This is a genomic window from Deinococcus aerophilus (genome assembly GCF_014647075.1).
GTDB classification, from domain to species: domain Bacteria; phylum Deinococcota; class Deinococci; order Deinococcales; family Deinococcaceae; genus Deinococcus; species Deinococcus aerophilus.
The window spans coordinates 1-40,563 of sequence record NZ_BMOM01000025.1; the positions used below are offsets into that span (position 1 = coordinate 1).

At 68.2% G+C, this 40,563-nt stretch carries 29 protein-coding genes and 3 pseudogenes; 17 read left to right on the forward strand and 15 right to left on the reverse strand.

Annotated elements, in window-relative coordinates:
* Nucleotides 1–78: 78 nt before the first annotated feature.
* Nucleotides 79–1,125 (forward strand): annotated as a pseudogene (locus tag IEY21_RS13070) (IS3 family transposase); the annotation flags it as partial.
* A gap of 187 nt (nt 1,126–1,312) precedes the next feature.
* On the opposite strand, the gene IEY21_RS13075 reads toward IEY21_RS13070, so the two are convergent.
* Complete coding sequence (locus IEY21_RS13075; RefSeq protein ID WP_188904796.1) at nt 1,313–2,611, reverse strand: replication initiator protein A; 1,299 nt, start codon at nt 2,609–2,611, stop codon at nt 1,313–1,315.
* 919 nt (nt 2,612–3,530) lie between these two features.
* Between IEY21_RS13075 and IEY21_RS13080 the strand changes: the two genes are divergently transcribed.
* A complete protein-coding gene (locus tag IEY21_RS13080) occupies nt 3,531–5,117 on the forward strand; it encodes an ABC transporter substrate-binding protein (protein WP_188904797.1) in 1,587 nt (528 codons plus the stop codon).
* 196 nt (nt 5,118–5,313) lie between these two features.
* Here the strand turns inward: IEY21_RS13080 and IEY21_RS13085 are convergent, their stop codons facing one another.
* Nucleotides 5,314–6,522 (reverse strand): hypothetical protein, encoded by a 1,209-nt coding sequence (locus IEY21_RS13085; protein ID WP_188904798.1) that lies wholly within the window; start codon nt 6,520–6,522, stop codon nt 5,314–5,316.
* A gap of 885 nt (nt 6,523–7,407) precedes the next feature.
* Here IEY21_RS13085 and IEY21_RS13090 point away from each other — a divergent pair.
* A complete protein-coding gene (locus IEY21_RS13090) occupies nt 7,408–8,145 on the forward strand; it encodes a hypothetical protein (RefSeq protein ID WP_188904799.1) in 738 nt (245 codons plus the stop codon).
* A 1,651-nt stretch (nt 8,146–9,796) separates the two neighbouring features.
* Here the strand turns inward: IEY21_RS13090 and IEY21_RS13095 are convergent.
* Nucleotides 9,797–10,555: a CAP domain-containing protein gene (locus tag IEY21_RS13095; RefSeq protein ID WP_188904800.1), complete on the reverse strand. Its 759-nt coding sequence runs from the start codon at nt 10,553–10,555 to the stop codon at nt 9,797–9,799.
* Between the two features lie 992 nt (nt 10,556–11,547).
* Between IEY21_RS13095 and IEY21_RS13100 the strand changes: the two genes are divergently transcribed.
* From IEY21_RS13100 to IEY21_RS13150, 10 genes and pseudogenes are all read left to right on the forward strand, one after another.
* Complete coding sequence (locus IEY21_RS13100) at nt 11,548–12,738, forward strand: zinc ribbon domain-containing protein (RefSeq protein ID WP_188904801.1); 1,191 nt, start codon at nt 11,548–11,550, stop codon at nt 12,736–12,738.
* Nucleotides 12,735–13,664 carry a phage NrS-1 polymerase family protein gene (locus IEY21_RS13105; RefSeq protein ID WP_188904802.1) on the forward strand — a complete coding sequence of 310 codons (930 nt, stop codon included), beginning with the start codon at nt 12,735–12,737 and terminating at the stop codon, nt 13,662–13,664. The genes IEY21_RS13100 and IEY21_RS13105 overlap by 4 nt, the downstream gene beginning before the upstream one ends.
* Nucleotides 13,661–14,116, forward strand: a complete 456-nt coding sequence (locus tag IEY21_RS13110) for a hypothetical protein (protein WP_188904803.1) — start codon at nt 13,661–13,663, stop codon at nt 14,114–14,116. The genes IEY21_RS13105 and IEY21_RS13110 overlap by 4 nt, the downstream gene beginning before the upstream one ends.
* A gap of 277 nt (nt 14,117–14,393) precedes the next feature.
* A complete protein-coding gene (locus IEY21_RS13115; protein ID WP_188904804.1) occupies nt 14,394–14,639 on the forward strand; it encodes a hypothetical protein in 246 nt (81 codons plus the stop codon).
* Between the two features lie 336 nt (nt 14,640–14,975).
* Entirely contained in the window at nt 14,976–15,407 is a 432-nt protein-coding gene (locus IEY21_RS13120) for an alpha/beta fold hydrolase (RefSeq protein ID WP_188904820.1), read from the forward strand.
* Nucleotides 15,408–15,628: 221 nt separating this feature from the next.
* A pseudogene (locus tag IEY21_RS16860) lies at nt 15,629–16,798 on the forward strand (diguanylate cyclase domain-containing protein); the annotation flags it as partial.
* Between the two features lie 125 nt (nt 16,799–16,923).
* Nucleotides 16,924–17,769: a putative bifunctional diguanylate cyclase/phosphodiesterase gene (locus tag IEY21_RS13135; RefSeq protein WP_373290518.1), complete on the forward strand. Its 846-nt coding sequence runs from the start codon at nt 16,924–16,926 to the stop codon at nt 17,767–17,769.
* Between the two features lie 250 nt (nt 17,770–18,019).
* Nucleotides 18,020–19,186 (forward strand): type 1 periplasmic-binding domain-containing protein, encoded by a 1,167-nt coding sequence (locus IEY21_RS13140; protein WP_188904806.1) that lies wholly within the window; start codon nt 18,020–18,022, stop codon nt 19,184–19,186.
* Nucleotides 19,187–19,478: 292 nt separating this feature from the next.
* Nucleotides 19,479–21,419 (forward strand): RNaseH domain-containing protein, encoded by a 1,941-nt coding sequence (locus tag IEY21_RS13145; RefSeq protein WP_188904807.1) that lies wholly within the window; start codon nt 19,479–19,481, stop codon nt 21,417–21,419.
* Nucleotides 21,420–21,746: 327 nt separating this feature from the next.
* The gene (locus IEY21_RS13150) at nt 21,747–22,619 is read left to right on the forward strand and encodes an FAD-dependent oxidoreductase (RefSeq protein WP_188904808.1); all 873 of its coding nucleotides are present in this window, start codon (nt 21,747–21,749) and stop codon (nt 22,617–22,619) included.
* Nucleotides 22,620–23,422: 803 nt separating this feature from the next.
* On the opposite strand, the gene brxL is transcribed toward IEY21_RS13150, so the two are convergent.
* The 7 genes and pseudogenes from brxL to IEY21_RS17135 all read right to left on the reverse strand — a co-directional run bounded on the left by brxL (nt 23,423) and on the right by IEY21_RS17135 (nt 34,452).
* A complete protein-coding gene (gene brxL / locus IEY21_RS13155; RefSeq protein WP_188904809.1) occupies nt 23,423–24,886 on the reverse strand; it encodes a BREX system Lon protease-like protein BrxL in 1,464 nt (487 codons plus the stop codon).
* Nucleotides 24,883–26,964 carry a hypothetical protein gene (locus IEY21_RS13160; protein WP_188904810.1) on the reverse strand — a complete coding sequence of 694 codons (2,082 nt, stop codon included), beginning with the start codon at nt 26,962–26,964 and terminating at the stop codon, nt 24,883–24,885. Before IEY21_RS13160 ends, brxL begins: the two co-directional genes overlap by 4 nt.
* Nucleotides 26,965–29,706: a tubulin-like doman-containing protein gene (locus IEY21_RS13165; protein WP_188904811.1), complete on the reverse strand. Its 2,742-nt coding sequence runs from the start codon at nt 29,704–29,706 to the stop codon at nt 26,965–26,967. It lies immediately after the preceding gene.
* 3 nt (nt 29,707–29,709) lie between these two features.
* Nucleotides 29,710–31,353 carry a VWA domain-containing protein gene (locus IEY21_RS13170; protein WP_188904812.1) on the reverse strand — a complete coding sequence of 548 codons (1,644 nt, stop codon included), beginning with the start codon at nt 31,351–31,353 and terminating at the stop codon, nt 29,710–29,712.
* Nucleotides 31,354–32,238: 885 nt separating this feature from the next.
* Nucleotides 32,239–32,805: pseudogene (locus IEY21_RS13175) on the reverse strand (IS6 family transposase); the annotation flags it as partial.
* 110 nt (nt 32,806–32,915) lie between these two features.
* Complete coding sequence (locus IEY21_RS13180) at nt 32,916–33,752, reverse strand: alpha/beta fold hydrolase (protein WP_229753095.1); 837 nt, start codon at nt 33,750–33,752, stop codon at nt 32,916–32,918.
* A 394-nt stretch (nt 33,753–34,146) separates the two neighbouring features.
* Nucleotides 34,147–34,452 carry a tyrosine-type recombinase/integrase gene (locus IEY21_RS17135; RefSeq protein ID WP_373290516.1) on the reverse strand — a complete coding sequence of 102 codons (306 nt, stop codon included), beginning with the start codon at nt 34,450–34,452 and terminating at the stop codon, nt 34,147–34,149.
* On the opposite strand from IEY21_RS17135, the gene IEY21_RS17140 reads away from it, so the two are divergent.
* Nucleotides 34,355–34,621, forward strand: coding sequence for a tyrosine-type recombinase/integrase (locus tag IEY21_RS17140; RefSeq protein WP_373290517.1), 267 nt, complete (start codon nt 34,355–34,357; stop codon nt 34,619–34,621). The genes IEY21_RS17135 and IEY21_RS17140 overlap by 98 nt on opposite strands.
* On the opposite strand, the gene IEY21_RS13190 is transcribed toward IEY21_RS17140, so the two are convergent.
* Nucleotides 34,588–34,932, reverse strand: a complete 345-nt coding sequence (locus tag IEY21_RS13190) for a DUF6884 domain-containing protein (RefSeq protein ID WP_188904814.1) — start codon at nt 34,930–34,932, stop codon at nt 34,588–34,590. The two genes, IEY21_RS17140 and IEY21_RS13190, sit on opposite strands and share 34 nt — an antisense overlap.
* Before the next feature lie 55 nt (nt 34,933–34,987).
* Here IEY21_RS13190 and IEY21_RS13195 point away from each other — a divergent pair, with 55 nt between their 5' ends.
* Nucleotides 34,988–35,485 (forward strand): GIY-YIG nuclease family protein, encoded by a 498-nt coding sequence (locus IEY21_RS13195; protein ID WP_188904815.1) that lies wholly within the window; start codon nt 34,988–34,990, stop codon nt 35,483–35,485.
* Nucleotides 35,482–36,036, forward strand: a complete 555-nt coding sequence (locus tag IEY21_RS13200) for a hypothetical protein (protein ID WP_188904816.1) — start codon at nt 35,482–35,484, stop codon at nt 36,034–36,036. The genes IEY21_RS13195 and IEY21_RS13200 overlap by 4 nt, the downstream gene beginning before the upstream one ends.
* Before the next feature lie 81 nt (nt 36,037–36,117).
* On the opposite strand, the gene IEY21_RS13205 is transcribed toward IEY21_RS13200, so the two are convergent.
* The 3 genes from IEY21_RS13205 to IEY21_RS16745 form a co-directional block, all read right to left on the reverse strand.
* On the reverse strand, nt 36,118–37,239 hold the full coding sequence (locus IEY21_RS13205) for an HNH endonuclease signature motif containing protein (RefSeq protein WP_188904817.1): 1,122 nt from the start codon (nt 37,237–37,239) through the stop codon (nt 36,118–36,120).
* A gap of 85 nt (nt 37,240–37,324) precedes the next feature.
* Nucleotides 37,325–38,332, reverse strand: coding sequence for a nuclease-related domain-containing protein (locus tag IEY21_RS13210; RefSeq protein WP_188904818.1), 1,008 nt, complete (start codon nt 38,330–38,332; stop codon nt 37,325–37,327).
* Between the two features lie 144 nt (nt 38,333–38,476).
* The gene (locus tag IEY21_RS16745; RefSeq protein WP_194499986.1) at nt 38,477–38,716 is read right to left on the reverse strand and encodes an IS1 family transposase; all 240 of its coding nucleotides are present in this window, start codon (nt 38,714–38,716) and stop codon (nt 38,477–38,479) included.
* A gap of 285 nt (nt 38,717–39,001) precedes the next feature.
* Between IEY21_RS16745 and IEY21_RS17145 the strand changes: the two genes are divergently transcribed.
* Nucleotides 39,002–39,409 carry a transposase gene (locus IEY21_RS17145; RefSeq protein WP_373290519.1) on the forward strand — a complete coding sequence of 136 codons (408 nt, stop codon included), beginning with the start codon at nt 39,002–39,004 and terminating at the stop codon, nt 39,407–39,409.
* A 115-nt stretch (nt 39,410–39,524) separates the two neighbouring features.
* Here IEY21_RS17145 and IEY21_RS13220 read toward each other — a convergent pair whose 3' ends face one another.
* Nucleotides 39,525–40,382, reverse strand: coding sequence for a hypothetical protein (locus tag IEY21_RS13220; RefSeq protein WP_188904819.1), 858 nt, complete (start codon nt 40,380–40,382; stop codon nt 39,525–39,527).
* Nucleotides 40,383–40,563 lie beyond the last annotated feature (181 nt).

Consider the following 40,563-nt stretch of genomic DNA (forward strand, 5'->3'; position numbering starts at 1 on the left):
TCCCACCTGCCGAGTTCGCCGCCCGCTACACTGCCGCCCAGATGTGACTTGCCCCGCGGTCCGCTTGATTGGGTTCACTCCAGCTCATTGCTCCGCAAATGGCTGACGGCCGAACAGGAACAGGGCGATGCTGCTTTCCCTGGCCAGGGAAAGCAGCATCTGACTCCGGAACAACAAGAGATCCGACGGCTCCGCAAAGAAAATGAAACCCTGCGCCAGGAGCGAGAAATTTTAAAAAAAGCCGCCGCCTTCTTTGCCCGGGAAACCACACGCTGAGGTACCGTTTACCGTCCGCAGTACCGCCTGGACGTGCTGTGTCGCGTGCTGGAGGTCTCGGTGAGTGGATACCGCAGTTGGCGAAGAAGGCCTGTCTCCAACCAACAGCAAGGGGATGCGCTGCTGGAGCAGCGCATCCAAGAGATTCACCAGCGCCGCAAAGGGCGCTACGGAGCCCCGCGCATTCATGCCGAGCTGCGCGCGGAAGGTGTGCAGATTTCCAGGAAGCGCGTCGCTCGCCTGATGCGTGCCGGAGGTCTGCGGGCTAGAGGCAAACGGCGCTGGGTGCGCACCACGGACAGTGTCCATTCTTTTTCGATCTGCCCGAATCTCCTGGACCGTCAGCTCAACGTCCAGCAGCCTAACGAGGTCTGGGCTTCCGATCTCACGTTCGTTCCGACGAGAGAAGGCTGGCTGTACCTGGCGGTGACCCTCGATCTGCATTCGCGCGCGGTGGTGGGCTATGCCATGGACGCTCAGATGCCTGCGGCTCTGCCGCTGGCTGCCCTCCAGATGGCCGTGCAGCGTCACTGTCCAGCGCCTGGTCTGCTTCATCACAGCGATCGAGGAAGTCAATACGCCAGCCGGATTTTTCAGGAAGCATTGGCCCGCAAGCGGGCCAAAGGAAGCATGAGTAGAAAGGGAGATTGCTGGGACAATGCTGTCGTGGAGAGCTTTTTCAGCTCCCTGAAAAGGGAGCTGTTCGAGGACAATATCTTCGAGAGCCGCACCGTTGCCCGACAGGCCATCTTCGAATACATCGAGGTCTTCTACAACCGACAGCGCCGTCACTCCACCCTGGGCTACTTGACGCCTCACGAGTTCGAACGCCAAGCTAAAGCCGCTTAACCTCAACTACGCAATAGCGGGGCAGCCCCATCGGTTCATGGTTCTCAATATCACCGGGGCAGTGTGGCAGCCATCGTGCCGGGCGTGGGACAGATTTGTGGAGTGCCCCTGTCGGGGGTGGGGCGCACGTTCACGGGCGGCGGGCCGCCTGAGGTTCAGATGGCCCGCCGCCCCGTTCAGCAGACGGTTACGGCGACTCGCCCGTGGCCTGCGCCACGGCCGCGATCAGGTCTTCCTTTCCCCGCGCGGCCGCGGCCAGCCGTTCGACCGCCGCCGGTGACAGCGCCATGAGTTTCTCCAGCGCCTCGCCGTGGAGGGCGCGGCCCAGCTTGACCCGCAGGACGCTGCGGATCATGCCCAGCGATTCTTCCCGGCTGAGGGGCAGCAACATCGGCTGAGGTTCCGGGGCCGCCTTGCCCCTGGGCCGGGACGCCCGGGGCCCTGGCGTGGACACCGGGGGAGCGTACTTCTCGGGGTTCCGGACCGCGTCCACCATCGTCGCTCCCAGCGAGCGGGGCCTGAACCCCTCGGCCAGTCGGGCCCGCATCGCGCTGGCCGCCTCGCGGATGCGCTCGGGATGTTCGGTGACCAGGCTCTCGGCCACCGGGCGGGCGACCTGCATGTCGGTGAGCAGCTTCACCAGCTCGGGGTCGGCCTCGCCCTCGAAGGCGTAGGTGATGCGGGTGCCGTCGCCCGAGCCCTCATAGGCCACGTCGCGCAGGTACTTTGCCGCGATCAGGTGGGCGTGGGCCCCGTCGAGGGTCCGTTTGACGTTGTTGGACCGCTGGCCGCTCAGCCCGGTGGCCTCACGCCACGCGGCCATGATGACCGGCAGCTCGCGCGCAAGCGAGCCATCGTCCCCGACCCGGTGGGCCTGCAGCACCCGGTACAGGCTGCGCGCGGTGGGCTGTTTCAGGTCGCCCAGCAGCTCGGCGTCAAGAATCTGGTAGAAGCCCTCGCGAATCGACTGCGCGAAGTGGCGCGAGAAGGTCACGCGCAACGGAGCGCCCGCCTCGATGGTGCCGCCCTCTCCGCTGGCACTCAGGCTGGTGTCGCGCACCGAGATGCGGTCGATCAGGCGGGTGGTCTCGGTGGTCCCCCGGTAGCGCCCCCCCGACGGCCGGGACACGCGCGTCAGCCAGCTCACTCCCTCCAGCCGCAGCAGGCTGTCGCGCAGCCGGCTGTAGGCGTTTCCCCGGGTGCCCATCGGGGTGAGCTTGAGCAGCGCGTAGGCCGTGCACTCCACCGTGTCATCGTCGGGACATCCCGCGTCGAAGAACAGGGTCTGCAGGGCGAGCAGCACGTCCGGATCCACCCCATGCGGCCGGCCGCGCGCAGCCATACCCTGCACGTAGAAATTGCGGTCGCCGATGCTGAACGTCGTTTCCCAGCTCTGGTCGTTTCCACCTTCGCGGTTGAGGATGCTGAACACCCCGGAACGCGCCAGGGTGAGCTCATTGATCAACGATTCGCTGCCCTGGTGCATGATTGATGATTATAGTGATTTAAAAGATATAAAAAAAGATTGATTGCATCATCAAGGAACCGCTGCGGACCTGCGCTGGGTGCGGGTTTGCAGCCCCTATTGACTCAAAGGTAGCGTGCTTTCTGGCCCGTTTCGACTCAAAGGTAGCGTGCTTTTCGCCCCCTCTTGACTCAAAGGTAGCGAGGGTTCGACTCAAAGGTAGCGTGCTTTTCTGCCCCTGAAAACTCAAAGGTAGCGACAGGCCCGGGGGCCCCGTGACTCAAAGGTAGCGTGCCCGGTTCCGTGATCGGCCGGGCCTTTGACTCAAAGGTAGCGATAGTCATGATCTGCTGTCTGGCACGGGAAATATCGCCCCCTGACTCAAAGGTAGCGATGGCTCTGACTCAAAGGTAGCGATACCATGGTGCCGCTGGGGAAGAGACGGAGAAACCTTGGGCTGGAAGGTGGGTTCATATGGACTCGCGTGATCTGAGGATCGCCGGCCGGGGTGGCCATGACCGGTCGCGCTCGCCCCGCTGTGGGGGCGCGGGCATAACCTGGATCAGCCGTTGACCCTGCCCAATGGTGGAGCGCGGCGGCTCACGCTGCGCGTCTCCGGTGAAATCGGCAAGGACTCCTTGACCCGGCACCTGATTCTCCAGGTTGACCACTTGCAGTTCACCGACCTGATCGCCATGCGCAAACCAGAGCGGAGCGGAAGCCGGGCACCACTGAGGCGTCGCTCCCGGGGAGGCGGATCCGGAGAGAAGCACACAGACGGAGGCGGCTCAGAGAGATCAGGGGCGGGGTGACGGCCGCTTGACACCCTGCAGGCTTCACCCTACCTTTAACCCACACCCTTTTTTCTCACCTGCCCATCTCTTCCTGTGCCCCACCGCATACGGGTGCTGGCCCAGGTCCAGATTCTGGAGGATTCACCGTGAAGAAGGCACTTCTGAGCACCCTGCTCGCCACCTCGGCCCTCCTGTCTTCCGCCGGTGCCGCCACGCTGGTCTTCGGCGGCAACGGCGAACCCATCAGCCTGGAACCGGCCAACGTCACCGACGGCATCAGCATTCTGGTGCAGCTCCAGATCTACGACACCCTGGTGGGGTTCAAGAAGGGCACCACCGACCTCGTGCCGGCCCTGGCCACCTCATGGGTGCCCAACGCCAATTCGACGGCCTGGACCTTCAAGCTGCGCCCGGGCGTGAAGTTCCATGACGGCACCCCGGTCAACGCCGACGCCATCGTGTTCAACCTCAGCCGCTGGTGGGACAAGAGCCACCCCTACGGCTTCCGCGACCAGGGCCGCACCTTCGAGATCATCGGCGACCTGCTCGGCGGCTTCAAGGGTGACCCCACCGCCGTCATCAAGAACATCGTCAAGGTGGATAACCTGACCGTACGGGTAGACCTGAACAAGTCCAGTACCGTGTTGCCGCAGGTGCTCGCCGCCGGCTACTTTGGCATCGCGTCCCCCACCGCCATCAAGAAGGAGGGCGCCAAGTACGGCACGCCCGCGAGCAAGCCCGTCGGCTCGGGCCCCTTCATCTTCCAGAGCTGGCGCACCGGTGACCGCGTGATCCTGGCCCCCAACAAGACGTACTGGGGCGAGAAGCCCAAGGTGGACCAGCTGGTCATCCGGAATATCAAAGACCCGTCGCAGCGCCTGAATGAAGTGAAAGCAGGGACCATTGACTTCGCGAGTGATCTGACCCCGGACAGCCTCAAGAGCATCCAGGCCGACAAGAATCTGGTGGCGATCAAGCGCCCCAGCTTCAACGTGGGCTTCGTCAGCATGAACAACAACAACCAGTACCTGAAAAACCAGAAGGTGCGTCAGGCCGTCTCCATGGCGATCAACACCAAAGCCATTGCGGGTGCGTTCTGGAATGGGCTCGCGGTCAGCGATGCCAGCTTCGTGCCGCCGGTCCTGGCCTGGGCCAACAGCAGCAAGGTGCCGGCCGACTACAAGTTTGACCCGGCCGCCGCCAAGAAGATGCTCGCCGAGGCCGGCTACCCCAACGGCTTCTCGATCGACCTGTGGTACATGCCGGTCAGCCGTCCGTACTTCCCCAACCCCAAACCCATCGCCGAGGCGATCGCCGCCGACCTCTCGGCCATCGGCATCAAGGTCAACCTCAAGACCGAGGACTGGGCCAAGTACCTGGAGGACCGCAACGCCACCCCCGGCTTCGACATGTACATGATCGGCTGGATCGGCGACTACGGCGACCCGGACAACTTCTACGGTGCGTACTACGGCGAGAACGGCAGCAGCGACATCGGCTGGAACCCGCCCGAGTTGCAGAAGCTGCTGGAACAGGGCCGCGCCGCGACCACCCAGGCGGCCAAGGCCAAGATCTACAGCCAGATTCACGAGATGACCTACAACGCGGCGTACCGCGTGCCGATCGCCCACAGCCAGCCGCTCGCGGTCGCCCAGACCTACGTCAAGGGCTGGACCCCCAGCCCGCTGGGCATCGAGTCCTTCAACACCATCAGCATCGCCGGCAAGAAGTAACCGCGACAACATGGAGGATCAGGGTCAACTGATCGTCTCCGAGCGACGTCAATCCTGATCACCAGCATCCAGTACGGTGCTGAGCGGAAGCGCGAGACGTCCGCAGGCGGCTGAATTCCCGCCGAGGGAACTGTGGTGTGGGCAGGTCGGGTCGCCGAGAGGGAACGGCCGGGCCACGCCACCCGGGCGGGAGCCGTCAGGTGCTGGCTCCGGACGGCGCGGCTTCGAAGTCGTACCTGCAGTGGAGGTCGACCGCGTTCACCTGCTCGCCGTTGTCGAGGACGTACCGGCTTCCCTCGACCGAGCGGATCATGACGAGCGCCCGGGTTTTCTTGTGCCGCCACAGGGCGCTGGGCCGCAGGCGACCCTCGGCGGCGACGGGCATGTCGCCCGCGGTGGCCGGGCGCCCCGCGTTCCTGACCTCGGGTGCCCGGCCGGGAAGCGGCGCGCCGTTCAGTGCCGGACTGACGGGCGGCCGGCTGTGGACGTCGTACTTGTCGGGGTGGTGCAGGACGTCGGCGAGCAGCGCCGTCCACCGCCGGACCGGGCGCCCGCGGCGTTCGCCGTCCTGCCGGACCTCGCGCGCGCGCGCCAGACACGGCCGCACCTGCTCGCCCAGCGTGCGGGCGAACGTCGCGGCGCTGCCGCGGCTCAGTCCCTCGCCCCGCAGCAGCGCCACCAGCCCGGCGTCGGGGCCCACGTCGGTGATCACCAGTTGCCGGCCCGTGATCTGCACTCCGCCGACGTGGCCCGCGGTCTGGAGCGCGACCGCCAGGGTGAGCAGGGAGCGCCGCGCGTTGTCGCTCCGGCCCGGCAACCCGAGCAGCGCGCAGGTGGCGGCCACCGGCAGCCGCCATCCGGTCTCGCCGTCCATGCCGGGCACGCGGCCCAGGGTCTTCAGGACCCCGTACAGGGCCAGAGCGCCGTTCGGGACGTCCGCCCGGCGCGCGGGACGCGCCCGGGCCCCGCGCAGCTGAGCGGCGAGGTCAGGGCCCAGCTCGACGTGCAACTCACCGTCCGGGGCCTGGCCCGCCCAGGACACCAGCGTGAACGCCGGGGGCAGGCCCAGCGCCGAGGGAGCCCGGGTCACGGTGTAGCGCGCGGCCGCCAGGCGGTCCAGGGCAGCGAACAGCGCGGCGTGCTGGCGGCCACCCGCCCCGAACTGCGCGGCCCGCAGCAGCGTGGGAACGCCCAGGCGCACCTGCCCGTCGTCGGCGGCGTGGGCGAGCAGGGCGAGCAGCACGCGCAGGTCGGCGCCGTGGGGCAGGCTCAGGGGACTGGCGGCGGTGTAGGCGAGCGAGACCCGGCCGAGGACCACGTCGACGCTCCGGAAGGTGGGGGCGCTGGAGCGGGCCGCGCCCACCGGCGCGAGCGACATCAGGGGAAGCACGTGATCGACCTGCATACCGTCATCCTGGCAGGGGGGGGAAAGAGGCCTTTTTTCTGGGCTGTGTCTTTGTCTTTTAAAAGAAAGACAGACAAGAAAACAGACAAGGGTCGAGGACGGCATGGGGAAAAGGCTGTTCCGGACGACGTTTTGGTGATGTTCAGCCCTCATCCGAGACGCGGCGCTCCTCACGGCTCCAGGGCGCGGCTCCTGAACCGACCCATGTCTGTCCTCCGGATTGCCGCGGGGGCCCCCGGGACCTCCTCATTGGAGACGGCCGCGGCCGCCCGGGGCAACATGCGCGGTGGACGCGGTCCAGGCTGCACGCTCCTCATCGGAGACACGGCGGACTCCTCAAGCGAGACACGGAGTGCGTCGGCCTGCCCGGGCGGTGGGTTCGCGGTCCAGCGGCCCGAACTTGGGAAGTCGTGGCCGTGGATGCGGGAACGGACGGCCACCGGGGAAGGGGAGAGGTGGGTTCACCGAACACCCCGGTGCGCGGGCCTCATGATCAGAACAGTCCTGGGCAGCGCGTTCGTGGAACTTCCACCATCAATGTCGACACACACGTGCTTCAGGCCCATCACTGTGGGCTGGGTTTCCGTTCATGCGGACATAGAGTGCGCACGCGGATGTCTGGGGCCGGCCGGTACCCCCTGGGCACCGGAAGCCGGCTGCGGGCGGCACACCTCAGGACAGGGCCGCCGGCCGTGTGCCGCGGGGACTTTTCACGCTCCACGGGGAGGAAGCCGCACCGGTGCGGGCGCGGCGCCTTCACGCGGCGAAGGGGGCCGTTCAAGACGTCTTGATCTGCGGAGCTGGGGCGCTGACCGTTTCGCGTGAACCCCCCCATGCCAGTGTGCTGTGTGGGGGTCAGACCCGCGCTGACCCCGAGGAGGATCTATGGAAAACGACGTTCCCCGGTGCGCCCCCCCGGGTCTCTCGATTCTCGGCCGGCTGCTGGCCGAGGTCTCCACGCCGCCGGTGGCGCTGCTCGCTCCCGGTGCCGAGGTCTCCAGCCGCACCGAGCATCTGGCCGTGTACGGCCTCGACGCGCAGCGCTACGCCATCACCCGGCGGGAGTACGTGGACGGCCAGGAGCAGGCCTGTACCGTGCACCTCTATCAGGACGCCGACCGGGTGCGGCAGGCGCTGCTTGGCAGCCCGCTGGAACGCGCCCTGTGCCGCCTGTCTCCGTTGCATGTCGTGGAGGATTACCGCATCGCTGAACTGGAGGACAGCGTCGCAGACGTTCGGTGTTCTACCTGGTCGGCCGTCCTGTACGGTCAGGCGCTTCCATACGAGGAGCCCGACCAGAGACACAACGACTGGGGGTACGGCCGCGACTGGGAAGGGGTCATGCTTGGAGGCAAGGCGCCGGAAGACTTCTTCTCACTCCAGGAGTTGCGCAGACACCTCGAGGAAGTGCTCGGGACGCCCGGTGCATCCTGTGAAAGGTCTGCCTATTCTCCCGGTTCCTGCGAGGAATTTGAAGACGAGCTGAAGTACTACCAGGAAATCCGGGAGTTCGACGAGTGCATGGGTGAGTGTGCACGCGTCTGGTGGCATTGGCAGCAGCAGGAGGCCCTGCGGTTGATCTGGACCCTGAGGCTCGCCGGTCCGGCTCCCGCCCGGCGCTGAGCGGGCGGCACGGGGTGGGCGGCGGCTGAGGTTCGCCGCCCATCTGCATGTGGGGTACAGAGAACGGGCACGTCGGTGCGGTCGGTGCAGACGGCGGCGCGGGCGCAGTGTTCGGGAAAGGGGGGCACGGTCCAGGGCGCCCACGCCCGGCACCGGCGTCTTTCATGGGGTGCCGGCACGCTGCCCAGCGCCTGTGCCCGCAGGACGGCGCCGTTTCGCCATGCAGACCCGCGCCGTCACCCCTGGTCCGGCAGCCGCGCGTTCACACCACCCTTCGCCCTGAGGTTCGCACCACACTTCCACAAGACCCGCGCCGTCCACGCCTGCGGTTCAGGGTGCCGAAAGACACCACGAAAACAGATTCACCGCTCTGCACGTTCATTCACGATGGCGTCTCCTGCACTTTCGTTCACGGTGTCATTGCGGCGCTTCGGTTCACGGCGTCGTCTGCTGCACTTTCGTTCACGGTGTCATTCCTACGCTTCGGTTCACGGTGTCATCTGCACACGCCGCACCCGGGAGACAGGTGCGGCGGCACCGTGACCGCGGCATCCCCACGCCCTCAGGTGAAGAGCAACGCTCACGCAGCGGTGTGGGCTCGAATCACGAGGCGCCGGCCCTGTTTTGAGCCGCTCGCCCGGTCGATGCTCCAGCCTCATGATCAGAACAGTCCTGGGCATCGCCTGTGCCGAAATGCCACCGTCAACACCGGCGCACACGCCTTCCAGGCCCAGCATTGTGGGCTGGGTTTCCGTCTATGCGGACATGGGCCGCCGGGGGCGCAGTCTGGGGCCCTCAGCGGCCCCGCGGATTCCGGATCGACACGAGGGAAGGCGCGGACGGAACGGTCTTGGTGCCGGGCCACCGCTGTGCGCATGCCCCGAAGCAGGACTGCTGCATCCACGCCACGACCCACGCCGCATCAACCCGGCCGAGACCGGTGGGCGAACACCGGTTCGTGATGCACCGTGCAGCGCACACGCCGGGCGCCCAGCGGCGATCACACACCAGCGTGCCGGCGTGTCGGTGCACACCCACGCGTGGAAGCGACGGCGCAACGCCACGTGCCGGAGCGACCGTGCACACGTTCGAACACGGTGCACGAACAACGCGTGTGCCCGGCGCGGCATCAGCAGCGCACGCACAGGCCCGTGCGCGGCGATGATCGGCAGCGCGGGGCCCGGGCCGAGCGTGAGGTTGGCCCGGGCGGCGCGCGCGGGCGCGCGGGCGGGTGAGCAGGGCGTCGAAGGCGGCCAGGGCCGCGTGGGGACCGTCCGGAGCGCAGCCGGGCAGCGCCGCGCCGCGCACCGCGTCGTATCCGCCGCCGGGCGCGAGCGTGGCACGTTCACGCCAGCCGGCGGCGGTGTGCTCGAGAATCTGCCAGCCGGCGCCGTCGGCCACGGCCACGCGCCGCGCGCCGGAGCGCTGCTCGGCGGCGGCCGGCAGCGCGCCGGGCGGGGAGCACGGGGCACTGTGCGGGGCACTGTGCGGGGCACCGGGCGGGGCAAACAGGGGCGTGGAGAGGGCAAGCGGGCCGGGGCGGGTGGGCAACGAAACGCCCGGAACGCGCGTGGGCGGCGTTCCGGGAGGGGTGGGAGGCTGGGTCAAGGCGTCTCTTTTCGGGGAGCGAGGGGGCGGGGGATGCGGGGGGTTACCACACTGCGTTGAGGACCAGGGATCCGAAGGTGGGGTCGTCCTGACGGCCGACGCCGATGCCGACATATCCGGAACCCTGATACATCATGTTTTTGCAGTGTGGGGGGCTGTTGAGGAATCCGCGGATGGCCTCGTACGCGAGTTCGTCGGGCGGCATCAGGTTGACCATGTTGCCGGCCCTGACGTTTTCTGCCCCGCCGGTGGTGATGCGGGCACCGGCGAGGTTCAGGCGGTCGCCAACGGTCACGCCGGTGAAGCCGGGCTTGCCGGGGATCTGGGTGTGGGTCAAGCCGTTCCCGACGGCGACCATGTTCACGGTGAGGTAGTTGGCGTGCATGTGCGCGGCGTAGTGCACGTGGCTCTCGAAGCTCAGGGCCGGCACGCCGCCGTGGTCGCGCGCCCACAGCGCCTCGGCGCAGGCGTTGTAGTAGATGCTGTAGCCGCGCGGGTCGGTGGTGCTGCCGCGCAGGGTGCCGCGCGTGCGCAACTCGTTGAGGTAGTTCAGGGCGGCGACCTCGGTGTCGCTGGGCGTCAGTGCGCCGCCGTCAGCGGCGGTGCACGGCGCGGCGCTGGGAAACGCCGCCGGACACGCGGGGTTGACGCCGCCGGCCACCGGACCGCTGGGCGCGGTGGCGGGAGGGGTGCCGCCCGCGCTGAGGTCGGTGCCGGGAGGAAAGCCCACCGAGAGGTCGCCGCACGCCGCCAGGGACAGGCTCAGCGCGCCGAGGAACAGGATCTTCAGGGGTGTTTTCATGGAGCCTCCTCCTGCGGGGGGGACCAGACGGACGCGGCGCGCCGAGCGGTCTTTATTGAATGGGTTGTTCCGCAGGACGCCTTCCAGCTTAGGCAAAGATCCCGCCGCTGTCAGGCAGATATGGGGCGCTGCGCCAGAGCCCTGTTGTTTCACGGTCTTTTGACCACTGACTCTGGGCCCATGCCGGGGTTACCCGGCCACGCCCCCTTCAGTACCGCCCGAACACCTGGACCCAGTTGTGGTCGTACACCGGCACGTCGCGCGGACCGTTGGCCGGAGCGGTGGGCGCGGCGCTGAGCGTGTGGCCGACTTCCGGCGAGGTGTCGTCGGGGTCGGTCAGGTTGCGGCCGTGCCCGGGACTGCGACAACGCCGAGGCGGCGAGCGCGGCGGCCCGGAGGGCTCCGACGGTCGCGCGTCCCTGAAAGCACATGCCCGCGCGCAGGTCGGCGCCGTTGATGGTGCCGCGGGTGCGCAGTTCGTTGGTCAGCGCGAGCACCTCGCGGGCCTCGGCGTTCCATGACGCTTCGGGGCCGGACCGCGTGCGGAGACTGGGCATGAGAGCGGGACCTCGGAGGAACGGGGGAAGCGCGGGGTGGTGGCAGCCGGCGGCGGGCAGTCCTGGAGTCCAGGGCAGGGACCAGGGACACCTCAGAAGGTGCCTGGACCTTCAGGAGGAGGGCGCGGAAGTGACGTGGCCACCGGACCAGACGGGGCCGGACCCGGTGGCCGCAGGTGCGTGCCGTGGGGATGACGGCTCTCACGCGCCGGCCGAGGCGGCGCCCGGGGGCAAGGATGTGGGGTCCGTCCAGCAGGCCTGGGGTGAACCGCCCCGTGGACACCGGGGGGAGGCCGGAAACCGCCCGCTCTTCAAGCCAGAAAAAGGGAAGGAAAGCGCCCATTCCAAAGCAGAAGTAAAGGCGTCAGTAGACGCTGTAAAGAGTCCTGGCCCGCGGCGCGCCCCCCGGGGCGTGGCCGCTCCAAGGAGACCCCGGTGCCCGACACCCTCGACATCGAACACGAGCTGTATCCCACCCCGGCGCAGCGGGCGCGCCTGGAACGTCAGCGGCAGGTGGCCGCCGACGTGTGGCGCGCCCTGAGCGCCCGGCCCGGCCTGGGCCGCGACCGCCTGCGCGCCGTGGCCGGCCAGGTCGGCTGGACCGACGACCTGGCCGGCGCCACCCTCGACGACCTCGCGGCCGCGTTCGGGCGGGCCGCGTGCGCCGGCCCGCTGCCGGCCGGACCGCCGGACGTCCTGCGGGTGGCCGCCCGGCCCCTGAGCGACCACGCGGTCGAGCTCGGCGGCCTGGAGACGCCGGTGGCCGCGCCGCTGTTCCTGCTGCCCCACGCGGCGAGACACGCGGCGGCGCAGTGGCAGGCCCAGTTCCTGGGCCGCCTGCACGCCGAACAGACCGAACTCACCCGGCTGGCCGTGCTGGGCGACGCCGCGGCCGACGCCCGACTGCTCGGCCACCTCGCCCGCTGGGACGCGCCCCCGGCCCCCCCTCTTCCCGCTCCGCCGTGTCCGGTGGTGCGGCTGACGCTGCTCGAGCGCCCCCGGCTGCGCTGGGGCCCGGACCCGCGGCTGATCTGGACCTTCCGGGTCGAGGACATCGCTCCGCCCCGACAGGCCGGCCTGATCGCCGCCGATCCGGGCATGCGGCGGCTGTGGACGCTGCGCAGCGCCCGGGGGGTGACGCGGTACGACAACCCCATGCCCGGCCGCTGGCGGCCCCCGCAGGCCGCGGCGCCGCCGGGCACGCTGCGGCGGCGCTGGGACCTGGACGCGGCCCGGCTGCGCCGTCAGGCGCTGCTCGTGACCACCTGCCTGCGGCCGGTCCACGACGCGGCGCTGCGCGAGCTGCTCGACCACCCCGAGCTCGCCGTCGAGGACCTGAACCTGCGTGGGTTCGAGCGCGTGCGCGCGGACTACCTCGCGTGGGCCGGCTGGAGCGGCGCGCTGATCCAGCACCGCTACCTGCTCGACGTGGCCCGGCTGAGCCGCCGGCTGGTGGTGGTGCCCGCCCACGCCGGCGCGACCCGCACCTGCGCGCGCTGCCTGACCCCCCGGGGGGTGCGCTTCCGTGGGCGTCAGGGACGCTGCCGGGCGTGCGGCGCGGCGCTGGACCGCGACGACAACGCGGCCGAGAACCTGTACCGGCTCGGCCAGGCGGGGCTGCGGTGACCGGGGCGGCCGCCCGGATCGCCCGCGTGGAGGCCCACTGGCCGCTGCTTGACCGCCCGCGCTGGTGGCTGTGGCAGGCCCGCCGGCGCGCCGGCGGAGGGGTGGGCAAGGTGCCGGTCGTCCCCGTGCCGGGCGGGGGCCTGCGGGCGCACGACGCCGGAGACCCGCGCGCGTGGCGGCCGTGGGCCGCGGTGCGCGCCGACCACCGTGCCGGGCGCGGCGACGGCGTGGACTTCGCCCTGGGCGGCGGACTGGTGTGCGTCGACCTCGACGGCTGCCTGGATGCTCACGGAGTGCCCGACGCCACCGCCGCGGCGCTGCTCGCTGCGCTACCCGGCTACGCCGAGCGCTCGCCGTCGGGCACGGGCCTGCACCTGTTCGCGTGGGCCGTGCCCGGGCCGCCCGGAACCCCGGAACCGGGCAACCGGCGTGCCGGACGATTGGAGCTGCTGCGCCGCGGGCTGATCACGGTCACCGGCGACGTGTGGCCGGGCCACGCGGGCCCGCCCTCGAGCGCCGCCGCGCTGGCGCGGGTCGCGGCGCTGGAGGCGCGGCCGCCCTCCGGGCCGGTGCCGCCCGGCGCCGGCCGCGCCGCGCTGCTTTCCCCCCCCACCGACGCCGAGGTCCTGGCCCGGCTGCTCGCGCTCCGGAACGCCCCCAAGCTGGCCCGGCTGCTCGCCGGCGACCTGCGGGGCTACCCCAGCCCGTCGGAGGCGGACTTCGCGCTCGCCCGCATGCTGCGCTTCGCCACGCAGGACCCGGGGCAGATCCAGCGCGTGATGCGCGCGTGCGCCCTGGCGCGCGCGCGCTGGGACCGTCCCGACGGGGCGGGACGCAGCTACCTTCAGCGCACCGTCGAGCGCGCCCTCGCCCTGGGCGGCCCCACGCTGCCCCACCCCCCCTCACCCCCAGGAGAACCGTCATGACCGCACAGATGCACGAGTACACCGTTCCGCTGTACCCCACCCCCGAACAGGAGCGCGCGCTCATCACGCTGGGCCGCGCGCTGTCCGGCCCCTGCGCCCCCACGGTGGTGGCGGGGGAGGAGCTGCTTATGCCGGCCACGCCCGGCGGCCTGAGCCTCACCGGCGTTCCGGGCGTGGTCCGGCTCGGGGTCGACCATCTGCCGCCGTGGGCGGCGCAGGTGTGGCGCTGGTCCGCCGGGGGCGACAAGCCCACGCTCGACCCGCAGCTGGGGGTGGCCACGGTGGAGGGGCGCACCTACATCGAGCGGGGCGACTACGCGGGCACGCCCGGGTGGCTGGTGGACGTCGTGCTGCGCTGGGACGCGTATGCGACCGGGCAGCTGGTGCGCGACGGAGACGAGAGAAGCGGCGGGCCGGAGCGGCGCGCGGTGCGCCACCTGATGGTCTGGTGAGGGCGATGATCACGCCGCCGTGTTCTTGAGGCCGCTTCGTGATCCGCCGCGGGTGCCGAGATCGGCGCCGTATCGTCGGTGGACCCTGGTCGTCCACGCCGGTGAACCAGATTCGCTCAATCCCCCTGAGCCACAGTGCCATCCAGGGTCGGGACCGACCCGGGTCCCCCTGGAGGCATACACGAAAAAGCACATTGACTCCCCCTGAAGCCGGTTGACCGCCGGTCTGGTTGCCGGCGAGACGGTGGTCCGGCCGCTGGCGCCGGCGGCCAGGTGGGTGATCGACTCGACGGTGCCCGGGCTGCGACAGCAGCCCGGGCAGGACCGGGTACCGATCTGCGTGCGCGGGTACTGCCGGGAGCGGCAGTGGGCAGATCTTCTGAACAATGTGCTCGCGGCCGCGCGGGGACGCCCGCACAACACCGGGCGGCTGTTGGGGAGCGACCCCGACGAGAACGCCGACGACGCGCCCTGGGTGACGCTGATCGACGGTCGGCAGCGTCTGATCACGGTGGGCTGCTGACCGTTGTGGTCCGTCTGCTGCAGCGGTCCCGAGGTCCCAAAGCCGGGTTCAACGCCGAGGCGGCCTCGGTCTCGATGGAGCCGCTGCACAGCCGGATGGTGAGGAAAGGAACGCATAACCTGCTCCGGCTGGTGGAGACGGCGAACAGCATCTCACCCGGGGCGGTGGCCTTCCGGAGCCCGGGGGGTGAGCGGCCGGGAGACCGGACCAGAATGCAGACACAGGCGACGGGCGGCCGCTTTCTGAAACCGGAAAACACGATCAATTGGGTCCGCAAAAGCGGGGAGATACACGCTCAGCCCTGATCGTGTTGCCGCAGCATGCAGACCGGACACCCTGGAGGCATCATGGAGGTACCGCCCGGTCGCCCTGTGCGCCGCCGCGTGTTCTGAAGGAGCCCACATGAACGCAGGCAGTTCGCCCACCGTTTGCGACCGCCGGGGCCGGGGCGAGAGCACGGACGTGCGGTCTGGCGCGGTCGGGTGGGAGACGCTTGAGCGGGAAGTCGAGGATCTGGACGCCCTGATGGACCAGCTCGGCGGCCCGGCCCTGGTCTGGGGCCACTCGTCCGGAGCGGCCCTGGCCCTGCAGGCGGCCGTCCGGCTCGGAGGGAAGGTGCGCGGGCTCGCCATGGACCAGCCTCGCTTCAATGACGACGGCGTGACCCGTCGGCGGTGGCGGACATACCGCGCGCAGCTGGATCAGGCCCTCGCGGCGGGAGACACCGGAGCGCGGCGGTCACGGTGTTGCTGCGGCAGGTGGGCCTGAGCGAAGGACCAGCTTGCGGGCCTGTCCCGGTCGCCGGGCTGGGCGCGCCTGGAGGCCATCGCCCTGACCCTGGGCGACGACGCGGCGGCGATGGAGGCGGCGGCGGCGGTGCGGGGCTGAAGTCCGGCGGCTGGACCCGTCCGGACCCGGAACGTCGATCCGGACGCGTGCGGGACGCGGCTGTCACACCGCTGTCAGTCTCGCTCCGCTACGGTGGGCCGATGACGACCTGCCGTACGCACGCAGGCCCGGAGTCCAGTTCCGCGGGCCTGATCCGCCCCGACATCACGGCGGCGGCGTTCGACATCACGGCGGCCCTGATCGTGGTGCTCGACCGTGAGGGCCGCATCCAGCGCTTCAACGCCGCGTGCGAGCGACTGAGCGGGCGCCGGGAGGCGGACGTGCTCGGCGAGGTGCTGTGGCCGCTGGTGCTGGACGCGCCTGAGGCGGCCCGCGCCCAGGCCGCGTACGCCGCCATGACCCCGGACCGGCCGATCGGCCCCTACGAGAACTACTGGATGACCCCCCGGGGAGAGCGCCGGTACATCACCTGGGCGACCACGCACCTGCTCGGTGTGGACGGCGACATCGAGCTGCTGGTGGCCACCGGCCTGGACGTCACCGACGAGCGCCGCATCCGCCTGGAACGTGAGGAGAGCGAGGCGCGCTTCCGGGTGCTGTTCGAGCGCTCCGGGGATGGGGTGGTCCTGATTGATCCCCATGATGACCGCCTGCCCTGGCGGATCGTGGAGTGCAACGAGGCCTTTGCCCGCATGAACGGCTACGGCCGCCACGAGCTGATCGGGCAGTCCATCGACCAGCTGCACGAGGACGACCTGATGGCGCGCGAGGGCGCGGCGCTGCTCGGGTGGATCCGCGCGCCGGGCAGCGCGGCCAGGGGGCAGGGCACGCACCGCCGCCGGGACGGCAGCGTGTTTCCCATTGAGACCCACTCCAGCCTGGTGATGCTGGGCGGGCGTGAACTGGTGCTGGGCATCGACCGGGACGTCAGCGAGCGCCAGCGCATCGAGGCGCAGCTGCGGCAGCTGAACGACCGCCTGGCCCACGACGCGCACCACGACGCCCTGACCGGGCTGCCCAACCGCGTGATGCTCATGGACCGCCTGCGTCAGGAGCAGACCCGGGCCGCGCGCAGCGGCACGCAACTCGCGGTGATGTTCGTCGACCTCGACGACTTCAAGCGCGTGAACGACACGCTCGGTCACGCGGCCGGAGACGACCTGCTCCGGGAAGTCGCCGTCCGGCTGCAGCGGACCCTGCGGCCCAGCGACACGGTCGCGCGGGTGGGCGGCGATGAGTTCGTGGTGGTGGTGCCGGACCTGCAGGGCGTGCATGACGCCGCGCGGGTCGCGCGGCGCGTCCAAGAGGCCGTGATGACGCCGTGCACGGTGGGGTGGGCGGTCTGGCCGTCACGGTGGGCCGCAGTGTCGGGATCAGCGTGTTCCCGCAGGACGGAACGCAGCCCGACGACCTGCTGCGGCACGCGGACCTGGCGATGTACGAGATCAAGAAGCAGGGCAAGAACGCGGTGCGCTTCTTCGCGCCGAACATGGACGCCGCGGCGCGTGCGCGGCTGCGGCTGGAAACCCGGCTGGGCACCGCGATTGCCGCGCAGGCGCTGAGCCTGCATTTTCAGCCGCAGGTGGACGTGGTGGGTGGCCGGCTCGTGGGCGTAGAAGCGCTCGCCCGCTGGACGGACGCGGAACTGGGCGCCGTGGGTCCTGCGGAGTTCATCCCGGTGGCGGAGGCCACCGGGATGATTGTGCCGCTGGGCGCCTGGGTCCTCGACGAGGCGTGCCGGCAGGCGGCCGAGTGGCGGCTGGACGTGCCGGTGGCCGTGAACGTCTCGCCGGCGCAGCTGATCCGTGAGGACTTCGTGGACGTGGTGGCGGCCACCCTGGCACGTCACGCCGTGCGGCCCGAACGGTTGAAGCTCGAGCTCACCGAACGTCTGACAGTTCAGGATCCCGGGCGCGCGGCGCAGCAGCTCACGCGCCTGCGGGCGCTGGGCGTGATCCTGTCGCTGGACGACTTCGGGGCCGGGACGTCGGCCGTCGCGTCGCTGCTGACCCTGCCCCTGCAGGAGGTCAAGCTGGACCGCAGCCTGCTCGCCGGGGTCACCGAGGATCCGTCGTCGTGGCAGGTGCTCCGGGCACTGCTCGCCCTGGCACGCAGCCTGAACCTGCCGGTGGTGGTCGAGGGCGTGGAAACGCCGGGTCAGCTCGCGGCCCTGCGGGCGCTGGGCTGCGCCGCCGTGCAGGGCTTCCTGACGGGCCGGCCCGCCGCGCCCGAGGTCATGGGCCGGCGGCTGGATCTGGGCCGGCTCAGCTCCGTGGAGTGAGTCGGCCGCGGCGAGGCAGCTGGGGCCGGCATGCGCCCGGCCGCCGGTCCGGTGGGGGCGGTCAGACGCGCATCCCGGGGTCGATCAGACGCCCCTGACGTGGGGCGGCCGGCCCGTCGTGTGGGCTGGGACGCGTGCCCCCCGCGCGTGTACCCCCGGCGCCTGAACACGGACACGCCGTGGGCAGGACCCGTCGTCACCGGTTCGCCCCACCGATACCGTCCGCGCGGTAGACGTCCTGCTCGGACCGGTGGCGCTCGCCTATACCGCCCGCAGCGCCGTGGCGCTTCCGTACGGCGCCGACCTGCGGGTTCTGATGGCCCTGACCCGGCATGTCACCGAGACCGGCGAGGTGCGGCTCACCGTTCCCGCCCTGCTGCAGGCGTCGGGGCTGGGGTACGGCGGACGCCAGCACACGGCGCTGTACGCGGCGCTGGACCGCCTGTCGGCCGTGACCTACGCCGTTCACCGGGCCCCGGCGTTTCTGGGGTTGACCGGCGAGTTCAGGTTGCTGAAGCCGGCCGCCCTGCTGCCGAGCGGCGAGCTGCAGATCGAGGTCTCGCCGGAGGTGCTGGCCCAGGTCCTGCGGGCGCGGGCGTGCCCCACGCCCGGCATCAGGCCCGAGATCCCGAGCGGCGCGCTGGCGCTGTACGGGGTGCTCGGCGCGCTGCGGCAGCTGCCGGGCCAGACGGGCGGCGCACTCGGCCTGCCGCTGATGCCGCTGTGCGGGCTGCTGGGGCTCTCGGGCCGGCCGGACAACGCCCGGCGCGCCCTGCTGACGATGGTCGACGACCTGCGCGCGGCCGGTGTCATCGGCGGCGTCCAGGTCCCCGGACAGGGACGCCGGGCGCGGCTCGAGATCGCCGACGCCGGACCCGACGCCGCCTCGGTGACGCTGCTGTGCGCCGAGCGGGTCTCTCGGGCCAGGGCGAGCAACTTCGTCCGGCAACACGGTGCGGCGGGCGTGCGGCGGTGCCTGGAGCGCGTGCGCCAGGTCCGCGCGGACACCGAAGCCCGGGGCGGGCAGGTCAAGAACTGGCCGGGGCTGCTGTGCAACGTGCTGGACGACCCCGAGCGTTACGGCGCGCACGCGGCGCCGGTCGTGACGGCGCCGGCGGCGCCGCAGCAGGTCGCCGCGCCGCCCGAGGAGCCGCCGGTGGTGTACGGCAGTGCGGACGTGACCCGGTTGGTGCGGGCGTTCGGGCGGGGTGCGCTGAGTGAGGCAGAGCTGCGGGCGTTGCAACGGCGCTTGGACGCGGGGCAGGGCGACGCGGACGCGCTGGGGCGCCGTGTGGTCCACGCCCTCGCGTCGCGCACGCTGGCCGAGACTCTGGCGCATCTGCGTCAGGAACTGGGCCGCGCGGAATCGACGCTGTCGCCGGACAAGACGTCTTGTCCGGCGACAGCAAACGGCTGACCGGTGCGGGTCAATCTTCCGTCTGAGACGCACGCGTGCGGCACATCTTCGGCGGCGACCCCGACCGCTGGCGCCGCGCGCACGGCCAGAGGCGACAGGCATACGCGCAGACCGTGAACGCGGCCGTCGCCCTGAGCGGCGTGACGCCGGTGGACACGACGGACCGTGGGCGAGGGGCGCTCGGCGGGCGTGACTGGACCGCGCCTGAGGCGGTTGCGGGGGGCTCAAAAACCAGACGAACGACCCAGCCGTGGCAAAAAACGCCAAAAGGGGGTGGTGCCAGGCTGCCGTCATGGCTAATCCCTTTGGCTCCGCCATCCCCGACGCCCCACTCTTCTCGCCCACGGCCACGGTGCACGGCGCCGTGCCGGACGTGCGCCCGCTCCTCGCCTCCACGCCCGATGGGCCCACGCCGCTGGGCTTCGTGCTGCCCGCCGTGCTGGCCACCCCGGCGCGGCATGTCCTGAGCTGGTCGCCGCCGGCCGCCGGGGCGCTGGGCCAGCTCAGCGCGCTGCTGCGGCCCGGCGCCCTGCCCACGCGCTCGCTGGCCACCCTGGCCGAGCTGCACCTCCCGGGCCTGCAGCGTCTGGACGCCCGCATGGGCGCGGCCTACGGGGACCAGCGCGGGGAGCTCGCGTGGTCGAACGTGGCGGACCGGCCGCGCCTGCTCGCGGGAGCCACCGCCATGATGGACGCCTGGATCACCGGCGCCCTGGCCGAGATCGGCCGGGCGCGGGCCGCCGACGCCGCGCTGCAGGCGGCCCTGCGGGACCTCCAGGGGCTGCACGCCCGCGGGGCGCTGTTCGCCGTGCACACCTTGCCCGCCGCGGTGCACACCTGGGGCGCGTCCGCCAACGGCACGGCACGGCCCGGCAGCGACGGCGCGTACCCCGCGCTGGCCGACGCCGTGGCCGGGGCGCTGCACGGCCACGAGCTGCTGCCCGGCAGCGGGGTGATGCGCCGCGTGGTGCCCCGGCACGCTCAGGGCCACGCCGAACTGATCGGCGCGCCGGTTCAGGAGGGTGACGGCGCATGGACCATTCAGGTCGTGCGGGTCCGGGTGCTCAGTCTGCCGGGCCATTCCCGGCCGCTGGTTGCTTTGGAGGTGTACCGGAAATGCTGGGAAACCAGTCCTGGCTCCCAGCTGGGCAACACCACCGGCTACGTGCTGAGCGAGCACGCCGCGCACGCCTTTACGCTCAGCGCGGGGATCAGCCCGCACAGCGTCAACAGCGAGTATCCGGTCCTCGCGCGCGCCTACGGCCTGGATGAACACACCGACACCGCGCCCCACTGCGGTGACCGCGTCCGGGTGTACGTTCAGGAGCGCGGCAGCGACGGCCGGCTCGCGACGGCCAGCGTGCCCGAGCACGACAGGATCGCGGTTTTGCGAGGTGCGGCCGCGCCGCTGGCGCCACTGGGCCTCGTGCCGTGGACCGGTGTGCGTGAGGTCAAGGCCCCCGGCAGCGCACCCGAGGTGGTTCTGGGTTTCACGGCCCTGCCGCTGGGCCCCTCGGGGCAGGGGCGCTGGGCCGCGCTGGCCTTCCGGCTCTGCCTCCACACCGGCCGGGTGGAGGCCTGCGTTGGCCGTGAGGACCCCACCGCGCCCCACCAGCTCCAGCCCACCTCCTGGGAGCCGCTGACTCAGGTTCAGCAGCGGCTCACCGGGACCCAGCCGGTGACCCTGAACGCGGACACCGGCCAGGCGCAGTTCCAGGCGTTCATCGACCAGACGGTCCAGGGCGAACTGGAAGCGGGCCGCGCGCCGCTGGTGGTCGTCGACAGCACCCACGCCGTGGGGCTGTGGCCGTGGCTGGCCGACAGCCGCATCGACCCGCAGCGCATCGAGTTCGCACAGCTGAACCGGCGCGACCTGCAGGACGCGTGGGGACGCGCCGGCGTGCGGCTGGTGCGCGTCCGTCAGAACAACGCGCCGCCGGTGAGCTGGGGCGGTCCGGCGCGCGGCACGTCCCGGCTGCTGCGGGTCGAGGACGCCCGGATCCCCACCTACCTCGCCTGTGGGGCCGCGCCCCGGCCGGTGGAGCTCAGCGTGCTGCTCACGCAGCCGGGAGACGACGCCGACCGGCTGGCCGGGTTCGTCGGCCGCCTGATCGGCGGGGGCGGGGACCACGGCGGGCCGTGGCTGCCCACGCCGCTGTGCCCCGAGGACCTGCCCGGCGTCCGCGCCGGCGACGCTCAGGACTGTGTTCCCAATACTGGCAGCGGGGAGTAGCCGACAGCCCCAGAAGATGCGGCACGAGGGTCGCCACGGCGCGCCTCGAAGGAGGGCGGTCGGCACCCCCCTGACGTTTGGGATTACCCCGAGTTTCTCGTTCGGCGAGGCGGCGAGCATCCCGCGGGTCCGTTCCGGCAACTTCTCGAGCCATGCCAGACGGCCCACGGTGCCCTGGGCGGAGCGCCCGTTCTACGGCTGCAGGCTGCCTGGATCTGACCGAACGGCTGTTCGGTCCGTACCGCCGCAGTCATCCCCACCTCGTTCATGCTCAGCAGATGTGTTCAGTGGCGCGGGCCTCAACACAGGGTAGAGGGCGCTGGCCGCGTGGAGAACGCCCGCGACGTGGGCAGCGTTCACCAGGCGGTCCAGCACGGCGGACTGCAGGCCGTGGACTGCGACGTGATGATCTCTGAGAGCGTCGTCGGCTTCGAGGAGCGGCGCGGCCCGAGCGCGTTCCACAGCCCCTACCCACTCGATCCGCACCGGACCGGCATCTACTACCAGCAGCCGCTTTTCTCGCGCAACATGTACACGACCGGGATCGTCCTGCATCATCCGCAGCCGCAGGGTGACGTGCCGCGTGGCCGCCTGGCGGAAATCATCCTGGATGCCTTCCGGCTGACCGTGCCTTTCGAAAGCCGCGACATCGGCGTGACCACCGATAAGCTCCGCGTCGAACGCCCCGGCCTGCCCAGGGGAGACGGCGTGGTCGTCATCTATGACCAGACGTACGGCAGCCTGCGCCTCTCGGGCCGGTTGCTGGGGGACGGCGTTCTGCCGCGCGTGCTGGAAACGGCCGTGAGCCTCGCGGCGTATGACCTGGAGGGAGCGTCAGACGACGGTGGGTTGATCCGCGTTCATGCGGCTCTGCGGCAGCTTGCCCGCGAGGCCGCGCAGACCGCGCGGACGCCGGCGTGGTTGGACGTCACCCCGCCTCCCTCCGCGGACGGCGACCGCGTCCGCGTCCTGCTGGGGGGCACCACCGGCATCTGTCTGCTGCACGACCACCGGGAGATGCAGATCGAGCAGGTGTACTACAGTCCCCGCGCCGGGTTGCAGTACAAGGGCCGGCTGTGCACCGACAACGCCTGGGACACGCACCTCACGGTCGTTCCCGCAGACGGCGTGCAGGCCATCCCTGGGGTCAGCGAGCTCGGCTGGTACGACCTGGAACTTGGCGAGGTCGTGGGCGGGTGAGGGCGGGCCCGGCAGACGGGAAATAGACACGGGAAGGGCGGGGCCTGAGGAAACCGGCGCGTGGGGCAGGCGGGCGGTGCCGGGCAAAGCATCCGGGCAGGCACAGCACCTGCAGGCGCGGATTCGCTCTGCCCGGTCGGGAACGCAGGACCGGCCGAGAGGGTGTGGTCTACCGACGGCGACGGGCGACCGTCATGTACGCTGCGCGTCAATGACCCTGGTCCGGCCATTTCTCGACAATGCGCGGAACATGGCCGCCTCCTATTTGGCCGCGGGTAAGGAGGTGCACCGCGCCGCCGAAGTGGTCGCTGAGGTTGTGCTGTTCCGCGTGTCGGGGAGATCGGCGCTGTCTGGGGGTGAAAGTCCAGGCAACGCTGAAGCCGGGCGAGATGTTCACCGGCCCTGGCCTGTTTCAGTCATTGAGTACCCGCCTCTCGTACTTCACGCGGTCTCCGGAGCCGCTTGTACACGCGGCGACGCAGCCAGGCCGAGTAGGCGCTCTTCGAGCTTCAGGTCATGAATCAAGTTCCGTCTCTGCGCCTTCACGCCCGCCCGCAGGGGTTCAGGGCCGCGGGTGCTGTCTGCACGGTTCGCAGCAGCGTGGTCAAGCTCCGCGGGGCAGGGCGCGGGAGGGGGATGCGCGCGAAGTCGTCCTGGATGTTGTGTTTCGGAAACACCGCGGTACCAAAGCTGCTGGCGCTTCCCTATGGTGTATCTCCACATCCCACGGGCAGACCATGCAGAGAAGCTACGCCGGGCTGGACACCTGCACCGGCATTCAGAGGTGCACTGCCCGCGTCGCTTCAGGTGCTGGACACCCCACCGGGTTCAGGCGGGCTGACCTCCAGGTCGGCGGGTGCTTCGGGAACGACCACGGCCGCAACCTCCTCACTGACAGCGTTCGGTGCCGGCAGCGCAGCGGCGGGCGGCTCACTCTGTGCGGGCGGAGCGCCCAGGTGCGCGTGGGGAAACTCGCGCGGATTGAAGTGATGCAGTTCGCGGTGCACCCGGCCCCGCAATTCCAGGGCCAGGGCCACCACCTCCTCCAGGGTCTGCTGCGGCCAGTCGCGCGCTGGATACAGAAGTTTCAGAACGCCGGAAACCAGTTTCTCGACGCTTCGGCGGTCCCGTTGGGTCAGGCCAGGGGGAAGCAGCGCGCCCAGTTCCGGTTCGAGGGCCACGCTGCGCAGCCGTTTGAACACCTCCGCCAGGTAATCGGTGACCAGACCCGGCTCGTCCGTGAGCAGTTCTCCCGTGATTTTGGGAAATTCGAAGCCGGGCAGCAGGCCGTGCAGACGGTCGAGAAAGGCCGTGTCACCGCGCAGCCCACGGGGCAGCGCCTGGGTGAGCGGCGTGTCCTCCCGCTCGGCGTTGCCCATGAACAGCAGCGAGGCGTGAGCATGAAAGGTCTTGTCCCCGCGGCTGAACTGTCCGGAGTCCATGTAGTCCTTGAGGGTGGACAGCAGCGCCGGGTCCTCCCAGGTGGTGTGGCTGATTTCATCGAAGATGACGGCCTGATGGGTGCTGAGCAGTCCCGGTCGCCGGGCGGCCTGATGGTAGAACAGCGTGGCAGGAGTGGTGCGCCCCCCCGAAACCACGAAGGCGCCGGGGCTGGTGTTGCGCAGCAGAAAGGTCTTTCCGGTCTGACGGGGACCGAGCTCCATCAGGTGCAGGTTGGGTTCGACCAACGGTGCCAGCCGCACGAGGTACAGAAGTTGCAGGCGCCGGGAGAGCGGGCCCGTTTCAATTCCGACGCTGCGCAACACCAGGATGATCCACTCGGTCTCGCTGAAGCGGGCCCGCTCCTGCTGATATTCGTCGAGGTTCACGCGACCGATCTGAAAGGGCACAAACTCCTGCACCCGGATGCGGCGGTTCTGGTCGTAGCCCAGTTTCACCGTTCCCCACAGGCCGTGCAAGACATTCGGATGTTTTTCGGGCAACTCAAAGGGAATGTCGACGCGAAGGGTTCCCAGGGTGGGGAGGCGACCATGGTGGCGCGCACTGGTGAGGTCCACCTGCACCTCAAGCTCGTCGATCAGGACAAACTGCCCGTGGCGCAGCAGCTGGTCTTTAACCCATTCCCGCTGCTCCGGGGCGACGTGACGTTCTTGCAGCAGCTTTTGCACGCGCGCGACGTCGGCGTCGGCACCGGCCGGAGCGAATTTGGCGAGCAGGTACTCCACCACGTAGCGGGGAATGCCGTGGAACACGCGGCGTTTGGCGAGGGATTTGGACAGCAGTCGCCCTTCAAAAGGTTGGGTCATAGCGTCGCGAAAAGTTCGTCAAGGGCGGGGTTGTGGCGTTCGTCGTGGGAGGGCATGGGCGTCACTTCCTGGGGGAGCACGTCATCAAGGCTGGGAGATGACACGGCGGCAAGCGGGGTGCTGGTTCCGTCGAGGATCAGCAACTGATCGGGGTGCAGGGGCCACAGCATCTGCACGAGCAGGGTTTCGTCCGGGAACCAGGTGTCGTGGGCGGTGTAATGGCTGGCCAGGGGCACCGGGTTGACCGCGCCGAGCAGGGTGAAGGTAAGCTGCTGGCTCGGCGTGGAGCGGCTGACGACCCGGGGAGCGGCAGCAAGCAGGGCAGTGGCCCAGAGGTTCTCGTCCAGGTCATGCAGCTGGGGGGACCTGTGCTCTTCGCGCAGCCTTAGTCCCGCGTCCCGCACCCGGGACCGGGCCTCGTCCACGTCGTCATCCCAGAAGAGTTCCCCCAGGCCCTGACGCAGCAGCGCCCGCGCTTCCTCACGGAGCGCCTCGGGGGGGATGTGCTGTTCGCGCGTGGCGGTGATCACCAGCGGCTGGTCGTTCTCAGTCCGCGCCGTCTCGGCCGTGAGCGCCTGCAGGTGGGCGAGCGCCTGATCCGCGCGCTCGGACTCGTGGCGGACCGCCTCGTGGTACGCCAGCGCCAGCCGGTACACCATGAGCTGGTTGTCCCAGCGCAGCCGACGGGCGGTCAGCTGCGCATGCTCCCGTTGCAGGTCCGCGTAGAGGGCCGTCACCCGCCGCTCCAGCGTGCGGCGCTGGAGCACCTGGGGAGGTTCGGGGGGTGGGGGCACCCGGCGCAGCAGACGCAGGAGCCCACCCACGCACCCGGGCGGCGGAGCAGGTGGAGGCTCCGGCAGGGCGGCCAGTTCCTCCCGAAGTTCGGACAGCTGGTCGCTCCAACGCTGGACACGGCTGCGGCGCTCGGCCACCTCGCGCTCCATGTCCAAAAACGCCTGCGCATTGTGCTCACCCAGCGCGTCGTCAACCGGAGCGAGCGCGTCGTTGAGCCGATCGAGCTCGTGCTCGTCGACGCTGCGCCCCACATTGAGGCGGGCGTTGATGCGCCGCAAGCGGGCCCGTTTGCCGCCCACGCCCGCCACGTCATCAAAAGGAGCGACGGCCGCGTCCAGCGCTTCCCCGGAGCGTTTCACAGCGGCCCTCAGCCGCACATGCGCTTCTTGCAGGTGGGGCAGTCCGCGCAGCAGCGCCTCGCGGCCATATTCCCAGGGCAGCAGGCTGTCGAGCTGCGAGAGCTGACGCTCCAGCTGCTCGCGCGCCGGGCGCAGCGCCTGCATGGCGGCCTGTGCCCAGGGATCGGCGTGGTGGCCCTGTCCAGGCGGCACGCTGTCCACCACGGCTTGGAGCGCCTCGGGTGCTGGAGGCAAGGGCGGTAGGGGCCCCAGTTGTTCTTCGCGGAGCAGCTGCCACAGCTGACCTGCGATCTCGCTGATCGGCGCGCCGCGCAGCTGCATGCGCGCCAGACCCAGGCCCGCCCAGTCCCGGCCGCTGGGCACGGCCGGATTCAGTACGTCGCCGCTGTGAACACACAGCTCGACGAAGTGGGCCAGCAGCGGCAGCAGATCCTGGGCAGCGCGCAGGTACAGGTCGGCGCGGTTGCGCAGGGACAGCGGCCAGACGCGGGTGACAGGCGTCGCGTCCGGGTCTTCGCGCAGCTCGAGCAACTGCGCCCGCGCCTGTTCCCAGCCGTGCGGATCGGGGCGGGCGACATCGGGTAAAAACAGCAGCAAGTGGAGCCGGACTTCCAGTCCCGCCCACTCCGCGTGCTGCAGGAGCCCGCGCAGCTTCTGTACGGCGGCGCCCACGCCCGGATCGTGGGCGTCGGCCAGCCACACCAGGGTGACGGCGCTGTCGGTCCGGTGCCCCTGGCGGCGCAGCTGCAGCTGCCGGTCTTGCGCGAGCAGCCGGATGAGGGCGGCAGTCAGGTCTTCCGGGTGGGCGCTGACTTCCAAAGCCGCGAGCAGTGGGCCCGGGCGCGTCTTCCAGTGCGCTTGCAGGTCGGGCAGCAGCTGCTGGGCCGTGCCAGGAAAGGCGGTGAGCAGGGTGGGGTGGAGCATTTATGGAAAGACAGGTTCGAAGTCGTCGGCGATCTCAAAGGCCTGTCCATCCCGCACCTGCCGCTCCAAGGTACGCGCGGCCTGAGTCTGCTGCGCAAAGAAGCGGCGGGCGTCTTCGTCCCGTTGCGCGTCTCCCTGCAGCTGTTCGCTCTTTTCCGAGAAGTGTTCCAGGTTGAGCAGCAGCTGGTCCTCGGCCAGGTTGTTCCATCGGCCTTCTGCCTGCCGTTCCAGTTCCTTGTACAGGAAGAAGTCGCGCCCCAGATGGGCGAAGGCGGCGGGAGCGGCACGCTGCAGATCGTACCAGCGGGGGACCCCTTCCCGGTCCGAGAGGTACTGGTATATGCCGCTGTCTGTGGCACGCAGGCAACCGGTGATCCGGGCTTTGACCCACAGTTCCATCGCGGCTTCGGCGTCGGGAAGGGGGGCAAGGTCAGGCAGATGTTCCCAGTCGCGGTGGATGTGGTAGCTGCCGTTGGCGCTGAGCGTCTCGTACTTCTCGCGGTACGTCTGCGCACCGGCCAGCGCGAAGGCGGGAATGGCCGCTTCAATCTTGTAGAGGATGATGCGCCCCGGGTCGCGGGTAGAGACGTGCTGAAATTTGTGCAGGTGCCCGGCAAAAACATCCTGAACGGTGGAACTGAACACCGGATGTGTGGCGTCGCGCTTGTCTTCGATTCCGAGAATGTTCAGCTGCTCCAGATGACCGACCGCCGGATTGGAAACCCAGGCATCCTGGTAGTCCCAGCAGGGGGCGCTGATCTCATCAAGTTCCCGGAAGGCCCGCTCGACCTCGCGGCGCTGCGTCTCGCCGTGGCTCTGCTGCGCCGCGGCGCTGAGCCAGTCGCGCAGGTTGCTGGCCTGCACCACGGCAAAAGCGCGGCTCAGCGCTGTGGTGTAGTCCTCGCCCAGCAGGGCGCTCAGGCCCAGGGTCCGCAGGCGTTCGCCTGCCTGAAATTCACGCGTCACCGGTACCTGAGGACCGGGCACGTACGCGGGGGGAACGGCCAGCGTGAAGGGCTGGGCACCCTGCTTGCGCCGCACGCTGCTGGCCTGCACGTTGGTCCTGTGCTGCTCGAACCAGCTGCTGAGCTTGCCCCGCAGATTCAGGAGGCGGGTATGCGTGGCGCTCAGGCGCGCCGCCATGCGTTCGAGAGTCTCTGCCTGTGCCTGCGCCACACCACAGGCGACTGCGTCGCTTTTCAGGACCTCGAGTTTGCGGCGGGTCAGGACGAGATCCAGTTCGGGTTCCCTGCGGAACAGGCCCCTGCTGCGCTTCAAGGTGCTGTTCTCCTGTATGCTTCGCTGGGTCTTGTCCTTGTTGCTGCCGAACTTTTCCTGGGCTTCTTGGGTCGACTCCCGCGCGTGCGCGACCTTCGCTTCCACCTGTTCACGCAGCTGCTGCAGGCCGTCGGTGAGGTCGTACAGGGTATGGCCTTCCTGGAAGCCGCGTGCCAGCGCCGAGTCCAGATCGCTCTGCAAGTCGTCTACCCGGCGCATCCACTCCCGGCACTGCTCGTCCCGAACCTGGTTGACGAGCGTATCGAGATCTTCTGTCAGGCTGGCCCAGCGGCCGGCTTCCTGTTCCACCGAAGAGGCCCCTTCCAGGCGGATAGGAACCTCCTCAGGTGTCACGCCGGCAAGCAGGGTGTGGCCGGTCAGGTCAAAAGGCCAGGGCCGGGCCCGGTCGTCCAGCCAGGTGGACGCCTGCTGAGCCGTGAGGACCGCGCGCTGAAGATCGAGGTCTCCGGTTTCGAACCGCATCTCGGCGGCTCCGAAGCTGGCATAGTGGGCGGTCTTACCGTAGAACTTGCCCTGCCCCTCGGTGAGCTGCACAACAATATTGTCAAAGATGTCCGCCTGCTCCTTGCCGAGGGGGCCGCCGGCAAGAAACATTCCCATGCCAATCAGCTCGCTGAGGTTTTCCTTGTTGTTGAAGGTCTTGCCCGCACGGTTCTGACGGTTGATCAGAAAGGCCATGTCGAAGGGTTTCTTGGTGACGTTGATGCGTCGTCCGCCAAACGGGTACGACCACGTGTCGTCGCGGGTCATCAGATGGTCCAGTTCTTTGAGGGCGCCGTAGGCATTGGCCTCGACATTCTGTGTGCCGGGGTTGGGCGTGAAGATGTCCGGCAACACGAGATACCCGAACAGCTGGTCCTCGTCCTTGAGCAGGTCGCGCAGCAGCAGCGCGACGTCGATGAAGGTGCCGGAGCCTGTGCCCCCCGCGATGGAGCCGGTCACGCACACGGTGAGGTGGGGACTCATGGACTCGTAGACCGCGCGCGCCCCCTCCGGCGTACGGACCTTGCTGTAGTCGCGGGCGTCGGCGAGTTTATTGCGCAGGGTGTCGTAGACCAGTTTCGCGTTGGCAAACAGCGCCAGGCGGCCCAGGGCGCGCACCTGCCCGGCCCCGGACAGGATGTTCGACTTCAAACTGGCCTTGGGCGGCCACCACTCGCGCACCTCGTCGTTCACCTTGGGCAGTGCGCTGGCCCCGCGGGCGACGATGTGGAGCAGTTCGTTCGCGTTCAGCTTGATGTCCTCGACGGTGCCGTTCGGCGTCACCGCAGGAACGGTGGTCGCGTTGTCGTTGGTGGTGTCGATGACCAGGAACGAAACGAGGGGGGGAACCTCCCCGAAGGTTTCGATGTACTTCCGTTTGGCGTGAAGCAGGGCTTCCTTGCCGGTGCCGCCCAGACCGATCAGCACGGTGCGTTTGAGATGATGGGTGGGAATGGACATGCGTTACCTCGCCTGTTTCAGGGTGATGCGCGCGACCAGTTGTCCGTCGCGGAGGATGGTGTGTTCTTCGTTGCGTTCCAGGACGTCGTTCGTTTCGAGGAGGTCGCGGCCGGCCCTCACCTCGACGCCCTCGGGGATCTTGTGCAGGCGCCCCTGCGTGTTGCGGCGCCGCAGGCTGAGGTGCCGCAGGTCTGGACTTCCCGTGAGTTGTTCCAGGTGGACGATCTCGCTGCGGAGCTTGAAGGTCTGGCCGTCGATCTGAGCCAGCGCCCAGGGACGGCGTGAGGTCCACCACCACAGCAGGGCGGCCGCGCCGAGCAGCGCAGCGAGCATCAGCAGTGGCCAGAACCGCTCCAGGAACGTTTTGGGCTGAATGACGGTCAGGGGAGCCAGAGGTCCGGTCTCGCCATCCGGGGCGCGCAGCCGCAGCTGGACCTGCTGCGCGCGATCAGACGGAAGGGCCTGGTTCCGGAGAATCACCTGCAGGCGGTCCCCGGGACGCAGTTGCGTCTGCGGCTGTCCGTTGAGGGTCACGCCGAGGCCCTCCGGCGCCTGGGCCTCTACGGCAACTGGTCCGGTGGCCCAGGGATTGCCGGTCAGCGTGTACGTGACGCTCTGTTCCTCACCGCGTTTCAGTTCAAGCGTGCCGGCTGCTTTTTGGGCCTCCAGCTGATAGTGGGCGGCCGGATGATAGGCGAGCTTGAGCTCCAGCGCCCCCGGCTGGACCGCGGCGCCGTCCGGTCCGGAAAGGCAGAGCCGGGCGCGGTAGGTGCCCGGCGGAAGGGTTTCGGTATTTTTCAGGCTGAAGCGGACACTGCTCAACCCGCTGCTGCGGGCGGCATTCAGCCGGGCCGTGAGGTAGGCACCGTGCCGCTCGAGGTCGGGGCTGACCACCTGCGCCTGCAGGTTTACAGAAGTGCCCTGGGTGATGACGTTGAGGTCACGCTGAGCCACGGGAGTCAGCCGCAGATTGCCGAGATTGAGCTGGCCCGGCTGGATGGTGATCACGCTGAGGCGGGGCAACTGCCCGGGGGCTGCACTCAGGGTCTGGGTGCGCGGAACGTTCTTTAGGGCCTGCTGAACGTCCGCTGGAGTCTGAAGGCCCAGGGTGATGTAGTACAGCCAATCATGGGGACCGCGTTGAACTTGATAGCGCTGTAAAAAGCTCTGAAGACGGGTGGCGGATGCCTGGTCATTGTCCTTGCCGTCGGTGAGCAGATACAGCATGGTGGCGCTTTGCTGCGCTTCAGGAAGCGCCGTCAGGGTCTCGTCCAGCGCCCGGTAGACGTGTGTGCTTTGGCCATTGGCCTGCAGGCGGTCCACATAAGCCTGAAAGGCCTGCCGCTCATCGGGCAGGTCGAAGGTTGGACCAGAGTTCAGCCGGGCATCAAAGGTGTTGAACTGCACGGTAGAGCCGTCCGGTGCGCTGGCCAGGAAGCGCTTGAGCTCACTTTTAACCCGACCGAAGATATTGGGAGTACCGCCGACGCCCCGCATGCTGCCACTGGTGTCAACGAGAAAGACGTAGCGGTGGTGTTCAGGCAATTGGCCCGGAGCGGATGCAGCCGGTGCCGGACAGCTGGACGCTGCGGCTGCCGTGGGGCTGATGAGTGCGAGTGCGACAAGCGCGACAGGACGTAACGTCACGTTCTTCATTGTATTCCTGTCTTCCTCTCACCAAAGGCGAAAGTGAGCATGTGGCACGTCAGGGCGATTTTCGGGGCTGGCCTGGGCGTAACCGAACACGCCAGCAGCGGACATCTGGCGTTGTGCCGGCTACGGTTCCATGCGCAGTCCAGAAGACTTTGGGGTATGGGCAACCGTCCTTCTTTTGGTTGCAACAGTGCCGGCATGGTGCCCTCCTGCAAAAAGTCTGCCTGCAAGGCGTGACATTGATTGACGTGGCGCTGCGTCCAGGCCACTGAAAGGGTCGAATGCGCTGCGTGAACCCTCTCCAGAGGAACCAAGCTTTCCGCTTTCACCAAGCCGGGTGAGGGTTTTCTCCATTCAGGTTGCCGAAGTCGCCCCGCGCTCGCCGGTGGTTGCGTGTCTCAGCGGTGGATACGCCCGCACCTCTCCGGCCGTGACCCCGCAGACCGCCTCCGCTTTGACACCGTGGCCGGACAGGGGACCACGTTGGACCGGTCTCTGGACACAGGGGGGGACCAGGGGACATGCTGCGAATATATACATCCCTGTAGACTCCCCAGCCCGCCCGCCTTTCCCTCATGCCCCCGCTCCGGCCCAGGCTGGGGACATGACCGGGTGCCCGGGGAGTCCGTGACGACGGACCTGATGGAGGCGGGGCGGCGTGTATATATTCACGCCGCCGGCACTCAGGCGCCTTGACGCCTACACTCTTGAACGCCAAGCTATAACCCTCCACCCCAACAGAGCCTGTCCCTGACCTGGCGGGACCGCCGGGCCCGATTCAACGCTCACAGGAGTGGAATGAGCCTCAACGACACGATGATCACGGGAGTGCACGGCGCGGCCTCCATGATGGACCGGAAATGACGCCCCCCAGAACCGTATTCGGGCGTGCAGGTCGAGGAAGCCCTGTGCCCGGGGTCGTGACCTGAACCCTCGCTGCTGACGTTCCTGCCGTCGTGTGGGGCGGTGGGATTGCAGGGTCAGGTTGTCACAGCGAGCCGTGGACACGACCTGGACGTGCTCCACGAGGTGGAGCACGGGAAGTGCACGCAGGGCCGCACCGTAGCTCCATAGTTTGTCGGTGTAAATGACCTCAGGCACGTCGTGTTGTCCCAACAGCCGGTGGAAGAACGACCTGGCAGCCTCGGTCTCCCGGTGTTGCTGTGAAAAAACATCCAGCACAGCTCCGTGTTCATCGACGGCCCGCCAGAGCCAGTGTGTGACCCCGCCGATGTCCAGGTGCCGTAACGTCGAGGTACCACCGGGAAGAGGTCACTGAACTTGATGCACCACGTCCGAATAGACTCACGCGTCACGGCAAGGCCCCATTCCAGCAGGAGTTCTTCGACACCCCGGTAACTCAGGGTGAAGCGGTGATAGAGCATGGGCGGCGGAGCCAGTAACCGGGAGGGCGAACCGATACCCAGGGAGCTTCTGACCGATCAGCACTGCATCACCCTATCCCGACAACTTGCCACAACCGGTCCACGTCCTGACTCCTTAACGGGTGTTTTCGGGCGAGTGTGGTGACTACCCGCAAACCGTCGGCTGCCCTGTCAGGCGGTGGTGTCCAGAATCAGCCGCAGCGTCTGTGCGGGCATGTCCCAGTGTGGGAAGTGGCCGCTGTGATCGAACCACTGCAGCCGGGCGTCAGGAAAGAGCTCCTGAGCCCTCGATGCCTGAACCGGCAGACACACCCGGTCCCAGCGACCCCAGCCGATCACCAGCGGGTGCTCCAACCGGCCCCGGGGGATTCCCCGCTGCTCCTCGCCGAATGCCAGGTTGCGCAGCAGTTCGTCGGTAGACGGTGAGGCGGCGAAGCTCCGCATCTCGGTCAGGGTGAGTTCCGGCGCCAGGGCCCAGGGATGCGAGGAGAACTGGGCGAACAGGGCGCTGCGGCCGACGGGAGAAGCCGTCAGGGCGGGCATGGCCGGCTGAAGCGCACGGATCAGCCGGATGGACGCGGCTACCGTGCTGTAGAAGAAGCCCCGCTCCCAGCCCTGCCAGAACCCGCCTGGATCAAGCGAAACCACCGCTTCCAGGACGCCCCCGCGCCGCGCGAGCTCCAGCACCAGTCGGGCGCCCATCGAGGTGCCCACGGCGTCGATGCCCAGGAGGTTCTCGCGCGTCAGAAAATCGGTCAGCGCGTCGGCGAGCGTGGCGATGGTCACCTCACCGGGCAGTGGGGGAGTGTGGCCGAAGCCGGGCAGATCGACGGCGATGACCTCACGCTGCGCCTCCAGTCCGGCCAGGATCGGCGCCCAGGTCTGCCAGGAACTGCCCAGCCCGTGGATCAACAGCAGCGGCTTGCCCTGGCCGCGCCGGATGTGGTGGAGCGAGGAACCGGAGCGGTGATGAGTGGTGGGCAGGGTGGCGGGAGTGGGTGACGTCACCCCCTGACTGTCGGGGCGTGCCGTGTGGCCAGGCACCCGATCACGCCAAGACCTCTTGAGCCTTCCCCGGCGGGGCGCCTCGGGCGGCGGGTGAGGGACGGCGCTGCATCGGAGCCCACCAGAATCCGGGGGCTAGAGGTCGATGAACCGGACGGCTTGCTGATATGTGGTGTCCACGGCGTCCAGCGGCAGGTGCCGATAGAATCTCCCGACTCCTCTTACTGGCATGGCCGCTAAGCAGTTGAATCTGCGCATCTGACGACTTCTGGCCCGTCAGGAAGGTCAGCATCTGGTGGCGGAACAGCTGGGGCTGCACGGCGGCGCTCAGCCCAGCGGTCTCCCGGTAGCGCTGCACGATCTGCTGTACTCGGCGAACCGTATACGGTTCGCACCATTACGTCTCGAACAGATGCACCTGGTGGGGGTGTACCACGAGGTGTGCCCTGAGCACCAGGCCGAAGGTCTGCGGAAACAGAATGGAGCGATCCTTGCTCCCCTTGCCCTGGCCGACGAAGATCTTGCAGGCGGCGAGGTCGAGATCGGCCACTTCGATCTTGACCAGTTCGCCAACCCGCACGGCCGTGAAGAACAGCAGTTTGAGCATGATTTCATGCTCAACGCGGCCACCATCGCGTACGGCCCGGAAGAAGCGTCCGAGTTCCTCTGACGTCAGCAGGTGGGAGGCCACCAAGCTGGACATCAGCCCCCACGACCTGCGGCACCGTTTCGGCTATGTCATGGCCGAACAGGTGCCGCTGCACCGCCTTGCCCAGATCATGGGTCACGATTCCCTGGACACCACGGCCCGTCACACCCGGGCCACCCAGCGGGATCTTCAGGCCAAGGTCGAAAAGATTGCCTGGCAATAGGGGTGTCTCTCGACGGTCTTGTGACCGCCGATGTAAACGGATTCACGAAAGTGGCGGCTCAGCGGCTTTTCGTTTCCATGCCTCTTCTTGAACGTCACCTCGTACGGTCCGGGCAGAAAATCGTCGGGAGCCAGAAAGCCGTACTTGGCGCTGAGAATCATCCAGGCGTCGCCGAAGCGCTCGGCGTACTGACGGTGAAGGACGAACGGCGGCCCGGTGTAGGCGTCCTTCGCCATCACCGCGCCCAGGTCAGGCTGCCTGGCCCAGATCTTGCTGGCGCCACACGGCACGATCACGAGGGTTCCGGGCATGCCCCATCATGCACCTGCCGGCGAGTCATGGAAGCCCATCTGAAACAATGGCGGCATGACTGCCGAGGGGAATACGCTGCGCAAGCGGATGCTGTTCGAGAGCTGGGTGACCGCACACCGGGCCCACAGCCTCACCCTCGCCCAGCAGGGCGAGCCGATCGACCGACGCACCGTGCTCGCGCGCCTCACCAGCCTCGCCGGACGCCAGCGCGCAGCGGAATACGTATACATCCTCAGCGAGCGCCGTCCGCAGGAGGACACGCCCGCCTATATCGGTAAAGCCAAGTCGCCGATGACCCGCTGGAGCCAGCATCTCGCGGGCCTGACCAAGGGCGAGGGCAGCTACGCCCGCTGGCGCAGCCGCTTCCTGCGAGAGGGCCACGAGACCGTCCGCTTCGACCTGGCCCTGCTGGTGGTGGGACAGGACAACGTCCAGTTTCCCCCACTCCCGGACTTTCCCACCACCATCGGGGCGGTGGAGTATCAGCTCGTCGGTTTGGCGGCGGACGCTTACCCCTTGCGGCTCCTCAACCACGAGGGGCAGGCCCGATGACGGTCCTGCAGGCCTGGCTCGATGCCTTTCCCGGGGCGCACTTCGCTCCACTGTTCGAAACGGATGGCCTCCAGGTACACACTCATCAGCGCGGCAAAGCACGAGACCGCCGCATCCTGACCCGCTCGGCCCCGTTCGAGGACGCCATGATCGACCTCATAGAGCAGGGCCTGAGTCGGGACGACTGGACCGGACTGATCTACCTCATGGGGATCGGCGAACAGCATGACTTCACACCGCTCTACGTGGGCAAGGCGGAGCGGCGGGGCAAGACGCACGCCGTGAGCAGGAACATCGACGGCATCCGGCACAATCCGGACAGGTTCGCCCGCTGGGGCTACGGTCTGGACTATCACCTGGGGGATCTCAGCCAAGCGATGTTTGGCTTCACGGCCTACCGAGGCCCCACCGTCAAGTACCGCCGCTGGTCGCAGACCCTGTTCGCGGTCATGTGCACCGTCCCGTGCACATGCTGCTGCTGCCGTGGTTCGAGGACAGCCGTGGCCCGAGCGGGTTCAGGGAATCGGTGGCGTCTGCGGAGAAACAGGTGATCGCGCTGGCCTCTGCACTCCACGGCGAACGGCTGCTGAACGTCGACGGGCGGTAAGGGGATTCAACTGTGCGTCGGTCCTTCAGTACCGGGGAACGTTCCTGGCCTCGGCCACATGGTCGACCAGTCCACACACCTGCTGGGCCAGGGCGCCAGCGGCAAGCGGGACGCCAAAACGGGCCAGGACATCCCGCCGCAGCACCGGACCCGTGGAGGACTGCTGCCCGTACAGGCGGTAGGTCTGCTCCAGGGCTTGCAGGGCCGAGTGCAACCGGGCGGAGTCCGGCAGGCGCGCCCGTTTGACACGCTGGTTGTGAACCGGATCGCTGGGGACCAGGTTCCACAGGTCATTCAGGGGATGGGCGCTCAGCGGAATCAGGTGGTCCAGATCAAAGCCCTGGGGCGTCAGCGACTTGTGCGTCCACGGGCAGTGAAAGACGGCACCTTCCAGCATTAACAACTGCACCTGATGACGCTCCCAGGTCAGGGGAATCCGGGCCACCGGGGAGGAGGTCAGCAGGGTAAACACCTGTCCCCGGGACACAGGCACGTCCTGGGTCACCCGTTCCACGTACAGGCTCCACTCGTGCAGGCACAGGGCCTCCACCCACAGCGACAGGTCACGGCAGGTCTGCCACAGCGCCGCAGGCACCACGAAGGCGGGCTCGGCCGGACGCGTGCCGGGAAGGGGATGCCCACTCAGCGTCCCGGCCGGGGCGGGCGCCCCGAACAGCGCGTGCGCATTCCCTGTCCCCGCATATCTGACGGGTTGCCGCACCGCCTGCGCAATGGCCGAGATCGTCGCCTGCGTGAGCCGCCGCAACGGCTCGGGCAGGCTGCCGCGGCCCACCTGAAACGCGGCGAGCAGCAGCGCTCCGTCCGCTGGGCCGCTGCATGTGCCCGTCCACTCTTCCCATGCGCCGCGCAGCGCCGTCAGGGCCTCCCGGAAGCTCAGGTCCTGCACGGTTCCTACCGCGCGCCGGGCCCGTGGTCCCTGATAGACCGGGGCGTTCCCCACGAAGGCCCAGTACGACACCAGCCAGCGCTCGGCCACGAGCCGCAACGGCACGATGACCCTCTGACCGCTCGGCCCGGGATACAGCAGGGCCAGGTCATTGAGGGCCCGGACCAGCGCGAACTTGTAGGAGTTGGATTTTGCCTCATGGCGCAGCAGGGTGGCGAGGACCGCGCGGCCGTCGTCCATGGGCCCACCTCCAGGAGAGACCGGCGTGAGGCCATCGTTCGACTTTGCTGTGAAAGGCTCTTGATATGGCCCAGGGCGCTCCGCTTCAGACACGAGTGACAGGCGGGTTCCGGTGATACAGGAAGCTGGTTTGACAGTCCGCACATTCCGCGAAAAACTCGGCTCCCGCCTTGCGAATGCGGGCCTTGGCCTGACAGGTGGGGCAGGTGGGTTGAATCCGCGTGTTGCCCTCACACTGAAGACATTTGAGGTAGTACCCATATTTTCCGTAGGCCACCTCGACGCCTGAACCCTGACAATGCCGGCAGGTGACGGTGGGGGCCTCTGATGGACGCTGGGCCCGGCTGCCGACCGACACCGCCGGAGCAGCTTGCGAAGGCGGTGTCGGGGGCTCTGTCTGGGCGGGCAGGGGAGGAGTGACCGCCGGGTTCTGCGGGTTACGGGGCATATGTTTGGACTGGAGAAACGCGCTGAGGCGAGCGAATTCTTCCGCCGTGATCGTGACTCCCCAGGTGTCCGACCGAGGATCCTTGCTGAAGACCTTGGCCAGCTGAACGTGGTCCGCGATGAGCTCCCTCACCCGGCCGGGCACCTGATCCGCCTTGCATACATCCGGCAGCTTGCCTGGATGCTGCACGACACCCTGGTCACTGATGGCCACCACCACATCAATGACGAACGCCCGGAAGCTCTTCTGCTTGAACCCGAAGAGGAACTTGCCGAGCAGCTCCTCCCGGTGGGCCTCCAACAAGGAGCGCAGAAAATCGGCCTGCCGCCTAGCTTGCAAGATAGGAGAGGGCATGCCTGTCCAGCGGCCGTTCCACTGCCGGGCCCATTCTTCTCGCTCGTTGATCCGCACGGCGCTCGTGACGCTCTTGCTCTCAAGGATGATGGCACCGCTGCGGTGGAGGATCAGGTGGTCGATCTGAGCGGCGTCCTCACCCTGCTCGAAGCGGAGGTTGTGAAAGACGTGCACGTCGGGATCGGTGCCGTAGGTGCGGCGCAGGTAAAACGCCATCTGCCTCTCCGCGTCATCCCCGGCGCGCTGGAACCTGTCAGTGGTGGGCGGCACCCGATGCTCTTTGACAATCATGGATGGGCTCAGCTTGGCTTTCCGTCGTTGACGTCCGTGTCACAGAACCCGGAGGTGGAAAAAGCGGCCCGGAGGCCGCTTTGATTCCCTCAATATAGGGCGGTATTCAGCCCCTGTCAAATCATGCACGCGGTGGCCGTGGGTTCAGCGCGATGACGCTTTGTAGCGGGGGATGAACATCCAGATCAGGAGCTCGAGATGCGCCCGCTGGCGACTGAACGACAGGCTCAGGCGCACCAGATGCGCCACCCGCAGGCGCAACGTGGCATTGAACCGCTCGATGTGCCGTGTGCCACCAATGACGTGCCGTGCGCCAAAAACCACGCCTTTATAGGCTGCCAGGCGGTCTGTGTGACAGACCGCACCGAGATAGGGAGTGGGCAGGCCCTCCCACTACGGTGCCCTTCGTCTGGACCGCCCTCAACCACGATGGGGGGCGGCGCATTCAGCTGGCGTCCAGGCTTCTGAAGGCCCTTCCAACGTCTCGCCGGAAGGGCCTGGTGGCCGACCGGAAGTTCACCGAGTGGTTCCGCTCCCCGAAACGCAAGAGGATCAAGCGAGCGATGTGCATTCGGAAGAACGCTGTCGTCGACGAACTACGCGTCGATACATGTGAGGGTTGGACAGGCGCGCTGCCTGGCTGAGCGAGTCAATGTGTACGGCGAGGTGATGCACGCCCGTGGCCACCAGGTCCCCCGCGGGGACCTGGTGGCCATTGCCACGGATTTCAGTGTGTGGGACACGTGCATTCTGTATCAGGCGCGCTGGTCGGTAGAGTGTACCTTCGAGAGCCTCAAGGTCCGTAGCTTCGACCTGGAACGGACCGGCATCACTCGTCCCAACCGATTGGAACGCCTATGCAGTCTGATGATCCTGGCGCGACTCAGTTGTCTGAGGGGAAGCGTGTGGCTCCACGCACAGGTGCCGATCAGGGTGAAGGCTCATGGCCGAGCGGCCATGAGCCTCATGCGGTACGGCGCGGAGCGGCTGTGCCATGCCCTGCGGTGGAATCAGCCCAAACTGCCCGCACTGATCCGGCTGCCAAGTACGCCCTTTCACGCACCAGGAGCAGCTTGAACGCAAGTTATTCGGGACAGAGATCCAACAGCATTTCATGTGTTCTCCCGTTTGAGAGGCTAAAGCCACATCAACGCGGGCACCCCCATCAGTTGCCTGGCTCCAGTGAGGAGGCTCACTGGCCCAGGGTGAGGTCGTCCATCCACCACACGCCCCCGGTACTCACGACGCGCGTAACTCCTGCCCAGTTCGGCATAAGCGTGACGTAAGCGCTGGTTTGATTGTTGAACGTGACTTGACCGATCACCTGATCATTGCTGCCAAATCCTGTCAGGGTGACTTCATTACCCGACGAGGCGACGGTGATGGACTTGAAAGTGAATGCGCTGTTGTCGGCCTTTCGTATGGTGACGTCATCGCACAGGCAGAATCCAGTATGGCCCTGCGGCAAATAGATGCTGTTGTCAATCACTAAGCTTGGGCCTTCCAGCGCGATGCCCTTATAGATGTAAGGGGACTGGACGAACTCGAATCCCCCCTGCCCAACAACTGGGCCCAGGTCCTCAAAGTCCAACGCACTGGCTGGCACCACTGCCGTGAAGTTCACGGTTTTAACGTTACTCCCACAGGTGAGCTTGATGGCGTACGTACCGCCGCTGGCATACGCATGATCCTGGGTCTGGGTGTTCATGGTGCTGGGTGTAGGAGTCATCACCGTACCGGAGGAGCCGTCGCCCCAGTCGAGACTGCAGGGTGTGTTTTGTGGATATGTGGTCTTGATGTATGCGCGGGCGGCACTGCTGCTGAGCTTCAGAACATTTAGATAAGACTTGGGAGCAGCAAAGTTCTGTTCCGTTAGAGTGCCAGCCAGGCCTAGCCGTTGAAGATCCGACGCCACCTGTGTTTCAAAATTACTCACCAACGAGGAGGGCTTAGAAGCAGAGTCGGGGTACAGGGCAGTGGGGGCGGAGGGCGACTGGCCACACGCGACAAGCAAAAGGCACAGACCCAGCAGTGAAGTCAATTTGTTCATGTGTTCTCCTAAAAAATGTAAAGAGTAAGTGCTTACCAGCCGATGTAGTAGTCGACAACAGCGCTGTAGCCGCCGGTCGGGGCCGTCCACTGTCCAGCAGCAGCGCTCGCCATGATGTTGTAGCTGTACTGGCTGCCGTTCAAAGAATCTGAACCGATGAAGTTCGGTTCAATGTCGCTCT

Bases quoted from the DNA above. Each gene is read 5' to 3' on its own strand.
- IEY21_RS13200 (WP_188904816.1), top strand. From the start codon at position 35,482: ATGACGGTCCTGCAGGCCTGGCTCGATGCCTTTCCCGGGGCGCACTTC.
- IEY21_RS13145 (WP_188904807.1), top strand. From the start codon at position 19,479: ATGGCTAATCCCTTTGGCTCCGCCATCCCCGACGCCCCACTCTTCTCG.
- IEY21_RS13205 (WP_188904817.1), bottom strand. From the start codon at position 37,239: ATGGACGACGGCCGCGCGGTCCTCGCCACCCTGCTGCGCCATGAGGCA.
- IEY21_RS13190 (WP_188904814.1), bottom strand. From the start codon at position 34,932: ATGCCCGGAACCCTCGTGATCGTGCCGTGTGGCGCCAGCAAGATCTGG.
- IEY21_RS13090 (WP_188904799.1), top strand. From the start codon at position 7,408: ATGGAAAACGACGTTCCCCGGTGCGCCCCCCCGGGTCTCTCGATTCTC.
- IEY21_RS13075 (WP_188904796.1), bottom strand. From the start codon at position 2,611: ATGCACCAGGGCAGCGAATCGTTGATCAATGAGCTCACCCTGGCGCGT.
- IEY21_RS17145 (WP_373290519.1), top strand. From the start codon at position 39,002: ATGCACGCCCGTGGCCACCAGGTCCCCCGCGGGGACCTGGTGGCCATT.
- IEY21_RS13195 (WP_188904815.1), top strand. From the start codon at position 34,988: ATGACTGCCGAGGGGAATACGCTGCGCAAGCGGATGCTGTTCGAGAGC.
- IEY21_RS17140 (WP_373290517.1), top strand. From the start codon at position 34,355: ATGATTTCATGCTCAACGCGGCCACCATCGCGTACGGCCCGGAAGAAG.
- brxL (WP_188904809.1), bottom strand. From the start codon at position 24,886: ATGACCCAACCTTTTGAAGGGCGACTGCTGTCCAAATCCCTCGCCAAA.
- IEY21_RS13160 (WP_188904810.1), bottom strand. From the start codon at position 26,964: ATGCTCCACCCCACCCTGCTCACCGCCTTTCCTGGCACGGCCCAGCAG.
- IEY21_RS13220 (WP_188904819.1), bottom strand. From the start codon at position 40,382: ATGAACAAATTGACTTCACTGCTGGGTCTGTGCCTTTTGCTTGTCGCG.
- IEY21_RS13110 (WP_188904803.1), top strand. From the start codon at position 13,661: ATGACCGCACAGATGCACGAGTACACCGTTCCGCTGTACCCCACCCCC.
- IEY21_RS13085 (WP_188904798.1), bottom strand. From the start codon at position 6,522: ATGCAGGTCGATCACGTGCTTCCCCTGATGTCGCTCGCGCCGGTGGGC.
- IEY21_RS13210 (WP_188904818.1), bottom strand. From the start codon at position 38,332: ATGATTGTCAAAGAGCATCGGGTGCCGCCCACCACTGACAGGTTCCAG.
- IEY21_RS13095 (WP_188904800.1), bottom strand. From the start codon at position 10,555: ATGAAAACACCCCTGAAGATCCTGTTCCTCGGCGCGCTGAGCCTGTCC.
- IEY21_RS13135 (WP_373290518.1), top strand. From the start codon at position 16,924: ATGTACGAGATCAAGAAGCAGGGCAAGAACGCGGTGCGCTTCTTCGCG.
- IEY21_RS13165 (WP_188904811.1), bottom strand. From the start codon at position 29,706: ATGTCCATTCCCACCCATCATCTCAAACGCACCGTGCTGATCGGTCTG.
- IEY21_RS17135 (WP_373290516.1), bottom strand. From the start codon at position 34,452: ATGTCCAGCTTGGTGGCCTCCCACCTGCTGACGTCAGAGGAACTCGGA.